The organism is Rhodomicrobium sp. Az07 (genome assembly GCF_018619475.1).
Classification (GTDB): domain Bacteria; phylum Pseudomonadota; class Alphaproteobacteria; order Rhizobiales; family Rhodomicrobiaceae; genus Rhodomicrobium.
In genome coordinates, this window is record NZ_JAHFZG010000013.1 from 1 (window position 1) to 57391 (window position 57391).

A 57391-nucleotide genomic window follows, 5' to 3' on the forward strand; every position below is an offset into this window, starting at 1 on the left:
CGCCGTGTCGGCGCGCAACCTCGGAAACGCCGACCCCGTCCTCAAGCGTTTCCTGCACGATCGCCGCCTTCACATCGGACGGCCACGACCGCCGCCGGGCAACGCCGGTGAACACCTCAATGCGCTGGAACGTGTCGGCCCGCGCGCACGACGCCAGCTCCGTGATAGGACTACGACCAGGATTAGACATAAGACGATCCCTCAAGGAACCATCACACTTGCAGCCGTTCGTGCAAAATGGAAGGTGAGGTCAGGACACCGCTTACGAGGCTTTGCAGCCCGGCGTGAATGTGTCAGCGGTCGCCCGCAGGCATGGGATCAAGCCGAGCCTTCTCTTTCGCTGGAGGAAGCTGGCCAAGAACGACGAGAAGCCAGAGCCCGCGCCGGCATTCCTGCCGGTCTCTCTGACGCCGGGCCCGACCCGCACGCGCCGGCCATTCAAAAGCTCGATCTCGATGCGGTTGTCGGCAGCGGGCGCCTCGCTGTCGTTCCGATCGCAGTCCGTCTCGCCGCTCTTCGTTGGCGCCGCCGACATGGGCGCCTTGAAGCGCATTCTCGATATTGCCGACGTGAGGAGCCCATGATCCCGGTTCCGACCGGCGTGCGGGTGTGGCTGGCGACGGGTCACACCGACATGCGCAGGGGCTTCCCGTCTCTGTCCTTGCAGGTACAGGAGGTCTTGCGGCGCGATCCCTTGAGCGGCCATCTGTTTTGCTTTCGCGGTCGCCGCGGCGACCTGTTGAAGGTGATCTGGCATAGTGAGCGCTTGTCGCTCACGGTAAACGTTCGCTCGCGGCCAGGGGGCATGTTTGTTCACGAAGCGTCTGGAGAAAGGCCGGTTTTTGTGGCCGAGCCCGGCAGACGGCGCGATCTCGATTTCGCCCGCGCAGCCTGGCTGTCTGCGCTCCGGGATCGATTGGCGCAATCCGCAAAAAACCTGGAGACCGACTTCGGTTGGCTGACGGTTTGTCTTTGAAGACGCTGGCGAACCATGATTCTCTTGTCGGGTGACCACGCCGCTTGACGCTCTTCCTTCCGACCTTGCCGCCGCGCACGCGATGATCCTCGCCGAGCGCGCCGCCCGGCTTTCCGCGGAGGCTCGGGCCGATACGGCGAGAGCGAACGCGGACGCCGCGATCGCTCACTTAAGGCTCGAGATCGAGAAGCTGCGCCGCTTAGCTTTTGGCGCGAAGATGAACTTGCGGCCGAACAAGCTGCGGCCCGGACGCAAGGCACGCCATCCTCTACGCGCAAGCGTCCATCGCGCAAGCCTTTCCCGGCGCATCTGCCGCGCGAGCGCGTGGTGCTCCCGGCGCCGACATGCTTGTCCGTCTTGCGGCTCGACGAAGCTGTCGAAGCTCGGCGAAGACGTCACCGAGACGCTCGAGGTTGTTCCGCGCCGCTGGAAAGTCATCCAGACGGTGCGCGAGAAGTTCTCCTGCCGGGCTTGCGAGAGTATAGCGCAGCCGCCCGCGCCGTTTCATGCGACGCCGCGCGGCTTTGCCGGACCGAGCCTTCCCTGTTCGAGAAGTTCGGCCAGCATCAGCCTCTCAACCGGCAGAGCGAGCGCTATGCCCGCGAAGGCGTCGAGCTCAGCGTGTCGACGCTGGCCGATCAGGTCGGATCCTGCATGGCGGCGCTGCAACCGCTCCAGTCGTTGATCGAGGCCCATGTTCTTTCGGCCGAACGGTTGTTTGGCGACGACACGACAGTGCCGATCCTGGCGAAGGGCAAGACAGTCACCGGCCGCATCTGGACCTATGTCAGAGACGATCGCCCTTTTGGCGGGACCGCGCCGCCGGCCGCGCTTTAATACGCCTCGCGGGATCGAAGGCAGGAGCATCCCGAGCAGCATCTCCGAGACTTCGCCGGCATTTTGCAGGCCGACGCCTATAGCGGTTATAACGGGCTTTACGATCCGGGGCGTGAAAAAGGCGCCATCGTCTCAGCGCTGTGCTGGGCGCACGCAAGGCGCCAGTTCTTCGAACTAGCCGACATCGCCGCCAACGCAAGGCGCGGCAAACAAGCGCCGGCCATCTCCCCGATTGCGCTCGAGGCGGTGAAACGCATCGACGCGCTGTTCGACATCGAGCGCGCCATCAACGGCCTTTCCGCCAGCGAGCGCCTGCGCGTGCGCCAAGAACAAAGCGCGCCGCTCCTGGCCGATCTGAAAGCCTGGCTTAGCGAGGAGCGCTCACGATTGTCGCGCTCGGCTTCTGTCGCCAAGCCCATCGATTATCTTCTCAAGCGCTGGGATCGCTTCGCCTACTTCCTCGACGATGGCCGCATCTGTCTGAGCAACAACGCGGCGGAGCGAGCGCTGCGCGGCGTCGCTGTCGGCCGGCACAACTGGACATTCGCCGGCTCGGACCGCGGCGGCGAAAGAGCGGCCGCTATCTACACCCTGATCGAGACGTGCAAGATGAACGGCATCGATCCGCGCGCCTGGCTCGCCGATGTCCTCAGACGGCTTCCAGGACACCCAGCCGGCCGTATCGCAGACCTCCTCCCATGGAACTGGGAAAAGCCGGCGGCCTTTGCACAAGCCGCTTAAGCACGCTTACCCTGGGTCTTTGGAGGATGAATCGCTGCCGTTAAACGTGGGTACCAGACGCTAGATTCAATCCACTGACTGATGCTCACGCACAGGTTTTCAACGAGGGGTTGAAAATGATGTTGCGATTCCAGATATAATTGTTTAGAGATTTTATCGTTGTCTGGCACGCGCGGACGTCGACGTAGCGGTCTAACGTATTAAATTTCGTTTGATATGATGCGGTACGAACTCTTGTGCCGCTCTGGTCGGGGCCGAGGTTTCCTGCCGTCGCTCGCGGAGGAAACTGACCGACAGCTACATTAATGTCGAAGTGGGGTTTAAGTCTACTTCTAGGCGCCGGAAGGTACATCGCACGAATTACCATTTTGTTCCACCCACTCACAAGGCCATTACAAATTCTTCCGCGTATTTTGCTATTGGGCCAGCGAAGCCCAAGAACACAAGGATATCTGCTTAACCGAATGTTCCGCACCATCACGGACCGCCTGCAAACGCAAAGTTAATCAAGTGAAAAACACTCCTTCTTATCCGCCATACTGGCATAATTATACGGCAGCGCGTTTGAAACATTTCGATAATTGGACGATAGGGGGAAATTCATCGAGAAATAAACGCCTCAATAAACAGGATGAATGCTCACGCTTTTTGCTTACCTTAATTTTTATGTCGATATCAGCGCTTTATATATCCGGCATCTATGATAAGGCGTTTAGCAGCATTATGTCAGTTATGAAATGGGTTCCATTATTATTTCTTACGATAACACTAATATTTTATACAAAAAAATTAGATATAGGCCGCAAATTTGGTATATATATTTACGTTTACTGTTGACATTATCCGTAAGTGTAATAGTTAGTATAGATAAAAAACTGAGTACGGCCACTTTGGTCAGTATCGCTTTTTTGCTGGTTGCCAGCAATTTATTGATAGTGCATTTAGCGAGCGTAGAACGGCAGAAGCAGTTTTTTGATGTTGTCGCGAATGTAGGGCGTATCGTCATCGTCTCTTCAGGCTTGCTTTGGGTGATGGGAGTTAATCTTGGGCGCGGTGGATCGCGCTTTTCTGGGTGGACAGATAATCCTAATACTCTTGGTCTTGAGCTAGCGCCTACATTAATTATAATGATCGCAGGTATAATTCAAAGGAAGCGGGGCTCATACGTGTGGAATGTTCCCTTTATCATCGCGGGCATTTTCCTGCTTCTGCAGACGGATTCTCGGGCGTCGATATTGTGGGTAGCTGTGTCGACTATGACTTTGGCGGTCATTAGAGTGGGCATTATTCCTGGCGCTCTGCTAGCAATATTTGCTTTCTGCATTTGGGGCGGTTGGGGGGATGAAATACGAAGCGCGCTTCTCGCACTGGTCAATAGGCATCCTGACCCATTTGCGGCAAAAGATTTGTTAAGCGGCCGGTCGGAGGTATGGCAGCTAGCATATGATCTGATTCCGCAGAGACCGCTTCTCGGCTTTGGCATAGGCACCTCTTACCTTGACCGACAGTTACCAATGGATTTTTATCGATCATGAAGGCTTGCATTTTCATAATTCGTACCTGACGGTACTTGTAGAGACGGGTATGGTTGAGTTCTTTGTTTTCGTCGCGATTTTGATTACGGCTCTCCTGCGAGGTATAATGAGAGCCCACCATCAAAGACTGCGGCCCGACTGGGCTACGGCCTCTCTTCCGTTCGTCCTGCTTTCAGGGGCAGTTTTTCACGCTATTTTTGAAACATGGCTCCTATCTGCGGGGAATATGAATTCCCTCTTACTTTGGGTCTGCATTTCATTATTGTGCGCGCCCCGCCCTGCTCGAGGAATTGGGTGGCTTTATGAAACGTCGCCAGGCTTGGCTCGACAGCCAGCCCGATCTCGACCTGGCGCGCCTTGTGTTCAAATGAAACAAGGCCTTCCGCGATAGCCTCGCTCGGCAAACGTAAGTGGCGCGATCAGGCACGCATCACCCATGCCCCCGCCGGATGATCCTCGCGCGCCTTTCGCCATCTCGTGCGGTTCAGCTCGCCATGTGACCTGAAGCGACGCAGTCCTACGTTCTCAGCTGATGATTCCGGAGTGATTGCGCCCACCCGTTGAGGCGGTTTAACCCTATACCTGAATGGGCGTGGAAAGCCAGCGCTCCCAATTTTTGGCCAGTCGTGGCTCTTCGCCGGCTCGGAACGCGGCGCCGACCGGGCCGCTCTTATGGTGACGTTTATCATGACGGCAAAACTCCATGGCGTCGATCCGCTGGCCTGGCTCGCTGACGTGCTGACCCGAATGCCGCAAAGCCGGCTCCGTGAACTGCTGCGCTAGGAATGGAAGCAGTCGAGCTTCAAGGCGCTGCGTAAGCCATGGCGGCGATCGCCTCTGTCGTCACAATCCGGCGCCACCGATCGTGTCCCCGGAAGTGGTGTAGCTGACGGCTTTCATCGCCGATACTCCGGCGGGGCCGGGAAGGTCAGGCAGCCACGGTGGGCGGCCCGGCGAAAGGATCATCGCTCAAAGGCGCGATGGTTTCCAGCGCCATGTATCCGGCGCGCTGCACGGCCCATTCGTCGTTTTGTTCGAGCAGGATGGCGCCTATGATACCGCCGTATCGAAAGTCTGACTCGTGTTGCTGTGTTGCACGACGGCCGCTCGGCCGAGGACATGCTGGGCGGGGTCAAGGCTGGCGCGATCCCGCTCGCCGACCGCGCCTATGACAGCGATGGCTTGCGCCGTGCCCTCGACCAGCGCGGCGCGTGGCCAACATCAAGCTCATGCCGAACCGCAAGAGGCGCCCGGCCTTCTCGGCCTGGCTTTACCGGCAGCGCAACGCCGTGGAGCGCTTCTTCAACAAACTCAAACATTTCCGCGCCGTCGCAACCCGATACGACAAGCGCTACGACAATTTCCTCGCCTCCGTCAAGCTTGCATCAGTCCGGATCTGGCTGCGGGCTTACGAGTCGGTGACCTGGTCCACCAACGACTTGGGGGAAAGTGAATAGATTTGTGGAAAAAAATCGGCACCGGCTATCGGCGCCACTTCTAGTTGTGCTTATGTCCTCCCGCATCCCGGGGGGAACGAAATGATCGGTTACCGTTCAGAGATTGACGGGCTGAGGGGCATTGCAATCGCCTCGGTCGTCCTGTTCCACTCCGGTAGTTCGCAGTTTCAGGGTGGTTATGTCGGCGTCGATGTCTTCTTCGTCATCTCGGGTTATTTGATAACCTCCATCATAATAAAGGAAAGCGCGGCAGAAGATTTTTCTTATCTCAAGTTCTACGCACGACGCGCGCGCCGCATCCTTCCAGCCCTTTTCTTTATGCTAACGCTCGTGACTGTTGCCTGCACGGCGTTGTTCGCTATGCAGGATCTCAAGAGCTATGGCGAACTTCTCGCTTACACGGTCATGTTCGCGGCGAACCTGCGCCTTGCTGGACAGCTCGATTATTTCCATCCGCTCCTGCAGCAAAACCCGCTCCTTCACATGTGGTCGCTAGCGGTCGAAGAGCAATTCTACATCGTTTGGCCGACGCTTTTGCTGGCGTTACTCGCAACCTTTTCCGCACGGCGGGCCATTCTGATCGTTGCCGCGCTCGCACTCGCATCGCTTGCGATATCCGCTGTCCTAGTAGAGATTTTGCCAAAGGCCGCATTCTTCCATCTGCCCTCGCGAGGGTGGGAACTTCTCGCTGGCGCGCTGCTCGCTCTGGGGGCCTTCCCGCGCATTCGGTCAGATCGTATAGCTGAGGGCATGGCCGTCTGCGGTATTGCGCTGCTCCTTGCGCCGGTGTTCCTCTATTCGCCGAAAACGACGTTTCCCGGCTTCGCGGCGCTTCCGCCTGTGCTCGGCTGCGCTCTTGTGATTTGGGCAGAGACCAGCCGGCACACTCGTGTCGGCGCGCTGCTTAGTCTGCGGCCGATCGTGTTTCTCGGCCTTATCTCCTATTCCCTCTACCTTTGGCACTGGCCCATCTTTTCCATCGCAAAATACATGAGCTTACGGGAGCCGCAGGGGCTCGAAGGCCCGACGCTAATCGCGCTCGCCATGCTTATGGGGTGGTTTTCATGGCGCTTTGTGGAAAAGCCGTTCCGCCGGAAAAGTCCTGCCTCGCAAGCCGTGAGGTCGCTGGTGGAACTGCCCCGGCAAAGTCATATTCCCCGCATTCCGCTCACGCGACTTGGCTATGCGGCGGGGGCTTGTGCAACGCTGCTGCTCGCGAGTGGGGGCATGCTTTACTTCACGCACGGTTTACCATCGCGAATTTCGCCCCAGTTCGAGAGCGAGATGAGGGACGCCTGGGTCGTACCGCTCGAAAATTGCTCCGAATTATATTACCTCGGAGATGGCCTCAAGAAATGTGAAACTGGCGATCCGTCTCTGCCTGCGCGCGAGACGGTTATGCTTTGGGGCGATTCCCATGCTCAACACTTTCAGCGTTTGATCTCGGCGATCTGGCCACGGACGACGACTTATTTTCGAAACGCGTGCTCTCCCGTTCCGGGCGTATTTGTAGTTTTCCGCTCTGTCGACGACGGTGTGCAAAGTTGTTTCGATCAGAAGGCCATGATCCTCAACGAAATGCTTCGCACGAAGCCTGACATCGTCGTGTTAGCCGGTCGGTGGTGGATCACCGGGACCGCCTCGGTTTTGACTGAGCCCCAAAGCTCGCCAACGGAGGGCCCGAGAGAAGCCTTCGCGGCAGCGCTCAGGAAGACTGTTGAGCGCCTCACCGACGCGGGCATCAAGGTTGTCGTCATGGACCAAGTCCCCGAAATTCCCGCAAAGGATAGCCGCTGCCTCGGAACCTATAGGCTGGCCGGCTGGAACGAGTGCTACTCCGCATCGCCAGAGTTCGTTGCCGATCGGCAGGGCTGGGTCAGCGATATCGTTCGTGCCACAGTCCGAGACAATCCGCGAGCCGTTTTCTATGACGCCAAGAGAGTCCTCTGCGCCAGTGGAACGTGCAACGCGTTTCTGGACGGAAACCTGCTCTATCGCGATGGCGATCACCTCTCACCCAAGGGCGCTCTTGCGCTCGTGAGCGATTTCCGCAACGCTCTGCCGCCGAACTTTTTGCCAGCCGCGCCAGATGAAAAGGCGGAAACCGACGGAACACCCATGGGAACGCTTTCGTCGAGCTTTTGGTCGGCCGTCTCGGAAGACGCACCTCGATGAGCAGGCCCGACAACGGCTCGATATGGTCATTTGACCTAGTACTACAGTTGCATTTAGTCTGATGAAGTGATTCCCTTTCCTCACTGATTCGAGGGAGGGATGGCATGCGGGTCGCTTCATGGACAGGTTCGTTTCTCGATTGGGAGCAAGAGTTGGCGGCGTTCAAGGCGAGGCTTGCCCCGGTATTTCCAAGGCTTGAACTTCGCCAGACGTCCGGTCATTTTCTGGACGGCCTGTTGTCGGGGATCGAACGCAAGACGGGCTGGCTGATGGCGGAGCAAGCGGGATTGGAGCGTCCTTACCGGATGCAGTCGCTTCTGGGCCGCAGCCAATGGAGCGAAGACGGTCTGCGCGACGCCGTTCGCGGCTATGTCATTGAAACGCTTGGCGACGCCGACGGTGTCTTGATCGTCGATGAAACGGGCTTTGTGAAAAAAGGAACGTCTTCGGTTGGAGTGGCCCGGCAATATTCGGGCACGGCGGGGCGCATCGAGAATTCTCAAATCGGCGTTTTCCTGGCTTATGCGAGCCGGTTCGGGCAAGCGCTGATCGACCGGCAACTCTATTTGCCCGACGCCTGGGCGAAAGACGCGGACAGGCGGGCCAAGGCGCAAGTCCCCGACGAGGTCGGCTTCGCCACCAAGCCCCGGATCGCCTGCGATCTCATCGAAAGAACGCTCGACGCCGGCGTCCCTTGCGCTTTTGTCCTGGCCGACGCGGTATACGGATCGGATTCGCGCCTGCGGCGCATGCTCGAAGGGCGCGGCCAGCCCTATGTTCTGGCCGTGAGATCCAATCATTGCCTGCAGTTCATCGGCGAGGACGGTTTTGTGCAAACCGACCCTGCGACGCTTTGCGATGCGCTCGATGCCAAAGCCTGGTCGGCTCATGCGGCAGGAGAGGGGAGCAAAGGGCTCAGGCTTTACGATTGGGCCTGCATCGGCCTGCCCTTTCCGTGCGATCCTCGCTTCGAGCGCTTTGTTCTCATTCGCCGCAACAGGCGCGCGCCCGCCGAGCGGGCCTATTACTTTTGCTTCGTTCCAGCCGGCACGGCGCTCGCCGAACTCGCAGCCGTCGCAGGCCTGCGCTGGACCATCGAAGAATGCTTCCAGAGGGCCAAATCCGATCTCGGTCTCGATCATTGCGAAGCGCGCTCATGGCACGGGTGGCATCGCCATATGACCCTCGTCATGGCTGCGGCGGCCTTTCTTGCCAGGCTTGCCGCCGATGTGCGACGCGCCGCTGCTTCAGGCAAACCGAACAAAACGAGTCCGCCCGCAATAATCGCCGCCTGACCGTCATGGCCGCGCTCGCCCCATCCGTTCCGGAGATCCGCTATCTCCTCGCTCGCATCCTCCTGAAGCCGCCTCTTGGCAAAGCCTTCATCATCGCCTGGTCGCTCTGGCGACGAACGCATCAGTGGAACGCCGCTTACGCCCATTACAAAAAGCGCAAGGAAACGCAACTGTCGCAAAGCAAACAACGTACAGCCTGCGGCAGCAAACTACGCGGTCTCGTAAATTCTGCTGAGAGAGACGTAGCGCTTGGCATTGAGCCTGATCTCCTGGCGCTCGCCCTCGGTGAGCGGGCGGGCAATCCGGGCCGGTGCGCCGATAAGAAGGACATTCGCGGGATACTCCACACCGGGGAGAACGAGCGCGGCGGCTCCGACAAGGGTATCTTCTTCTAGCCGCACGCCGTCGAGCAGCCGCGCGCCAAGTCCTATGAGGCAATGATTTGCGATCGAGCATCCGTGAAGGATGGTTCCGTGTCCGATGGAAACCTCATCGCCAATGCTGACGGGATGACCGGCTCTGCAATGGATGATTGCGCCATCTTGAATATTTGTCCGCCGCCCGATCCGGATCGCGTTGGCGTCACCTCTTACGACGGCATAATGCCAAACGCTGGCGCCCTCCGCGATGTGCACGTCTCCCAAAATCTTCGCGGTGTCGGCGATGAAAACATCGCTGTGGATTTGCGGCGCCGGAAGCCCCGCACGAAAGGGCGCGCTTGGCCGGAGGTTAGGCCCTGAAAATGGCCGGATTGATTGGGTCACCATTGACTCGGACCGGTTGGAGGAGTTTGAGCGAGGGCCGTAGCGCCGCGCTCATGATTGTCTATACACTATCAGTTAATTGATCAAGAGCCTTGTCCGCCCGCGTCCTTGCTTTTCCAGAAGAAGCTTTTCGTGCAGCTTCCGACGCTAGGCCACACGCCCATAATGGGATCCCCAAATCGGACGCTTTGTGATTCCAACACCCAAACGAGGGAGTTTCTCATGGCGCGCTTCGATCTGACGGATTTCGAGTGGTCTGTGATCCAGCCTTTGCTGCCGAACAAGCCGCGCGGGGTTCCGCGTGTAGACGACCGGCGCGTGCTGAACGGCATCTTCTGGCGGCTGCGCACCGGCGCGGCGTGGGCCGACATTCCGGCGCGTTACGGCCCGCATACCACCTGCGTGAACCGCTTCAACCGCTGGCGCAAGGCGGGCGTGTGGGACCGGCTTCTCGACGCGATTTCAAAGGCTTAAGACGGCGACATCCAGATGATCGACTCGTCGTCCATCCGCGTCCACCAGCACGCGGCCAACGGAAAAAAAAGCCGTCCGATCCCGTTGCATGGGTCGCTCGCGCGGCGGCCTGACGACGAAGATCCACGCGCTCGTCGACGCCAACGGCCTGCCGATCGCGTTGAAACTCACCGAGGGGCAGGCCCATGACGGCCGCTCGGCCGAGGACATGCAGGACGAGGTCAAGGCCGGCGCGATCCTGCTCGCCGACCGCGCCTATGACAGCGACGGCTTGCGCCACGCCCTCGAACAGCGCGGCGCGTGGGCTAACATCAAGCTCATGCCGAACCGGAAGAAACGTCCGGCCTTCTCCGCCTGGCTCTACCGCCAGAGAAACGCCGTCGAGCGCTTCCTCCACAAGATCAAACATTTCCGAGCCGTCGCAACCCGATACGACAAGCGCGACGGCAATTTCCTCGCATCCGTCAAGCTTGCGCCAGTCCGTATCTGGCTGCGGGCTTACGAGTCGGTGACCTAGAATCAATTGGTTGCCAGTGCTCTTTGGGGCGCATACGTTTGCTGGGGAGCGAGCAGCAACGTGAACCAAACGTATGCGCCAGAGCACTGGGCGAGTTCAGCCTCGCAGCCGCGATCGTGCGCCAGCGCCAGCAGTTCGACCGTCACCTTGCGCGCGATAGGCAAGATTATTGAGCGCCATCGGCTTCTTGCGGAGCGCGTGAATGACATGGCGATAATCGACCACGTGCCCGCCCTTCTTGTCCGAGGCCGGCTGCCCGCGTTTGAGTGTCATCACAGGCGTCGAGCCGAGAAAGCATTCAAGGCGGCCGTCGTAGATCCGAACGCGCAGGCGATGACCGATCAGCCGTGACGGCGCGGTGTAGAACACCCGGCGCAGGACGAAGCCGCCGCTCGACGTGACCGTGACGAGCTTCTCCTCGTAATCGGCGGTGCGCCGCGTCGGCAGCGGGGTGAGCGCCGCCCGCTCCAGTTCGATGCGCTTTCGGTTATGGGCATTGCGTCGGCCGACGATCTCGTCGACGAAGGCGCGGTAGCTGTCGAGGTCTTCGAAGTCGCTGCTGGCGCGGAGCAGAAGCGCGTCCTTGAGCGCCCTCTTCAGATGGCCATGGGCGCTCTCAATGGACCCGTTCTCATGCGCGATGCCGCGATTGTTGCGCGTCGGCGCCATCCCGTAGTGACGCATGAGGCCCTCGTAACGCTGGGTCAGGTCGTCCTTTGCTGTCTTGTCCAGATTGCGGTACGCCGCCGACAGGCTGTCGCTGCGGTGTTCCTTCGGCACGCCGCCGAGCGCCCAGAGCGCGTTCTGCAGACCCTCGGCCAGTGCCACGAAGCTCTCGCCGCCAAGGACGACATGGGCGTGCGCGAAGCCGGAGAACGCCAGCCGGAAGTGATAGAGCCGATGATCGAGCGCGACGCCCGCAATCGTAATGCAAAGCTCGCTCGTGTCCGTGAAGTCCGAAAGGCCAAGACGGCCGGGCTCATGTTGCTGGCGGAAGATGACATCGCGCTCTGGCCCTTCGACGGCGCGCCAGGTCCGCATGCGCCGTTCCAGCGTGCGCCGGATATTGGGATTTAGGCCGGGATGCCGCCGCCGGATTTCGTCGAACACGGCGATCGACCGGATGCCCGGCGCCGCTTTCAGGATGGGAACGACCTCGGCATCCCATATCTCAGCGAGCGGATCGGGCCGCCGGCGCCCGCGCGGCGCCTTCTTTTGGGAGGGCAGACGCGGATCGTTCTCGATCCGGTAGCCGGTCGCGGTGCTGAAGCTGGCCTTGGCGGCGGCAACAGCGGTGTCGTGGGTCTGTCGGAAACTCATATACAGCCTCATCTGATGGTCGGTGATGTGGAGGCCGGGCAAGCGATGATCCCTCGAGATTGAGACGAATCAGTAGCTTGACGCCGTCCCGCTCGACCGCCAGACGGGTTCGAAAAAACGCCGCCGCGGATAACCGCCGTCAGTCGGGCTGCGCCCTCCTTCCGTCAGTTAACCCCGGCAGTCTCATCCTGATTGACGCTGCCCTCTCATCTTGTTTGTTGCGGCGCATCCAGATGCTAACGCGACAATCAAGAAAACCGGAACATCCGAAGGCTGATTGACGCTCCCGTCAATCAAAGGCCTTGCCAGGAACGCGCCAAGCGTCAATCATCATATCGCTCGGCCGCCTCGTCTCATCCTGATTGACGCGCCGTTCTCACCCAGGTTGTCGCGCTACACGGTGGCGCGATTCCGGCAGGAACTCGACGCCGAAGCGCGTGCCTGCGTGCGTTTCGAGACGCGGCCCGGCAGGCAGATGCAGATCGGCCCGTGCGCACAATCCAAAGCACCCCTTCTACGAACATGCGGTTGTCGCGGCCGGACGAACCACGCGTACGCTCATCGCCGATGATATGCCGCGAAAAAAAGTCCACACTTCAACAATCGAAAACGCCTATTCGGCCTCCTCATTGCTGCGCGCGGTCGCCTCTGAACGTAAGCGGCGACCAGTCCGTTATACTAAATGCTGCACGAAATGCTACAACGCATTTCAATAAGTCATTGATATTACGTCGACAACTCCTTCATTAAGTAGCCAATGGCTCCCTCTCTCTCCGCCAGTTTCATGTTTTTTACAGTCCAACAAAGTCCGGCCAGGCGGTCTTGCGGCATGCTCGCCATATGCGGATTGCTCCAACGTTTTGTGGAGCGTAGATAGTGAAAGACTCGGCGAACTCGAACATAAAATGCGGGAAGTGACCGGTTTGCTGTTCGCATAGTGCGAGAACGTATACGGGGCGTCGCGAGCAAAACCTTCGCCATGCTGCTGCATCCCGTTCTTGCAGCAGGGGAAGTTGTTGCCGCTTTCCTGGCAGTTGCACGTATTTCTGCAATACCCCCTTGCAACGCGGGCAAGAGACACACTATCCCTACAATAAAAATGGAGTTTTACATTGGATATCCCACGTATTTTCAATGTCACCGAGAGCGCTCACCGCATCCATAACCCGTTCACGTCTGAAAAATACGCCACGCTCGGGGCCGTCTTGCGCTTGGAGCCAGAGACTCGCGTGCTTGACCTTGGCAGTGGTTCTGGCGAGATGCTGTGCACTTGGGCGCGTGATCATAAAATCACCGGCTTGGGCGTTGATATGAGCACAGTGTTCCACAAGCAGGCAGAGCTTCGCGCTAAAGAGCTTGGAGTTACTGATCGGGTCCGGTTCATTCACGCTGACGCTGCCGGTTACATTGCCGACGAAAAAGTCGGAGTGGCTGCTTGCGTCGGCGCTACATGGATTGGCGGCGGCGTTGCCGGAACCATCGAGCTTCTGGCGAAAAGCCTCAGCCCCGAAGGAATCATTCTCATCGGTGAGCCTTATTGGCTGAAATTGCCGCCAACGGAAGACATCGCAAAGAATTGCGATGCCACCGCTATTGCTGATTTTCTCATGCTTCCGGAGCTTATCGAATCGTTTGAAGCTCTTGGCTATGACGTTGTGGAGATGGTTCTGGCTGATCTGGAGGGCTGGGACAGATATTCGGCGGCCATGTGGCTCACCATGCGTAAATGGCTCAAAGCGAATCCTGACGACGATTTTGCACCAGAGATTCGAGCGCATTTGACCTCGGAACCAAAGCGTTATGTCACGTATACGCGGGAATACGTTGGCTGGGGTGTGTTCGCTTTGATGGCGCGATGACGTCCGCGACACTTCCCGGCTTGACCTTGCCTTTTCCAAGCTCGGTTTTTTCGCCCGCCATGGCCACCTCATAAGCTGCCATGAATTCCGGTGACCAGGGTAGACCCGGAAGAGTCCCGTTTGAAACGCATCCCTATTGACTCAGCCTTTGGTTACAGATCTGATTCAATTCAATTAGCCATTACGTCGTTAATGAATTCAGTTCGGTTGAACCGACTCGATTTGCCTCGGAGACGGCGGCCTGCGAGGAACCGTCCGGAGCACCTCTGTAGGCCCGGTTTCGGACCTCACGCGCGTCACGGCGATTGTGTCGCCGAGCCCGATACCCACGACATGGCAAGGGCGCCCCGGATCTGTCATGCTTCAGTCATCACACGCGGGTAACTTGTTCTGTCACCAAAATGTCAGGGACTCACACGCACAGCTTGCCGATGCACTTGTTTGACTGGCTTCTAGCCCTTTTTTGCGCGATTGCCGTGGCTATCCAGCTTCTGAGCGCGCTTCTTGCGGGATTTCGATGTTCGCCACTTTTCGGTCTCTCACGACCGGCGCGTGGTTTCGCTCAACCGGTAACGATCTTGCGCCCTTTGCGCGGAGTCGACACGCATGATGAACTCACACTGCGATCGGGCTTCACACTCGACTATCCAGATTATGAGCTCATCTTTTGCTGCGAGGACGCAAACGATCCGGCTCTGACTCTCGTAAGAGATCTGATCGCGGCCCATCCCGAGATCCCTGCACGGGTCTTGATTGGTCGGGACAAAACGACAGCGAATCCAAAACTTAACAACGTTATCAAAGGGTGGGAGGCGGCCCGCCACGATTGGATCATCCTCGCGGATTGCAACGTGCTCATGCCTTCGGACTACATCCAGCGTCTCCTGCAAGGGTGGCGGGAAGACACCGGAGTTCTCTGCTCGCCGCCAGTGGGTTGCATGCCGAAGGGCATCTGGGCCGAAATCGAATGCGCATTTCTGAACACCTATCAACTGCGCTGGCAGTACGCCGCTGACAGCGTCGGGCTTGGCTTTGCCCAGGGAAAAACGATGCTTTGGCGCCGGTCGCAGCTTGAGCAAGCCGGCGGTATTCGCGCGCTAGGCGAAGAGATCGCCGAAGATGCAGCCGCGACCAAGATCGTAAGGCGCCAGAGGCTTCGCGTCCGGCTTGTCGATCGCCCCTTTGGGCAGCCATTAGGGCATCGATCCCGCGCCCAAGTCTGGAGCAGACAGCTTCGGTGGGCGCGGCTAAGGCGCGCGACATTTCCAACCGTGTTTATTCCGGAGCTGCTTTCCAGCAGCCTGTTGCCGATGCTTGCAGGCGTCTACGCCGCCGATCAGGCCGGCCTGTCGCCAACGTTCGCCCTGCTCATCCTTATGGTTCTTTGGTTTGGAAGTGAGGCTGCCCTGGCAAGAGTATCGGGATGGCATCTGACGCTGACGTCGCCGGTTGCCTGGGCCGTACGTGACCTGATGCTGCCTTTCCTGTGGATCGCGGCCTGGTCAGGGGACAGCTTTTCATGGCGCGGCAATGAAATTCCCCTCACCCGCACGACCGAGGCCTGATCGACAATGGCAACGCAAAACGTCCCGGTATCCTTCGAAGGAACGAACGGGGCCTAGCCGAAAGCCACCCGTTACGAAATCGCCGGATGCCCATCTGCCCCGCGGTGCACCCCACCGGCAAGAAGACCTGGGCGCTTTGCTACGTGATACTGGCGGCTGCTCACGCTGGCGACTTGCCCGGTGGTGGGATTGGAAACCGCCCGGCAATAACGAGCAAGGAACAGCCCACGCTTGGCGAACAGAGGAAAGTCGCCCAAAGCGCTATCGGCGTCTTGACACCTCCATTAATTCGGTAATACTAGAATTATAAAATTTGAGGTTCCAATGGCCGACGCTCCCCAGGATAAGGACATCGCGCGCTACGCCGACATGATGGCGGCGCTGGGCACCGAGACACGGCTCCGCATCGTGCGCCTTCTGCTTTCGGCGCACCCTGGCGGGCTCGTCGTCGGAGAGATCTGCTCGGAACTCGGCATTCCGGCCTCGACCCTCTCCCATCACCTCGAAAAGCTGAAGAGCGAAGGCCTCGTGAACGTGCGCCGCGAAAGCACGTTCCTTCGCTACACGGCGAACACGCAAGCGCTGCAAGACATCCTCGCCTTCTTCGCCGAATGCTGTACGCGCAACCGCGCCATCAGCCTCGAAGACATCACCTGCTGTCAGGAGCACATACAATGAGCGACACCGATGTGAAGGAAACCGTGCGCGAACGTTATGCGCAAGCGGCGCGGCACGTGAGCGAGGGGCGCCCCAGCTGTTGCGGCAACGCGGCGCTCGAAGGTTCCGAACCGATTACTTCAAACCTCTACGACGTCACCGAAAAGAGCGTATTGCCCGAAGCGGCGGTGCTGGCCTCGCTCGGCTGCGGCAATCCCACGGCGCTGGCGCAACTCGCGCCCGGCGAAACCGTGCTCGACCTGGGTTCCGGCGGCGGCATCGATGTATTGCTGTCCGCGCGCCGCGTCGGCCCGACCGGCAAGGCTTACGGCCTCGACATGACTGACGACATGCTGGCTCTCGCCCGCGAGAACCAGAAACAGGCGGGCGTCGAGAACGTCGAATTTCTGAGAGGCGAAATCGAGGCGATCCCGCTGCCCGACAATTCCGTCGACGTCATCATCTCGAATTGCGTCATCAACCTGTCGGGAGACAAGGATAGAGTGCTTCGCGAGGCTTTTCGCGTGCTGAAGCCGGGCGGGCGCTTCGCTGTGTCCGACATCGTCACGCGCGGCGAAATTCCGGACGACATCCGCAAGAACATGCTCGCCTGGGCGGGATGCATCGCGGGCGCGCTGGAAGAAGGCGAATACGCGGCGAAGCTCGCGGCGGCGGGCTTCGAGGCCATCGGCATCGAGCCGACGCGCCTCTATCGCGGCGAGGACGCGCGCGAGTTTCTGGGCGGCAAGGGCATCGATGTGGACGCCATCGCCGGTCAGCTCGACGGCAAACTGATGAGCGCCTTCGTGCGCGCGGTGAAACCCAAGGCGCGCTGCTGCGCGTAAGGCAGGAGAGAGAAGCTATGAACGACCCCGTTTACAACGTGCTGTTCCTCTGTACGGGCAACACGGCGCGCTCGATCCTTGCGGAAGGCATCCTGCGCAAGGACGGCGCCGGGCGCTTCAACGCCTTTTCGGCGGGCAGCCAGCCGAAGGGCGTTGTCAACCCGTATGCGCTGAAGACGCTCGCCGCGTTCGACTACCCTGCCGACGGCTTCCGCTCGAAAAGCTGGGACGAGTTCGCTACCGCCGACGCGCCGAAGATGGATTTTGTCTTCACCGTCTGCGACAACGCAGCGGGCGAAACCTGTCCCTACTGGCCGGGCCAGCCGATGACCGCGCATTGGGGCATCGAAGACCCGGCGGCCGTCGAAGGCAGCGACATCGAAAAGCAGCGTGCCTTCAACGATGCGTTCCGTTACCTTCGCAACCGCATTCAGGTCTTCACCGCCCTTCCGCTTCGCACCGTCAGCAAGCTCGCGCTTTCCGATAAATTGCGGGAAATCGGCCGCATGGACGGCTCCAGCTTGAAGCCGGAACAAGCGAGCTGACGGGTGCGTCCGACATGCCGCTTTTTAGGGATGCTTCCTTGAAAAGTTTCAACGAGTCGATGGCCGACATAGCGACCGTAAAGGATACCACCAATGCCAACGATCCAAGTTTTCGATCCAGCCCTTTGCTGCAGCACCGGCGTTTGCGGCGTGGAAGCCGATCAGAAGCTCATCGATTTCGCCGCTGACGTCAGTTGGCTTAAGAGCCAGGGCGGCGTGATCGACCGCTTCAATCTGGCAAAAGAACCCTTGGCCTTCGCCGAGAACCCTGCGGTGAAGGGCTTTCTGGAACGCTCCGGTCAGGATGCGCTTCCGCTGGTTCTGGTGGACGGTGAAGTGGCTTTGGCCGGTCGCTATCCTCAACGCGCAGAGCTCGCACGATGGGCTGGTCTTGGCCAAACTGGCTCGGACACCAAGAAAGAGGGCGGATGTTGCGGCGGCAGCACGTGCTGCTGAACCCCATCAAATCAGAAGCGAGCACCATGAATTTCCTGGACCAACCGCCTTCCTTTCTGTTTTTCACCGGCAAGGGCGGCGTGGGAAAGACGTCGCTCGCCTGCGCGACCGCCGTTCACCTTGCCGATCGAGGGAAGAAGGTGCTGCTGGTCAGCACCGATCCGGCATCGAATGTTGCGCAGGTGTTCGAGCTTCCTGTCGGCCACACCGTGACCCCGATTGACGGCGTGCCGGGTTTGGCTGCGCTGGAGATCGACCCGCAAATTGCCGCTGAACGCTACCGCGAGAGGATTGTCGGCCCGGTGCGCGGCGTCCTGCCGGATAGTGTTGTCAAGAGCATCGAGGAACAATTGTCCGGTGCCTGCACGACCGAAATAGCGGCCTTCGATGAATTCACGGCGCTGCTGACCGATCCCGCAGTCGTTGGCGCCTACGATCACATCGTGTTCGACACAGCGCCGACCGGCCACACCATTCGGCTGCTGCAATTGCCGGGTGCCTGGAGCGGGTTTCTCGAAAGCGGCCAGGGCGACGCATCCTGTCTCGGCCCCCTCGCGGGGTTGGAAAAGCAACGCACCTGTTACAAGGCGGCGGTTGACGCACTCGCCGACGCATCGCGCACGCGCCTAATCCTCGTGGCGCGCGCTCAAGGTTCGACCCTGCGCGAGGCAAACCGCACGCATGAAGAACTGGCCGCGATCGGGCTGACGCAGCAATATCTCGTCATAAACGGCGTTCTGTCCACGGCTGATGCGCAAGGCGACGCGCTTGCCATAGCGATCGAGCGGCGCGAACGAGCCGCGTTAACCGGGATTCCGACCGCGCTGCGCGTTGTGCCCACCGATGCTGTCCCGCTCAAGCCCTTCAACCTCGTGGGCCTGGCCGCGCTTCGCCGTTTGTTCGACGACACAGCCGTTACGACGGAGCAGGCTACCGCCCATTTCGACGAGCCACAGGCTCCCGCCCTTGTCTCGCTGGTCGATGATATGGAGCGTGAGGGACGCGGGCTTATCCTCCTGATGGGCAAGGGCGGCGTGGGAAAAACCACGCTGGCGGCGGCGATTGCGGTTGAACTCGCCAGCCGCGGTCATGCCGTTCATCTGACGACATCGGACCCGGCCGCGCATCTGTGTGAAACCCTGGCCGGGACAATACCCGAGTTGACCGTCAGCCGGATCGACCCCCACGCCGAGACTGAGCGTTACCGGCAGACGGTGCTTGCCACCAAGGGGCGCGATATGGATCAAGCAGGTCGGGCGCTGCTTGAAGAGGATCTACGCTCGCCCTGCACAGAAGAGATCGCAGTATTCCAGGCCTTTTCGCGACTCCTTGGCGAGGCCGCGACGAAATTCGTCGTGATGGATACGGCGCCAACGGGCCATACGCTCCTTTTGCTCGACGCCACCGGGGCCTATCACCAGGAAGTGGCGCGCCAGACGAGCGCTACCAGCGATTTCTCCACCCCGCTCATGCAGTTGCAGGACGCGCAGCATACAAAGGTGGTCATCGTTACCCTCGCCGAGCCCACGCCGGTTCTCGAAGCCACCGGCCTGCAACAGGATCTTCGCCGCGCCGGGATCGAGCCTTGGGCGTGGGTCATCAACAACAGCCTCGCTCTGGCGCATCCGGTCGCGCCGCTGCTGCGCCAGCGCGCAGCGGTAGAACTGGCGCAAATCGAAGCCGTTTCAACGGAACATGCGACCCGGTGGGCCGCCGTGCCGTTGCAGGCCGAAGAACCTGTCGGCATCGAGCAGCTCCAAAGTCTGGCGCGCCGCTGATCAAGCTCCTTGAGCGCGTTTGCGACCTTTCGCGGCGTCCGGTGTGCCGTCGTCCGAAGAAAAGCGGCACAACTCGGGGGCGCCCTGACAGCAGTCCATGACGAGAAAGGAAACGAGCCTGCGCATCCCTTCGATATTGGCGCGATAGATGATAAATCGACCTTGTCGCTTACCCGTCACCAGCCCGGCACGGACGAGGATCGCGAGGTGGCTGGACAGCGTGTTGTGCGGCATGTTCACGGTATCCGAAATAGCCTTTGCGTGCAGACCCTCGGGCGCATGGCGCATGATCAAACGGAAGATCTCCAGCCGCGATGGCTGGCCAAGGGCTGCCAGACCAGCAAGTGCTCTTTCGTTATCGCTCACCTCGCCGCAATCGCTCGGCGGCACATGGGCTACGGTGGCCACGCGTCTTTCCTGCATCGAGAGCCTCTAACCCGCAAGACGCGGGGCGCGGTAATGATCCGATCCGGTTGGAGCGCCTTGCCGCATCCTCATAAGCAGAGAATAATTCTCATTTGACATTTGAGCGAGACGTTGGCCGCAACCGGGACTCAATATGTCGAATTCACACGTCCAAGGTTCCATGGATTCGGAAGTCCGGACACAATAAATAATGCCGTGTGACAGCAATATGAATGCTAACGGTCGCAAATACCTGAATTCGGTTCCGGCTCGCGTCGATGGCTCAAAACAGCAAGGGAACGGCACTCAGAGCCTCTCTCAATATTGATCGCCGTCATGCCTGAGAAATTGTTTCTCGCTGAATGAATAGCCAAATCCCCTGACCGTGCGTATCGGGTCGCTCTTCGCTCCGAAATTGATCGCCTTGCGAAGCCGCCCGACATGAACGTCCACCGTTCTCTCGTCGACATAGGCTTCGCGGCCCCAGACGCCATCCAGGATCTGCTCGCGGGAAAACACTCGCCCCGGATTTTGCATGAAGAACTCAAGCAGGCGATATTCCGTCGGCCCGAGCGCGATTTGCTTCTTGCCACGGGTAACGCGGCACTGCTCGCGATCAAGCTGAATGTCTGCCGCTCGGATAATGGAATCGATAAGAGCCGGATTTGCTCTTCGGAGCAGCGAGCGCACCCGCACGAGAAGTTCCGGAACCGAGAAAGGCTTGACGATATAATCGTCGGCGCCGGTCGAGAGGCCGCGCACCCTGTCGTTTTCCTCACCGCGCGCGGTGACGATGATGATCGGCAATGCTTTTGTCTCGGGACGAGCCCGGAGCCTTCGGCAGAATTCAATCCCTGAAAAGCCGGGCAGCATCCAGTCCAGCAGCACAAGATCCGGGCGGCAATCCCGAAGCATCGGGTCGGCGTCTTCTGCTCGCGTGGCTATTTCGACCGCATAGCCCTCGGCTTCGAGGTTATACTGAAGAAGCAAGCCTAGCGATTCGTCGTCCTCGACGACCAGAATTCGGGCCGCCATCGGCAACTCCCGTCAGATCAGCTGCATGCTGATATCATGCTTCCGGGGACGCTCATGGAGGAGCGTCCGGCCCGTCACGATGCAAGCCGCAATCTCGCCAATGCGTTCAATATTCTTCGGGCAGAATATAAGGCGCGCGTCCGATGTAATCATGCTTGCGTCCTTGATATAAATACCACCGATATTAGCCAAACCGGCCGGTGACATAATCCTGCGTCCTGACGTTCAGTGGATTATTGAAGATCGTTTCGGTTTCGCCATATTCGATGAGGCGCCCTAGATACATGAAGGCGGTATTGTCCGAGACGCGCGCCGCCTGCTGCATGTTGTGCGTGACGATCACGACGGTGTACCTTTCGCGAAGCTCGTCTATCAGCTCTTCGATCTTCGCTGTTGCTATCGGATCGAGCGCCGAGCAAGGTTCGTCCATCAAAAGAACTTCCGGATCTCCGGCAATCGCGCGCGCGATACAAAGCCGCTGCTGCTGACCGCCCGAGAGCCCGAGCGCCGAGGCGTGGAGCCTGTCCTTGACCTCGTTCCAGAGGGCGGCCCCTTGCAATGCCTTGTAGCAGGTCTCATCCAGAACTTTCCGGTCGCGAATGCCGTCGATCCTCAGCGGATAGACGACATTCTCGAAGACCGACATGGGGAACGGGTTCGGCTTCTGAAACACCATTCCCATCTGCTTGCGCAACGCGATCGTGTCGACCGTTGAGGCATAGATGTCGCCACCCTCGAATTCGATACGGCCCTCTATCCGCAAATTGTCGATCAGGTCGTTCATGCGGTTGAAGCAGCGCAGCAAGGTGGACTTGCCGCAACCGGATGGCCCGATGAGCGCCGTCACGAGCCCGCGTTCTATCGTGAAATTCACATCGTAGAGCGCTTGCGCCTTGCCGTACCAGAGATTGAAATCCCGGATGCGAATTGCCTCGCCGTCGGTTCCTCTTTTGGGATGGACCGACGGGGGTCCGAACGCAGCCGCGACCGGTGGCGCGGCATCTGTCATCGCAACTTTCATGTTAAAACTGGCTCCCGGCAAATCGGCGCTTGAGCCTCGATCGAATGATGATCGCGGCCAGATTGAGAACGGTGATGATTCCTATCAAAAGGCAGGTCGTGACGAAGACCATCGGCTTCCCTGCTTCGGAGTTTCGCGACTGGAACCCCACGTCGTAGATGTGAAAGCCGAGATGCATGAAGCTGCGCTCAAGGTGGATGTAGGGGAAATAGGCGTCGATCGGCAGAGTGGGCGCCAGTTTCACCACACCGACAAGCATGAGCGGCGCGACCTCACCCGCCCCGCGCGCCATGGCAAGGATGATGCCGGTCATGATCCCCGGCATGGCCCTCGGAAGTACGATGTTCCTGATGGTCTGCCATTTGGAGGCGCCGCAGGCGAGCGAGCCCTCGCGCATCGAGCGAGGCACAGCGGAGAGTGCCTCTTCCGTCGCGACAATCACCACGGGAACCGTGAGAAGCGCGAGCGTCAAAGCTGCCCAGATCAGGCCGCCGGTTCCATAAGTCGGGTTTGGCAGCCGCTCCAGAAAGAACACCTCGTCTATGGAACTGCCAAGCCCGTAGGCGAAGAAGCCGAGTCCGAAAACGCCGTAGACGATGGATGGCACGCCCGCGAGATTGTTGACGGATATCCGAACCACCGAAACCAGCCGCCCTTGTTGGGCGTATTCGCGTAGGTAAAGCGCGGTGATAACGCCGACGGGCGCGACCATCAGAACCATGAGCAACGTCATGGCGACGGTTCCGAAGATGGCCGGAAGAACCCCGCCTTCGGTGTTCGCCTCACGGGGATCGCTGCTCAGGAATTCCCACCAGCGAGAGAGATAGATGCCGATCTTGTCGGCAAGCGTCAGGTCGTTGGCCGCGTAGAACCGGACAAGGCCCGAGAGAGGAAGCGTCTTTTCCTTGCCTGCGATATCCGCGAGCGTGACGGTATTCTTCTGGTCGATTTGCCTGATGCGCTGGGCTTCGGCTGCGAGCAGCTCATATTGGGCACGGAGAGGGCCTGACGCCTCTACCTCGTTTGCGCGTGCCGCGGCAGCCTCCGGCGAGGTCGGTCCGTAGTTCAATTCGGCGCGCCGCACCTTCAGACGTAACCGCTCCAGATCGTAATTCACGCGCCCTATCAGGTTCCGCTCGATGTTGCGAATGGCCTGAAGCCGTTGAAGCGCCGCTTCATGCGCCTGAACGAGAGCGGGATCTTTCGCCGTCGGCGTGCTCACGGTCTTGCCGTCGATGGCCGCAGCCTTGATGCGCCCGACAAAGGCACCCCATTCGAGCCGCTCCACGAAAAGAACGTCGGACGGGAATTCGGCGCGCGCCACGTTGCGGTCGTCCACCCATTTGAAGTCGTAACCGCTGAGGTCGTAATTGCCGGTGCGGTAGAGGGTCCGCTGCTCGTACCCGCCCCGCGCCTCGATCTTGGCGGCATCCGTCGGAGCAAGCGCCTTTACGGCGTCGGGAGCGAGTTTATACAGTTCCGAGCGCGTCGGCTCGCCTGCCACAAGCTCACCCGATTTAAGGGTAACGACCGCAACAGGCTTCGCGATGAAGGTCGTGAACCCGTTATAGAAGACGAGCAGCAAAAACCCGAAGATCATCACGATGCCGACCGAAAGGGCGCCGCCGAGCGCCCAAAGCGCGGGCTCGCCGCGCGCCTTCAGCGGGATCGTGATGTTGCGCCTTGTCACGGCCTGGGAACTGTCCCGATCCGCCTGCTGAACGTCGTCTGCCGTTATCGTGGTCATGGTCGAAACCGCCTAAAGTTGCGCAGCGCGTTTGCGAAAACGGAGCCGGACAAGCTCGGCTATCGTATTGAGGACGAAGGTCATGATGAAAAGCGTCAGCGCGGCGAGGAAGAGCATGCGGTACAGCGTGCCATCTTTAACGGCTTCCGGCAGTTCGACGGCGATGTTTGCGGAAAGCGCGCGCAAGCCGCTGAAAATGTTCCAGTCGATGATCGGCGTGTTGCCCGCCGCCATGACGACGATCATGGTTTCGCCGACCGCGCGTCCGAGCCCGATCATGACGGCCGCGAAGATGCCGCTCAACGCTGTCGGCAGGATCACTCTGATTGCGGTTTGCCAGGGCGTGGCGCCACAGGAGAGGCTCGCGGCACGCAAGTGTTCCGGCACCGCGGTCAACGCATCCTCGGCGATGGTGTACATGATCGGGATCACCGCGAAGCCCATGGCGAAGCCGACGACGAGTGTATTGCGCTGGACGTAGGTGCCCACGAAGGAGCCCCGCACGTCCATCCCGGCCCACACGCTCAACGCCGCGAGCCCCGCCGCCAGAGCAAGCGACAAGGCGAGCATCGCCAGCCAGCGCACGAATTCGCGCGCTCCGTCGTCCCCGGCCCGGCCGCTCCCGGACAAGGCGGGGATGGTGCGGATGAAAATCACCAGCCCGACGAAGGCGATAGGCCAGAAGAGAAGCGTCATGAAAGGTTGGCTCGATCCTGCACCGCTCGTCCAGGCGCGGAAGTCGCCGTCAAAAAATACCTGTTCGAACAACGGAGCGAGATGGATCGCGGCATAGAGGCCGGCAACAAGGGAAGCCCCCACGAACAGAAGCTTTGCGCCGCCTCCCACGCGCTGTGCGACCGGTTGAGGAAGAAGCTGCCAGAGATACGCTCCGGCGAAAAGCGAGAGCGGCACGCAGACGAAGGCCAACACGACAGCGCCGATCCAGTTCTCGACGATGGGCGCCAGGATCAGCGCGGCAATGAAGCCCAGCACGACGGACGGCAGCGACGCCATCATCTCCATCGCGGGCTTCACCACGCCGCGGACGCGTCCGCCCAGAAATTGCGAAGTATAGATCGCGCCACAAAGTGCAATCGGGATCGCGAACATGAGGGAGTAGAAAGCAGCCTTCACCGTCCCGAAAATCAGAGGGGCGAGTGAGAACTTGGGTTCGAAGGCGTCCGTTCCCGACGAAGATTGCCAAGTGTAACTGGCCTCCGGATAATTCTCGTACCAGATCTTCCCGAATATGGTTCGAAGCGTCGTCTCGGGATGCGGCGCGTCCATGCTGAAGGTGAACGCCTTGCCGTGTCCTGCGACTGCAACGACGGCATTTTCTCTCGGCGACAGCGAGACGGCACTGATATCGGTCGCGCCGGTCCGAAGCTTCAACAGCGTCTGCTCGCTGGTCGAATGCCGCACCCAGATGTTTCCGGCTGCGTCCGCCGTGACGAACATCTTGCTGCGATCGCTCGGGTCGAAAGCGACAATAGCGGCCGGCTGCGGCGCCAGTTCATGGGCTTTCGTGAGCGCAAAACCGTCGGCGGTTCCCGCGCCCGGCGTAGGAAGGCGGAAGAAGATATTCACCGAGCCATCCGAGCCGCCGGCGACAATGGACTGCTCCCCTACCAGGAAGCCGAGAGTCGTCAAGCGAACACCTTCCGGCGTAAGCCTGATGCGTTCGGCGACCGCCGCTTTCGAAGGGTCACGCGCATCGTAACGGGATACCCAGCCGGACTTCTCAGCGACGTAGACCTGATCGGCCTGGCTGGTCATAAGCACCGAAGCCACATCGGTGCCGACCGGCAAAGAGGGAAGCTCCACCGAGGAGAGGGAAGTCTGTTCCTTGCCAGTCAAGAGATTGCGCTTCGTCTCAAGACGGCTGAGTCGCACCGCGCCGTTGGCATCGATCGATACGAACGATGTCGTCGGGCGCTCTACGGTGCCTCCGAGGCGGTAATCGACCGCGATCAGCGCCGTGCCCTCAGGCGCTATGCGCTGAGGCTCTTCAAGCGTAACGGATACGGATAATTTTCGAACCTGATCGTTTTCTATCGGGACATAGACGGCTTCGCCGTCCGTGAGAGTGTTCCCTGCAAGTTTCGTGAGACCGGACGGCACATTCGCCAGACTCAGAATTTCTGCGAATATCTTGATGCGCCCGAGACGAAGCGTACCGTCGTCGAAGCCAAAAGCGACGTCATCGCCGCGAAGGGTACTTGAAAATGCCGTAACCTTCCGGTCGCCCGTCAGAAAGCTGTTGGACTTGAGAAGACGCCCGCTCCCGAGGTCGTTGACAACAACCTCCCCGGTCGCTTCGACCGAAACGATGATCGTCGTGTATTCGTCGACCAGTTCGGAAAGAACGCGGCCGGAGGTGCCTTTCAGCGTAACCTCATGCTGGCCGACAAGGTGAGCGCCGGAAAACAGGGGCCGAACGACATCGACCAGAAAAACCATGATGCCGAAGACGGCAAGGATGACGCCAAGGCCGCCGATGCGAATGACCCAGTTGGCGATTGCATCGCTGATCAAAACGGAGCGGCGGGTAACGCGAGATTTTACTCTTTGCCGGCTCGCAGTAGAAGTATCGGTCGCCATCATACACCCGGAAGCCAGCCAACTTGCAGCGGCGATGGCGGCGCGAGGCCGCCATCGCACTTGTAATTACTTGCTCGCGTCGAGGCCGAGCACCTTCAAGTCTTCGTTACGCAGATCGTTGGTGATCGGGTAGTAGCCACCCTTGATCGTCTCGATCTGGCCTTCCTTGGAGGTCGAATACTTCACGAATTCGCCGCGAAGCGGATCGAAAGGCTGGTTGGGGTTCTTGTTGACGTAGATATACAGGAACCGCGCAATCGGATAGTTGCCGGAGTAGGCCGACTCGGGCGAGGTGTCGTAGCAGGTCGAGCCATCCTTCGCCGAGAGCGGGACGGCACGAACGTCGGCTGTCTTGTAGCCGATGCCGGAATAGCCGATCGCGAATTTGTCGCTCGCCACGCCCTGAACGACGGTCGAAGAACCGGGCTGCTCCTTCACGGTGTCCTTGTAGTCGCCATCGAACAGGGCGACTTCCTTAAAGTAGCCGTAGGTGCCCGACGCCGAATTACGGCCGTAAAGCGAAATCGGCTTGGAAGCCCATTCGCCGGTCATGCCGAGGTCGCCCCAGGTGGTGATCTCCTTCGCGGCACCGCCCTTGCGGCCCTTCGAGAACACGGCATCGACCTGCTGCAGGGACATGCACTTGATGGGATTGTCTTTATGGACGTAGACGGCAAGAGCGTCGACGGCGACACGGTAAGGCGTCGGCTTGTAGCCGTACTTCTTCTCGAACGCCTCGATTTCCTTCGACTTCATGGGACGGGACATCGGGCCGAACTGCGCCGTGCCTTCGATGAGGGCCGGAGGAGCGGTCGAGGAACCCTTGCCCTCGATCTCGATCTTGACGTTGGGATAGATGGCCTTGAAGCCCTCGGCCCAAAGCGTCATCTCGTTGTTGAGCGAGTCGGACCCGATCGACTTGACCTGGCCGGAGATGCCGCTCACAGGCTTGTAGCTTGGCAGTGCGGGATCGACTTCCAGCGCGGAAGCCGTTACCGCCAAAGCAGCACTTCCCGCCAGAATAACCGCTAAACTCTTAAATTTCATTACGCTTTCCCTTCGTTGGACGACGCAGCGTACGTGTATTTCTGTGGAGTCCATCATCACCGGCCGCGAAAGTGCGGCAGGTTAAGATGTCGATAATTATCGACATCCAGACTTGTCGTAACGGAGTTTCATGACGGTTTGATAACGCCCGCCGCGACCAGGTTGCATGGCGCGAGGTCATCGGGCAGGCCGCCGTGAAAGCTATTAATTGCGCTTGACCGTACATGCGCAAAGGCGCATATACAAGCGATGAAGACCGCCGTCGAAATCCTCTCCGCCCTCGCCGAGCCGACCCGGTTCGCCGCCATGCGCCTTTTGTGGGACGGGCGCGAACACTGCGTCTGCGAACTCATGCGCGAACTCGGCGCAAGCCAATCGCGCATGTCGCGTCACATGGCAGTGTTGAGAAACGCGGGGCTTGTCATCGACCGCCGCGATGCGCAGTGGGTGCGCTATCGCATCTCCCCCGATCTTTCCGCCGAAATCGTCGCCCTGCTGGAAGCGGCGCTGGCGCTCTCAGGCAAACCACAAAGAGTAGCAGCATGAGCGTACATCTGTCGGACCACACCCCGAGCGAACAGGGACGTAATCTCCGCTGGCTCGCAGGCGTCGTTGCGGCCCTTGCGCTCTGGGTCGCGCTTTACAGCCAACTTGTCCCGTTTTCCGAATGGGCGGTATCGGCCCTTTCAATCGACGCGCACAGCCGCGCGGGCGACGCAGTAGGCTTCTTCCTTTACGAAGCGCCGAAAGTGCTGTTGCTGCTCACGATCATCGTGTTCGCCATGGGTGTCGTGCGCAGTTTCTTTTCGCCCGAACGCACGCGCGCGCTGCTCGCCGGAAATAGGGAGGGCGTCGGCAATGTGGCGGCGGCCGGGCTCGGCATCGTGACGCCGTTCTGCTCGTGCTCGGCCGTGCCCCTGTTCATCGGATTTGTCAGCGCCGGTGTGCCGCTCGGCGTCACCTTTTCGTTCCTGATCGCAGCCCCGATGGTGAACGAGGTGGCGCTGGGGCTGCTCTTCGCCCTTCTCGGCTGGAAAATCGCGCTCACCTATCTGGCATTCGGGCTTGCCGTTGCCATCGTCGCGGGCTGGGTGATCGGGCGGCTGCATCTGGAGCACTGGCTCGAAGATTGGGTCCGCAATGTGCGCGCCGGAGATGTAGTCGTGCCTTCGGCGAAGCTCGACATGGTGGATCGCATCAAGGCGGGCCTCGACGCGGTGCGAGACATCATCGGTCGCGTATGGCCCTGGATGCTGGTCGGCATCGGGGCGGGCGCGGCGATCCACGGATACGTTCCGGCCGATCTCCTGGCTTCGATCATGGGGCGGGACGCCTGGTGGTCGGTGCCTGCGGCCGTCGTCCTCGGCATCCCGATGTATTCGAATGCGGCTGGCGTCATCCCCGTCGTCGAGGCGCTCATCGGCAAGGGCGCGGCGCTCGGCACCGTGCTGGCTTTCATGATGTCGGTGATCGCCCTGTCGCTGCCCGAGATGATTATCCTGCGCAAGGTGCTGAAGGCCAAACTGATCGCCGTGTTCATCGGTGTGGTGGGGACAGGCATCCTTGCGGTCGGTTTCCTGTTCAACGCCCTTTTCACCTGACCCGGAGCACTCCCATGAAAGACGTCAAAGTTCTCGGCCCTGGCTGCGCGCGCTGCAATACCACCGTCGAGATGGTGAAGGCGGAGGCCGAGAAGGCCGGCGTCCCCGTCACCATCGAGAAGATCACCGATTACGCCGCGATTGCGGGCTACGGCATCGCCTCCACCCCCGGCATCGTCATCGACGGCAAGGTCGTGCATGCAGGCGGTCTGCCGAAGGCCGACGATCTTGCCAAATGGCTGAAGGCATGAGGGCTGGCGCCCTCTTCTAGTCTTAAGCCTTCGGCGCAACGACCTTGCCGTCCTCCTTCGTGAACGGTCCGATATCGGGATTCGGCAGGACCTCCAGCACCTCTTCCGAGGGACGGCAGAGCTTGACGCCCTTCGGCGTCACCACGATCGGGCGGTTGATGAGGATCGGATGCGCCAGCATCGCATCGATCAGTTCATCGTCGGACCATTTCGGATCGTCGAGGCCGAGGTCGTGATAGGGCGTGCCCTTTTCCCGCAACAGCGCGCGTGCCGGAACGCCCATCGCCGCGATCAGTTCCTTGAGCTTTTCGCGAGACGGCGGCGTCTTCAGGTATTCGATGATTTCCGGTTCTTCTCCGCTTTGGCGGATCATCGCCAGCGTATTGCGCGAGGTGCCGCAAGCGGGGTTGTGATAGATGACAATGCTCATTTAACGCGCCTCCAAGTTTTTTCTGAGCATGATTCGCAAAACCGGCGCCCACTTTTGCGCGCGCCCATCTTTGCGGACGTGCTCCGAACGACGGCAACAGCATCTGTGTTGCATATTTCAACGGTTATTGTATAGTCCAATTCATGGAAGATACCGCCGCTGTCCGAGCTTTTACCGCGCTTGCCCAGGAAAACCGGCTTGCCATTTTCCGGCATCTCGTCGGCGCTGGACCGAGCGGCATTCCTGCTGGGGAGATTGGGAGAGCCGTTGGCATCAGCGCAACCAGCGTCTCCTTCCATCTGAAAGAGCTGGATCGCGCCGGGCTTGTGCGACAGTCGCGGCAGGGCCGCTTCATTTTCTATGCGCTGCATGTCGAAGGCGTCCGCCAACTCATCGAGTATCTGACCGAAGAGTGTTGCAGCGGGCATCCCGAACTCTGCGGCACGGCCTACATCGGAGCGAAAGGTCTTTGCAAAGAGGATAGCCATGAGTGACCCCCTTCCAGGCGACCGCATCTTCAACGTGCTTTTCTTGTGTACGCACAACTCGGCGCGGTCCGTGCTCGCGGAATCGATCCTGAACCGCTCTGCGAATGACAAGTTCCGCGCCTTCAGCGCCGGGAGTCATCCTCGTGGCCAGATCCATCCCTACGCCATCGATCTCCTGAAAAACCTCAGTTACGATGTGAGCGGCCTTCGCTCGAAATCCTGGGATGAATTCGCGGGGCCGGATGCTCCCCGCATGGATTTCGTGTTCACGGTCTGCGATGACGCCGCCAAGGAGGTCTGCCCGATGTGGCCGGGACAGCCGATGACGGCTCATTGGGGCGTGCCCGACCCCTCAACCGCCGAAGGCAAGGAGGCCGAAAAGCGGCTCGCATTCGCCAACTCCTATCGCATGCTGCAACGGCGCATCGACGTCTTCATCAGCCTGCCGGTAAAGTCGCTGGCCCGCCTTGCGCTTCAGAAAGAGATCGAAGAAATCGGGCGCATGGTCGACGCGCCGGAGAAGGCTTCTTGAGCCAGACGATCAAGTGGAAGGCGTTCTGCTATAAGGCTAAAAGGGAGCGAGCGTGCTTTCTAGAAGCACGCTCGACACAGCAACCGGGTCACTTCTTACCCACGCGCTTTGACGAGATGGGGCGCTTCACCTCCGGCAGCCGCGTCAGCTTCCACGCGCCGCCGAACTGCGGAGCCGGCCTCGTACCAGCCTTTTGAGCCGTTCACGATCTTCACGACCGACAGCATCACCGGCACCTCGATCAGCACGCCCACCACGGTCGCCAGCGCTGCACCCGAATTGAACCCGAACAAGGCGATCGCCGCGGCAACGGCGAGTTCGAAGAAGTTGCTTGCGCCGATAAGCGCGGAAGGCCCCGCAATGTTGTGAGCCTCACCCGCCGCGCGGTTCAGGAGATAGGCTAACCCGGAGTTGAAATAGACCTGAATGAGGATCGGCACGGCCAGTAGGGCGATGATGAGCGGCTGCGCGATGATCTGTTCGCCCTGGAACGCAAAGAGGAGAACAAGCGTCGCCAGCAGCGCAACAAGCGACATGGGCTGCAAGATCCGAAGCACGCGCGCAAGCGAAGCCTCGCCACCGCTCGCCATGATGCGGTTCCGCAAGACCTGTGCGATCACCACGGGAACCACGATATAAAGCGCGACCGACAACACGAGCGTGTCCCAGGGCACCGTGATCGCGGAAAGACCGAGCAGCAAGCCGACGATCGGCGCGAACGCCACGATCATGATCACATCGTTGACAGCCACCTGACTCAGCGTGAAATGCGGCTCGCCTTTGGTGAGGTTGCTCCAGACAAAAACCATCGCCGTGCAGGGAGCGGCCGCAAGCAGGATAAGGCCTGCAATGTAGCTGTCGATCTGTTCGGCGGGCAGGTAGGGACGGAACAGCCAACCGATGAAGAGCCAGCCGAGAAGGGCCATCGAAAAGGGCTTGACCGCCCAGTTGATGAAGAGCGTGACACTGATTCCCCGCCAATGCTCCTTGACCTGACCGAGCGCCGCGAAATCGATCTTCACGAGCATGGGGATGATCATCAGCCAGATAAGACAGGCCACCGGCAGATTGACATTGGCGATTTCCGCCGAGCCGACGGCCTGAAACACCGCCGGGAAGAAATGGCCGAGCGCGATGCCAACGGCAATGCACAGGGCAACCCATAGGGTGAGATATCTCTCGAACGTCGACATGATCTACTCCGGTAAGGCCGGACCGGAGCCGGCTTCAATGGTTTTCAGGAATGCGGCCAGAGGCGAGACCGCAGCCGGGTTGAGCGAGTAGCAGACCCTCGGCCGCGCAATCTCGCCGATGATGATGCCTGCCTCTTTCAAGATCCGCAGGTGTTCCGAGGTCGTAGAGGCGGCAAGGCCGATCTCCTCCACGATGTCGCACCCGATGCAGGTGTGCCGCCGGAGAAGCGTTTCGACGATCAGGACGCGCGCGGGATGCGACAGGGCTTTCGCAAGGCTCGCGATGCGCTCCTGGCGCGAACCCGCACCTTGGCAATCGGGGTCGGCATGCAGCGCGGATATTCGGTTGGCAATCATTGGTGGACCCGTACTTCGTTAATCGACGAAATACGAATAAGCAAAAGTCGGCAGCGATGCAAGGGGATTAGAGAAATCACTCCCACTCGATTGTCCCCGGCGGCTTGCTCGTCACGTCATACACCACCCGGTTGACGCCCTTCACCTCGTTGATGATGCGCGTGGCGGTGCGACCGAGAAAGCCCATGTCGAACGGGAAGAAGTCGGCGGTCATGCCGTCGACGGAGGTGACGGCGCGCAGCGCGAGCACGCGATCATAGGTGCGACCGTCGCCCATCACGCCGACCGTCTGCACCGGCAGCAAAACCGAGAACGCCTGCCAGATATGGTCGTAAAGCCCGGCCTTGCGGATCTCGTCGAGATAGATGGCGTCGGCCTTCCGCAGGATGTCGAGCTTTTCCCGCGTGACCCCGCCCGGCAGGCGGATGGCGAGGCCCGGCCCCGGGAACGGATGGCGGCCGATGAAACTCTCCGGCAGGCCGAGTTCGCGGCCGAGCGCGCGCACCTCGTCCTTGAAAAGCTCGCGCAGCGGTTCAACCAGCTTCATGTGCATGCGCTCGGGCAGACCGCCGACATTATGGTGGCTCTTGATGGTGACTGACGGGCCGCCGGAAAACGAGACGCTCTCGATCACGTCGGGGTAGAGCGTGCCTTGCGCGAGGAAAGTCGGCGCGCCACGACCGTCGGCGGCGAGCTTTTTCGCTTCCGCCTCGAACACTTCGATGAACAGGCGGCCGATGGTCTTGCGCTTCTTCTCGGGGTCGGCTTCGCCTTCGAGCTGGCCGATGAAAAGGTCGGACGCATCGACGTGAACCAGCGGAATATTGTAGTGATCGCGGAACATGCCGACCACCTGCTCGCTCTCGCCGAGGCGCATCAGGCCGTGGTCGACGTAAATACAGGTCAGCTGGTCGCCGATCGCCTCGTGAATGAGGACCGCCGCCACCGACGAATCGACGCCGCCCGAAAGGCCGCAGATCACGCGCTCCTTGCCGACCTGCTCGCGGATCTTGCGGATCATCTCCGCGCGGTAGGCGGACATGGTCCAGTCCGATTTGAGGCCGACGATCTTGTGTACGAAGTTGGAAAGGAGCTTCGCGCCGTCCGGCGTATGGACGACCTCCGGATGGAACATGGTCGTGTAGTAGCGCTTCGCCTCGTTCACGAGAATCGCAAAGGGCGCGTTCTCCGAGACGCCGATCGCCTCGAAGCCCTCGGGCGCGCGGGTAACGCGGTCGCCGTGGCTCATCCACACCGGATAGCGCTGGCCGACTTGCCAGATGCCATCGAAAAGCGGTGAAGGCTTCAGGATCTCCACATCGGCGCGGCCGAACTCTGCGGCGTGGCCGCCCTCGACGTCGCCGCCAAGCTGCAAGGCGAGCGTCTGCTGGCCGTAGCAGATGGCGAGAATCGGAACGCCCGAGTCGAACACGGCCCGCGGAGCGCGCGGGCTGCCCTCGCGCGTCACCGTGTCAGGGCCGCCGGAGAAGATCACGCCTTTCGGCTGCAACGTCTCGAACGCCGCCGCCGCCGACTGATAGGGATGAATTTCGCAGTAAACACCGGCTTCGCGAACGCGCCGCGCGATAAGTTGCGTGACCTGGCTGCCGAAATCGACAATGAGAACGGCATCCGTAGCGGGAAGACCGGCCAAGAGAAACTCCACTTCTGTCCGAAAAATCAAATGGGTCCGCGCGAGCGCGAACCCATTCCTAACATAGCCTTGTTTTTGCGCGCGTAAAGCGTTCCGGCCGCAAACCGGCGGTGAGGCTTAAAGAGCCGGGCAGCTCGGCACGACAGCCGTGGCGTCCGTCTTCTTGATGTTCTCGCAGGCGAAGTTGCGGAGCGGTTCGGGCAGGTTGGCGTTGATCTCGGCCCAGTAAGGCAGGTCGCCCTTCGTGGTGTAAGAGGCGATGAGCCAATAGGCTGCTACGGCGATGACGGCGAAAAGAACCAATGAGACGATGGTCTTGAGGAAACCCATGGTGGAACTCGCTTGTCCTGAGTGTGAACGGTTGACGAGCCGCCCGCGACGCCCGTCAGACGAAGGTCAATCGCGCGACAGCCGTTTTTTTACGCATGTTGCGGCGTCGTACTGCTTGCCGCTGCGGCCATGCGCGAGGCTCTTGTTAGATCCGTATTGTGACTGTTTGTATGCGGACCGGCGGCGAGCTAGGACACCGGCTCGGGGCGAATTTTAGGCAAATCCTTGCCTTTGCGACTCTTTGACCGGAGCTACGGCGCGTTTTTCACCAGCAGAGCGATAAAAAAGCCATCCGTTGTGTGACGCGCGGGCGTGAGAAGAAGCCCGTAGCCCTCGCCGGCATAGGCCGTCTCGATGGTCTCGCCCAAAACGTCCCTCGCGCGGCGGGCGACGTCGACAGCCTCGAAACCCGGCGTGCGGGCGAGAAACGCCTCGATCTGGCGCTGGTTCTCTTCCGGCAACACCGAACAGGTCACGTAGGCGAGTGTGCCCCCCGGCTTCAGAAGGTTCGCGGCGATGTCGAGGAGCGCCGATTGAGTCGCCACGCGCTCATCGAACTGCGCGGGCGAAAGCCGCCACTTCGCATCCGGCTTGCGCCGCCAAACGCCCGTACCTGTGCAGGGCGCGTCGACCAGGACGAGATCCATATGCCCCGCCAGCGCATCGAGCCCCGCCGCATCTCCCGGCTGAAGCGTCTGCACGTTGCGCGCACCCGCTCGCTTCAACCGCTCGAAGATGGGGCGAAAACGCGTCGCGTCCGCATCGTAGGCGTAAATCTGGCCGGTATTCTGCATATGCGCCGCGAGCGCCAGCGTCTTGCCGCCCGAGCCCGCGCAGATGTCGGCCACCTGCATGCGCGGCTGCGCGTCCGCGATGAGCGCCGCGATCTGGCTGCCTTCGTCCTGAACCTCGAACCAGCCCTTGCCGTGCGCCGGGTCGGCCTCAACGTTCGGATTGCGCGCGCCGCCCTCGCGCGGCGGTAGCCGCACCCCGATGGGAGACCACGGCGTTTCAACGGCATGATGGCGGTCGAAGGCCTTCAGCACCTTGTCGCGCGTGGCCTTCAGCGTGTTGACCCGAAGATCGACGGGCGCGCGACGCGCCAGCGCCTGCCCTTCCTCCACCGCACGCGCGCCGAAGGCTGCGGCAAACGACGTGGAGAGCCACTCGGGATAGTCGCCCTGAATGTGGTCCGGTGCGTTGGAGATGTCGGTCCTGCCGAGGCCGCCGACTTCTGCGGCCGTTAGCGGCTCCGGCGCGTGCAGGTCGCCCGAACACAAGGCCGCGATGTCATCGGTCGTCAGATCCCATGAGCGACGCAGCGCCGCCAGCGCCACGGCGCGCGGCTCATCGCTGTCCATGAGAAAGGCCAGCGAGCCCTTCCGCCTCATGCTGTCGTAGACAAGGTTGCCTATCCATGCGCGGTCCCCCGACCCGGCGAAGCGGTGGGCACGCCCCCAGTCGGCAAGCGCAACAGACGCAGGTCTGCCGCGATCCCTGATCTCGGACAGGATTTCGATCGCTGCTTGAAGTCGAGCGCCGGGCTGCATGCGGTCCCCTGGTCGATTTGTGTTCGTCGGCAGGGGGGAGATTTGCCCATAAGCAAATGGGGAACAAGGAAAAATCGGCGCTTCGGGAAAAACTTTGGGCTTATGAGCGCGTCAGCGGGGCGTGCGCGCCGAAGCCCGGCGGGGCAAGCAGCCCGAAGAAAGCAAAAGGCAATCCCTTTCCGATGCTTACACGAACGAGACTTTCCCCGGAAGAGGGCGTCCCGTTACGTCGCGCCATCACATGCAAGCGGCCTAGACGTCGACCCAGCCGGAAAGCTCCCGCTTGATGATGGTCGTCAGCGCGTCGATGCTCTCGTTCGAATCGTTCAGGCATGGCAGGGCAGCGAATTTCTCGCCGCCGTTTTCCATGAAGATCTCGGCCCCCTGAATGCCCATTTCTTCCAGCGTCTCAACACAGTCCGACGAGAAACCGGGCGTCATCACAGCCACGCGTTTCACGCCCTTCCGCGCAAGGTCGGCAATGGTGTCTGCGGTGTAGGGCTGAAGCCACTCGGCCGAGCCGAAACGCGACTGGAACGTGAGCAACAAGCGGCTTTCGGGCCAGCCCAGGGCATCGCGAAGCAGCCGGACCGTTTTCGCGCAATGGCAGTAATAGGGGTCGCCATTGTCGGTGTAGGATCGCGGCAGACCGTGGAACGACGAGATCACCACCTCAGGCTCGAAATCGAGCGCCGCAATGCGAGCCTTCGTCGATGCAGCAAGCGCATCGATATAGTAAGGGTCTTCGAAATAGGGAGGCACGACGCGAATGGTCGGCTGCCAGCGCATTTCCTTCAGCGCGTCGAACGTCTTGTCGCAGGCCGTGGCGGTGGTCGCCGCCGAATACTGGGGATAAAGCGGGAAAATCAGGATGCGGTCGCAGCCCTTTTCCTGAAGCACTTCAAGCCGCGACTTGATGCTCGGATTTCCATAGCGCATCGCCCAGTCGACTTCGATGCGCGGGTCGCGCGCGAGAACGGCGCTGCTCTTGTCGCACTGGCTGCGCGTGATGGTACGAAGCGGCGACTCATCGCGCTCGGAATTCCACACCGAGCGATAAGCTTCCCCGGAGGTAAAGGGTCGCTTGGTAAGAACGACCATGTTGAGGATCAGCCACCAGACCACGGAATTGGCCTCGATCACGCGCCGGTCCGACAGGAACTCCTTGAGATAGCGCCGCATGGGCCAATAACCCGTGCCGTCGGGCGTACCGAGGTTGATGAGCAGAACCCCGATGCGGCCGTAATTCACAAGTGGATGGTCGGCAGGAGCCGCCAGCGGAGCGCGCGCCACTCCCCAGAAGCGCTGCGGCATAAAATTCATGATCCTGCCTCCCACCTGCTTTCGCGATCTGACGCCGCAACTTTCGTGCTCATTTGCGTTCGCAAACGAAATACTCGAATAGCGCGTCGATCGCAGCCTGTCATCCTACCTACGTCTACACGTGCCCCAAAAATAATCGATTTTTCGTGACCAGTGGCGAAAATGCGTACCCGTCGGAAATAGATGGTAATCCTCCCGGCGTTCGCAAACGCAGGCTCAACAATATGTTAGTACCATTTTGCCGCAACTTAGGCTGACGTCGCCTTTCTTAATCCGCCTATGCAACGTCTTGTTAATCGGCGCCATCGCGCAAGGCCGTAATTCGCCGCATCGACCGAATCAGCGCCAGTGTTCCGCGATCCAGGGCGTCGGCCTCACCTGCTTGTAGAAGACATGATACCAACGGTCGCGCGGCCACTTTCCTACCACCGCCTCGTCCGGGTCGGGCTTGCCGGTGAAGGCCACCACCTTTGTTCCGTCCGGCAGCGGCGGCGTCTTGATGAAATTGAACGGCCATGTCGGAATCAGGCTGTGCTTGAAGCTCTGGCACCATTCATCCGGCCAGAATTCGATGTCGGCGATTTCGCGTGAGATGAAGGTCTGGCTGTTCCGGTACTTGCCGAAATAGCGATCGAAGTCACTCATCAGGCGGTCGTAGAGATAGGTGTGGCCGCCAACCGGAAAGCGGTAAACGGACGTGTTGCCGATGCGCTCCCCCGGTTGCGTCCAGTTACGCGCCACGCAAAAATGCCCCGGCTTGTAGTCGAAAAATTCGTCGAGACCACCGGTAATGACGACGTCGAGGTCGAGGAACAGCACCTCGCCCGAAATCCCTTCCAGTTCCTTCTGCCAGAGCGAAACCTTGCGCCAAGGCAGCCAGCGCTTGCTCTCGGGCAGTTCGATATAAGGGAGCGGGTAGGTTTCCACGCCTTCGTCAATGCCGTCGACATCGTCTGTGTAGCACACGAAGCGGGTCGGGCGCGCGGTGTGTCGGCGGATCATCGAATCAAGACGGTTGACGTAGTCCGGGCCGTAACGCTTGCCCCACTTCATGGAGATGATCGTCTGGCTCATCGCTTCGATTATCCGTCGCCGGGCGGAAGCCCCATTGTTCCGGCGCTTATAGACCGGCCCCGCAAGGCTGTCACCTGCCGTTCTTGCTTCTGTGCGCGAGGGGCGCGCGCTTGTGCGAGCGGGTTGCGTCGGCTAGAGATGCGGTCTGCCCACCAGCCTGTCGAAAGGCACCGATGAAAATCCGGGGATCATATAGTCTGACAGGCCTCGTCTTCGCCGGCGCGACCCTTATCGTGGACCAGGTTCAGAAGGCGTGGACGATCGCATTCTTCCAGAGCGGCGAAACCGCGAAAGTGACCGTCGCGCCGTTTTTCGACATCGTGCTCGTGTGGAATCGCGGCGTATCCTACGGGCTTTTCAAGCAGGACAGCGCCGCCGGCCAATGGCTCCTGATCGGGTTCGCGCTCGCGGCAGCGCTCGTGCTGTTCCTGTGGCTCGCGCATATGCAAACGCGGCTTTCGGCGGCGGCGGTCGGCCTCGTCATCGGCGGGGCGCTCGGTAACGCCATCGACCGCATGCAGTATGGCGCCGTCGCCGACTTCTTTTCATTCCATGTCGGCTCATTCTACTGGTATGTCTTCAACCTCGCCGACGTTGCCATCGTGGCGGGCGTGGGCGCCCTCCTTTACGACTCGTTAAAATCAAGCCATAAAGAAGCCGGAAACCGAGCCTAACGCTCGATTCTGACGGGAAATCGGGGGCGGTGAACCATGTTCGCATCGCGAAAAGGCGTGATTGGCGTATCGGCGGCGTTTGCGCTTGCCGTGGTTCTTGCCGGCTGCGGCGATGGCGGGCCGGATCTCGAAATCAACGCGCCCCTGCTCGATGCGGCTGGCGTAAACGTCAAGGAAGCCCTTCTCGGCAAGCCTGCTCCCGAGCCGAACCTTCAGGAACGCGCTCCTCTCGTGGTGCCGCCCGCGCATGCGCCGCTGCCGGTTCCGGGCGAAGCGCCGCAACTCGCCGCCGCGCAGGCCTGGCCGACCGATCCCGAGGAAGCCAGAAAGCAGGCTCAGAAAGACGCCGAAGCCAAGCGCAAGGAATATTGCAGGAACGGCGAGTGGACTAACGACAAGGGCGACATCGACCGGTTCAACAAGAACGTCAATCAGGACAGCCGTTGCCGTCCGGACTGGATCTCGCGCGCCATCGGCACGACGAAGGACGAAGACGAGAACAAGGGCAAGAGGGTTCAGTAGCCGCGCGATCTGCCCGGTCACCTACGGCGGAAACGGCACGTTGCCCGATCTTGGCGAGGCCGGGATTGCCCGGAAACGTCGCCGATGTTCGAGAGAAGCGGGCTCTTTGCGACGTTTGCGGGTTTGCCCTCGCTTTTCTTTGCTTGAGAACGGCTGCTTTTCAGGGCGACGGGATTGCGCGACATGCGCCAATTCGCCTATGAGATGGCATGAACATTTTCCAGAATTTTGAAACGCGAATTCGCGGCATCCTGCGCGGCATGCAGGCCGAAGGTGCGCTCCCCGAGGATGCCCCGCTCGATAGCTTCGTGGTCGAGCCGCCGCGTCAGGCGAGCCATGGCGACCTCGCGACCAATGCCGCCATGGTGCTGGCAAAGCCTGCCCGCCAAAACCCCAAGGCCCTCGCGGAAGCCATTGCCGCGAAGCTCGCGCATGAGCCCGACGTCGAAAAGGTCGACATCGCCGGCCCGGGCTTCATCAACCTCACGCTGAAACCGGCGATATGGGGCGACGTGCTTCGCGCGGTCCTGGCTCAAGGCGCCGACTACGGACGAAGCACGCTCGGCGGCGGCAAGGCGGTCAATGTCGAATACGTCTCGGCGAACCCCACCGGTCCGATGCATGTCGGCCATACGCGCGGCGCGGTGTTCGGCGATGCGCTGGCGAGCCTGCTCGACTTCGCAGGCTTCAAGCCCGCGCGCGAATATTACATCAATGACGCCGGCGCGCAGGTGGATGTGCTCGCGCGTTCGGCGCATCTGCGCTACCGCGAGGCGCTTGGCGAGGACATCGGCGAGATTCCGGCGGGGCTCTATCCGGGCGACTATCTGAAGCCCGTGGGCGAAGCGCTCGCCAAGGAGTTCGGCGACACGCTCAAGGGCGACGAAGCCGAATGGCTACCAAAGGTGCGGGAACGCACCATCGCCGCCATGCTGGATCTGATCCGCGACGACCTCGCCTCGCTCGGCATCTCGCATGAGTTGTTTTTCTCCGAGCGCTCGCTCACCGCGAACGGCGAGGACAAGATTGCCGAGACGATCGAATTCCTGCGCGACAAGGGTCTCATCTATGAAGGTCGCCTCGCGCCCCCCAAGGGCAAGCTGCCCGACGACTGGGAGGACCGCGAGCAGACGCTGTTCCGCGCGACCGATTTCGGCGACGACGTCGACCGCGCGCTCAAGAAGTCGGACGGCTCCTACACCTATTTCGCTGCCGACATGGCCTACCACAAGACGAAGATCGAGCGCGGCTTCAGGGCGCTCATCAACGTGCTCGGCGCGGACCACGGCGGATACATCAAGCGGCTCACGGCGGCTGTGAAGGCGCTGTCGGATGGCAAGGCCGATGTCGACGTGAAGATCTGCCAACTCGTGCGTCTCTTCCGCGGCGGCGAACCCGTGAAGATGTCGAAGCGCGCGGGCTCGTTCGTGACGCTTCGCGAGGTGGTGGACGAGGTCGGCGCGGGGCCGGTGCGTTTCATCATGCTGACGCGCAAGAACGACGCGACGCTCGACTTCGACTTCGAGAAGGTGCTCGAACAGTCGAACGACAATCCGGTGTTCTACGTGCAGTACGCCCACGCCCGCGCCTCTTCGGTTCTCGGCAAGGCGCACGAGGGCTTCCCCGATATGGATCTGTCGACCGATTCGCTCGCGAAAGCGGACTTTTCGCTGCTTGTCGACGACGCGGAGGTTGCGCTGATCAGGAAGCTCGCGGAATATCCACGACTTGTTGAGCAGGCCGCCCAAGCCCATGAGCCGCACCGGGTGGCGTTCTATGCTCATGAAATTGCAGCGTTATTCCATAGTCTATGGGCGCGAGGCAAAGAACTGCCACATTTGCGTTTCATGGTTCCCGCAAGCTCGGACATTACAATGGCGCGAATGGCGCTTATAACGGGGACCGCGCTAGTATTGCGCTCTTCTTTGAAGTTGCTCGGTGTAGAAGCGATTTCAGAAATGCGTTAGTCCTGCTCAGGTCCGTGAACTTGCGAAGATGGAGGGCAATCGTTCGATGTCTACGAATGACGATTCGGCATCGCGGCGCGGACGGAATCCTGTCGAGGGGGAGAGGCGAAACCCCGCTCAGGAACGCGACGAAAGATGGGAGCAATCGTCGCGCGATCCGGCTTCCGGCGGGTATCCCGAGCAGCGCGGCCGTGAGCCGCAGCGCCCGGCGTTCTCGAATTTCAGCCGCCACGCTTACGAGCAGCCTCGCCAGGTTCCGCAGCCGCCCGCACCGCCGCCGTTCCCGCCCCGCAACGAGCCGCCGCGCTTCGCCGACCAAAATCCGGCCAGCTATGTGCCGCCGCCATCGCCCTATGCGCCCGAGCCCGGCCCGCTCGACTATCGCAGGGATCCCGGCGACGATCTTTTCATGAGGGACACGCCGCAGTTCGAACCGGCGCCTATTCCCGCGAAAGGCCCCGTCTATCAGGACGATCTTTACGAGCAGCCCGTCCAGCGCCAGCAGGATCCTTACGCGAATCTGCCGGTCCGTCAGGCGCCGCCCGCGCCGCAGCCGCCTGCCCCGCGTGAGGACGACGCCGCCTATTACCAGCGTGAGACGCGCTCGCCGCTCGACGACTACGATCAGGGGTTCGCCGCACAGGAAAGGCAGGCCTCGCGGTTCTATTTGCCGGAGGATCAGCCGCAAGCGCAGCCACCGCTGCCGCCACGGAGTGTGCAGCCGGAACGCGGTTTTTCACCGCAGCCGGATCGCGGCTATGCCGCGCAACCGCCAAAAGCTCCGGTCGACCGTGGATTTGCGCCGCAGCAAGGCGCGCAGGTTGATCGCGGTTACGCTCCGCAGCAGCCTCAAGGCTTCGCGCAGAACGCTTATGCCCCGCAGGACGAATACGGCGCACGTTTTCCCTCTCAGGGTGGATGGGCCGACGATGCAGGTGGCCATGGGGACGACCTCGGTCGTCATAACCCTCACGCCGACGAACTGGACGAGGATTTCTTCGCGGATGAGGATGAACTCGAACAGGCTCATGCGCCTGCCCGCAAACGCAGCCGGAAGCTTTTCGTGGCCGCCGCGCTTGTCGGCGCAATGACGATTGGCGGCGGCGGAGCGTATCTCTACAAGTCGATGAGCGGTCCGGCAGACGAGGCGGGTGTCATCCGCGCCGATAATAGTCCGCTGAAAGCCGCGCCCGAGAATCCCGGCGGAAAACAGTTCCCCAACGGCGAAAAGACGATTTACGACCGGCTGACGCCGGACGGGCAGGTGCAGGCGGCTTTCGCGGCTCCGGCGGCTCCGCAAAATTATGCGTCCGCCTCCGCAAGCGGCGGTCAGCCGAATTCACTTGAGGACCGCATCGACGAGGCATTGCGGAAAGCCCAGCGCAGCGGCGATGCGCCGCAGATGTCTGCTCCCGTGGGCCGCAGCCCCGACCTGCCGACGGTGGTGCGAAGCGAGGTCTACCGGCCCGACGGAACCCGCGTCGACACGAACCGCTCCTCCGCGCCGAGCATAGCCAGCGCGGCCAGTGGCGAGTTGCCGCCGCCGTTCGGCAACGGACCGCCGTCTTTCCCGGCCACTCAGGCTGTGCCGTCTCCGGCGCCGGCGGTCGCGCCGTTCCGGACCGGCGCCGTGCCAACGGCTCCCGCCCCCGTCACCCGGTCAGCCTCTTTGACGCCCTCGACGGCTTACGCAACGCCACCTCCGGCGGGTAGTTTCTGGGTGTCGTTGAAATCGGCGCCGGACGAGAAGGCGATCCAGCGCGATATCCCGTTCCTGACCGGCAAGTTCAAGCGGGCCCTTGGCGATGTGCCGGTTCAGGCGAAGATTGCCGACCTCGGGGCGAAGGGCGTTACGTTCCGTGCTGTCGCGGGTCCGCTCGGCACGCGCCGGGAAGCCATGGAGTTGTGTCAGAGAATTAAAGGCATCGGCGGCGACAAATCGTGCTTTGTAACTAACTAGTGGTCCGATTCCGACATTTGCATCCGTTTGCAGCGGGACACAAATGTCAAATTCGCTCCACTAGACGCTGAAGCAGTCGCGCCTCCAATAGGCTCTGGTTGCTGGTTCGGTCCGGTCTTCGTTCAGGCGGTTATCTATTGCTCGCTGGCCCATGCATCAGCGCGCGACAGCTTCGGAGCGGGAGCATTTTCAGCGCGCCGCCCACGGCATGACGGGCACAGTGGAAATCGAGTTTTGCGGCGAGCCGTCGATCAGCTTGTCGCTGATCGCCACATACACAAGCGTGTTCCGCTTCCTGTCTACCGTTCGGTAGACGTGCGTCTTCTTGAAGAATATGGACGTGCGATCCGAATAGACTTCCTCGTTCTCGCCGAGCTTTCCGAGGTCTGCCGTAATCGGTCCGATCTGGCGGCAAGCAATGGAAAAGCGGCTTGGATCTTCCGCAAGTCCGATCGTCCCACCGAGGCCGCCTGTCTTCGCCTGCGCGATGTGGCAGGCCACGCCGGGCACCTTCGGGTCGTCGAAGGCACTCACGCAAACCTTGTCGTTCTTGCCGATGAGTCGGAATGTCGTGCTGATACAGCCGATTTCGTCGGCCTGCGCGCCGCCGCCGCCGAGCGCCGTCAGCGCCAGCATCCAACACACCCGAAGTTTCCCGCCCGGACTTCGTTTCATGCCCAACCTCCCGCGCCCATGATCGATGTCATATCGGTGGCCTCTGGCGGAATGAAAAGGAGCGGTGCGATTGTCCGGCTCCGATGCACTCAAGTGCCGCTTATGCCGCCTGCGTTACGCCGCTTTCCCTTTCGGCTCGGTCGCGGCTGGGGCGAGAAAGGGCGAGCGCCCCAACTAGAAAGACCGAGCGTCGGCGACCGGCAGCGCTTCGAGCAGCGCGTCGAGCGTCCTCAGCGTCGAGAGGTCCGCGCGCCCATCCACCAGCGCGGGCCGGAAATGGCGCTGAAACGCCCTCACAACAGTTCGCGTCACGTCATCGTAATCGCCCGTGACATCGATGCCGTAGCCATAGGCCGCGAGCTTCTCCTGCAACTCGCGCACGGCGCCGCCGCACGATCCCGTGTCGAGCGCGCCGCCCTCCACAATCGGCGCGGGCTCCACCCAATGGCCGATGCCGCCGAGCGCCAGCCACGCCCAGTTGAACTTCTCGCCGGGGTCTTCCTTGCGGGCGGGCGCAATGTCCGAATGGGCGAGCACGTGACGCGGCGCGATCCGGTTGCGCGAAACGATGTCGTGGCAGAGATTCTCGACGGCCAGCATCTGCGGACGCGTGAAGTCGGGATAGCCGAGGCCATGGCCGGGATTGTGGATCTCGATGCCGATGGAACGGGAGTTCACGTCGTCGCGGCCTTCCCACATGGAGAGGCCCGCATGCCAGGCGCGCAAGCGTTCCGGCACGAGTTGCGTGATCGCGCCCGCCTCGTCCACGACGTAATGGCAGGAAACGCCCGACTCGCGAAGCGCGAGCCAGCGGATGGCCGCCTCCGCGCTCTCCATGCCTGTATAATGCAGGATGAGGATATTCGGGCTGGAGCAGCCGCGCCGCTCCTCGCGATTTTCGGCGGCAACGATGCGGGACACGAGGCCGGAGTCCGGCTGAAATGCGGTCTGGATTTCGGATGTCATGCTGGTGATACGCTACGCTTCCTTGTTTCGCCGGTCGCGCGTCTCGCTCTATGGAAGGGGATGACGGGATTGCTTGATCTCGTCATAGGCCGCGTTGATGGCGGCGAGTTTCTTCGTGGCGATCTCGACGAACTCGGGGGGTACGCCGCGCGCGATCAGCTTGTCCGGATGATTTTCCGCAACGAGCTTACGATACTTCGCCTTGAGGTCCGAGTCCGAGATATCCGGCGACACCGACAGGACTGTATAAGGATCGTACAGCTCGCAGCGGAAGTGCCGCCCGCGAACGCCCATGTAGTCCATGTGGGTGAAGCCGAATTCCTTCGCCACGTCGGCGAGGAACTGATCCTCGGCGGGAAGAAGCTGGCCGTCGGAGATGGCAATATGGAACAGGCCGTCGAGCACATCTTCGAGCAATTGCCGGTCGTTGCGGAGCAGGCGGCCAAGCTGGCGCGCATACATCTCGAAGCCTGCGACGTCTTGCTTCGCGAGATTGAAGACGCGGGCGACGTTATGCTCCTCGCCCGGCGGGATCTTGAATACTTCCTTGAAGGCGCGGATTTCGCTGATCGTGACGACGCCATCGGCCTTCGCCATCTTCGCCCCGAGCGCGATCACGCCCATGGTGAAAGCCACCTGCCGGTCGTGTCCCGAATCCGAGAGGGTGCGATCGACCGCATGGCCCGCCACGCCGCCGAACAGCGCGCCAAGCGGCCCACCGAACGCGAGGCCCGCCGCCGCTCCGGCAAGTTTTCCCCAAATTGACATCGTTTCGGATCCAGCCGCCAAGGCAAAGTTGCAGCAGCGACTTTATCCGAAATCGGTTTGAAAGAGAAAGGGGATAGCGCCGCAGCCGCTTTTGCAGTCTATCGCGTTTCTCGAAGATCCCAAACCTTCGGTCTCCTGTCGTGCGCATGCCGGTTTCGACGCGCCACCAAATTTACATCGCCTGGCCAAAGCTCTCGTCCGCGCGTTCATCATTAAGCAGCCCGCCGCAAAGTGCCACGGTTACGCCCCCCTCTCCTCGTGTATGTTGCCCAAAATTTCAGCAGTGGAAGGGTCGCATGAGCAACCAACTCAAATACGTTCTCGACGAAACGCAAATCCCGAAATTCTGGTACAACCTCACGGCCGACCTGCCTGTGCCTCTGCCGCTCGTGCTGCATCCCGGCACGAAACAACCCGCCGGTCCCGCCGATCTTGAGCCGCTGTTTCCGATGGCGCTCATCCTTCAGGAAGTTTCGACCGAGCGCGAAATCGAGATTCCCGAGCCGATCCGCGACGTCTATCGCATGTGGCGGCCGTCGCCGCTCTACCGCGCGCGCCGCCTCGAACAGGCGCTCGGCACCCCCGCCAAGATCTACTACAAGAACGAGGGCGTCTCGCCCGCGGGTTCGCACAAGCCGAACACGGCCGTGCCGCAGGCCTGGTATAACAAGGAAGAGGGCATCCAGCGGCTTTCCACCGAGACGGGCGCGGGACAATGGGGCGCGTCGCTCGCCTTCGCGGGCGCCTTGTTCGGCATTGACGTGACCGTGTTTCAGGTCCGCGTGTCCTTCGACCAGAAGCCTTATCGTCGCGCGCTGATGGAAACCTACGGCGCACGCTGCATCGCCTCGCCGTCGGACCGGACTGAGTCGGGGCGCGCCATGCTCGCGCAACACCCGAACAGCCCAGGCTCGCTCGGCATGGCCATCTCCGAAGCGGTGGAGATCGCGGCCAAAGATCCGGCGGTGAAATATGCGCTCGGCTCTGTGCTGAACCATGTGATGCTGCATCAGACGATCATCGGCGAGGAGGCCATCAAGCAATTCGAGATGGCGGGGGACGATCCGGACATCGTGATCGGCTGCACGGGCGGCGGCTCGAACTTCGCGGGCATCGCGTTCCCGTTCCTCGGGCTGCAACTGCGCGGCGGCCGCAAGCGGCGCATCATCGCCGTGGAGCCCACGACCTGTCCCACATTGACGCGCGGCCGATACGCCTACGACTTCGGCGATACCGCACACCTGACACCGCTCATGAAAATGCACACGCTCGGCTCGACGTTCATGCCGCCCGCGACCCATTCCGGCGGTCTGCGTTATCACGGCATGGCGCCGATGGTTTCGCATGTCTACGAGCTGGGGCTGATCGAGGCGCGCGCCTATCACCAGAGGACATGTTTCGATGCGGGCGTGCAGTTCGCGCGCTGCGAAGGCATCGTGCCCGCGCCGGAGTCGACCCACGCCGTGCGCTGCGCGATCGATGAGGCACTGCGGTGCAAGGCGGAAGGCAAGGCCGAGACGATCCTGTTCAACCTGTCGGGTCACGGCCATTTCGACATGGGGGCTTACATCAACTACTTCGAAGGCCGGATGATCGATCAGGATTACGACGAAGGCGCGCTTGCGACGGCCCTTTCCAAGCTGCCCGCCGTGGCCGCTTAAGCGCTTGAGAACAGCCCGCGGCATCAACGTCATGCCGCGGGCGCACTTCCTCAATCGCCGCTGGCGCCGGGGGCTTGCCGCTGGCGCTTGACTTCGCTCCGCTTCGATTTGCCCGCGAGCCGCCGCTGCTTGGAACCGAGCGTCGGCCGCGTCGGTCGGCGGACGGGGCGCTCGATGGCGGCCTGCCGGATCATTCGGACGAGCCTGTCGACCACGTCCTTCCGGTTTGCCTCCTGCGTGCGGTAGCTGCCGCCCGTCAGCACGATCTCGCCATCCTTCGTCAACCGCGATCCGGCGATGCGTTCAAGACGAAAGCGCACCGCGTCGGGCAGGCTCGGCGAGCGGCGTGCATCGAAGCGCAGTTGCGCGGCGGTCGAAACCTTGTTGACGTTCTGACCGCCGGGGCCGCTCGCGCGGATGAACGTCACGGCGATCTCGCCCTCGTCGAGGTCGATCCTGTCCGTTATCGCGATCATCCCAATCCCGCCCGCGTCGTCTGTGATGCTTTGTCGCCCGAAATGGCGCCCTTGCTTGTAGCTTATCCTCAATGCCTTCGATACGGGTTATCGGGCGAGCGCGATGGCGGATTGCTCGCGGCGCGCGGTTCCTCATTCAACGAGGCGCGCAATTGGAAGGACCATTCCCGGCATGACGGTGGAAAAGACATATCGCGGCCCATGTCCCTGCGGGAGCTTGTTAAGCTACGCGCTGTGCTGCCAGAAATTGCACAATGGCGAACCGGCAGCCGACGCCGAAGCGCTGATGCGGTCGCGATACACCGCGTTCGGGCTGAAACTTCAGGATTATCTGCTCGCAACCTGGCATGCGAGCACGCTCCCCACGGATCTGGACGTCGAGGCGTCCGCGCGTCGCTGGCTGGGCCTGAAGGTGATGCGCCACGAGGTCACCGGGCCCGACACGGCCGATGTCGAATTCACCGCACGCTACAAGGCCAAAGGCCGCGCTTGGGAAATCCACGAGACAAGCCACTTCGTTCGCGAGGACGGACGCTGGTTTTACGTCGACGGCGACTTCGAAAAGCAGCCGTGATCCCAGATGGCGCGAGAAAGACCTCGCGCCCGCTGCCAGGCGCCGCGCCGTTTACGCCGCAAGCTTCGACTGGACGGCGGCAACCAACGCGCGCGCGTTGAACGGCTTCGCAAGCACCACCTCGCTTGCCGCCCCGAGCTGCTCCGTGACTGCTTCCGGATGAGCGGTGATATAGATGACGTCGGCGTGGATCTGCTCGCGGATTGCGTTCACCACATCGATGCCAGTCTCATCCCTGAGCCGATAATCCGCGACGATCAGCTTCGGGTGAGACAAGCCCACGATCCGCAAAGCTTCCTCGCGATTCTTGGCGATGCCAGCGACCGAGAGGCCGAGCGTCTTGATGATCTTCTGGAGATCGAGCGCGATCATGGCCTCGTCCTCGATGATCAGGACAGCGGGCTTGGGGCGCAATTCCAGAAGCGAAGAAACGTAATGCCGCCGAACGGCGGTTTCCGTCATCTCCATCACTTCGGCCACGTCGACGAAAGAGAATCCCATGACCGCGCGAAGCGCGACGATCTGGCGGCGCTGGTACGGAAGCTTCAGCAACTCGGCACCGATACCGCAGCCTCCACTGAAGCGCACGTCAGCCTGAGGCGCTCTCGAAGCGGAAGCTTCGTTCACGAATTGGTACAGCCGAAATCTTGACGATCCCCCGTTCCGGGCATGGGCCTCCAGAGCTTCGGCAACGGCAATGTGGCTCAGTTGCCGGTTCCCCAGTATGCAGGAGGCATAGCGATAAATATTTTTTATTAGTTCGTTGGAAAGAGCTTCGCCCATTATTGAACGATCCTCGCTAATCATCCCAAGCATCGGCTCGGCCGGTGCGGAACCGCCCGCACTCGTTGCGACGCTGGTGCGCCGCTACGAATCCGATTCGAAACTGCGCCGATATAGCGATGACATTGAGTCGCGGCGTTTTCAGAGCATGTCGCAATGAAACAAATGTAAGCGGCAGAGCATCGAATTGCCGACCATACTTGAGATGACGGTGCAGGAGAAGCCGAAAAATTTAATCGACTAATGCCCGTTACCCTCTTGTCCGAAAAAAAGCGCCGGCGTCAGGGCAAGGGAGCACCCTGAGCGACCGGCGATAGAGTTTCCCGTTCCAACTTGGGTCACGACACGCCCATCCGACCATCCCGGCTTGCGCGGCGTAACAGATTTGGAAGCAATTTGCGTGCCATGCATCCTCGCATGCCATATCGCCCCTGCCTCTCGCCGCGACGAACCGCCCCATTTTTGCAGCACCCCGAGAAAACGGACTTTGCGACGGCGCATTTGCCGCTATCGGCGAATTGTCGACGGGAGCAGCGCCCTCGAAGCGCCCTGCACTGCCGCGTCTCAACGAACCGACGCGAGTGGGAGTGCGCAAAAAGCGCGCACGCCGCCGAACAACAGAGCAAATTCTGATACGCTCGACGCGTCTTTTTGAGCCGGTGCGAAGATTAACGCCAATTGTAAGCTCCCTTTGTGGCGGTCGCTACAAGTAGCGCGCAGATCGCTCGCGACCCGAGGCGCCGCAAATCGGTGTGAATCGGCCCGGCTTGTTCCGGGCTGCGCCGAATTAATCGAGTTTCACAAGCGATTGCAATGTGTTGCTCCTCTCATCCGTGGGCCGCTGCATACGCTTTTGGCGCGCTCTCCGGGGAGAAATCGCAAGGCCAAAAGGTTACCGAATCGTGCTTTGAACATATTGTCTTGCAAATTCAATACTCGGAAGTTAGGCTTCACGAAATTAACGTAGATGTAATCTTTAAATAAAATTGGATTAAAAGCTTTAATAAATCTATATTGTGGTGGTCATACTTAGATCACATTTCGATTCAGGAAATGAAGCTTGAGCCTGTTCTTCCCATGACTTGGGACAGCTTCGAATCGCCACCTGGCGTGAGCGCTGGTCTGGCGTAGTTTACAAGGAGTGAAGATGCAGTATCGTTTAGTCTGCGTGCTGGTTAGCGCGATAGCCCTTTGCCTGGCGTCCCTTCAAGGCGCCACCGCTAAAAGCCGCGATGCGCGCGGCGCGGTTGAGAAGGAGAACGCGCTCGCAGCGGAGTTCGAAGGCAAAGGCATGAAGCTCGGCTCTCCCGTCTTCATCCGGATTTACAAGCAAAGCTCGACGCTGGAACTCTGGGTCGAGAAAGGCCCGCGCTACGAACTCTTCAAGACCTACGGCATCTGCAAGTTTGCGGGCGGCCTGGGCCCGAAGATGTATGAAGGCGACCGCCAATCCCCTGAAGGTCTGTACCGCGTGGAATGGGATGACCTGATCGGTCCAAACCCCCGTTGGCATCGCGCGATGAACATCAACTATCCGAACGCGTTCGACAAGATGAACGGCCGCAGCGGATCGAGCATCCTCATTCACGGAAAGTGCTCGTCGATCGGCTGCTTCGCCATTCAGGATGCGAATGTCGAGGAAGTTTACGATGCGGTTCGCGCTGCTCTGCGGGGCGGGCAGGCCCATGTGCCGGTTCTAGCGCTGCCCTTCCGCTTTGCGAAATATGCGCCGGAACTCGAAGATACGCGCAAGCTGAACGAATTCTGGTCCGATCTTCGCCGCGCCGACATCCTTTTCGACCGCGACCGTCTTCCGCCCATGGCCTATGTCTGCGACAACCGCTATTATTTCGCCGACCGCCGTGGCGACAAGGCTCGCCGCGCGGTTCAGCTTCCAGGCTGCAAGCCGCTCGAAAAGCCGCGTTCAGCTCCGCGTCAGGACGAAGCCAGCAATGCGTCTGACAACATCAAGCCCGTGGCCATCGATCCGCAGGGTCGGCCCGAAGCTCCGTCGGCCATGCCGACCATGCCGACGCTTCACAAGGTTTCCAATGATGGCGCTCCGAGCGGCAACCATGTCCTGAAAGCCGCGATCAGCAGCAAGATTTGCCCGCTGAAGTTCCCGCATTGCAGGCAGCACGCGAGCGCGCATGTGCGCTTCGCCAAGCTGACGATCAAGGCAAGCGCCGAGAGAACGGAACGCTGATTGGCGGCTACAGCATCGTGCCGCAAATCTGACGCGGCACGACGCTGTAAGTTTCCGGTGTCGTCAGCTTCTCTGCGTCGAAATCGAGTCCGATTTAACGCAGGCCGATCGAAACAGACAGGGCCAGAGCCCCGCGCGATTGCGGATCTCTGGCACGGAAAGAGCGCTCGCCGAATATGGCCGGGCGCTTTTTTCATGTCCGCCAGCGTTTCACTCGTAAGCCGCTCCCGTGACATCGCGTGAACCGAGCGGCGCGGGAAATGCAAGAGCTATGCGGGGGCTCAGGAAACGACCTTCACACGCCACAGATACGAAATCGGCGCGAGGACCGCTCCGCGCGCAGCAAACCGTTCCGGCCGGAACGGTTTGATTTGACGGATGGAGCCGGATTCACCGATCGACTCGATCGGTTCCGGCTCCGGGCCGACATCCCAGCCCGTACGGCCCGCATACCACCTGCGTGAACCGCTTCAACCGCTGGCGCAAGGCGGGTGTGTGGGACCGACTTCTCGACGCGATTTCAAAGGCTTACGACGACAACATCAAGCTCATGCCGAACCGGAAGAAGCGTCCGGCCTTCTCGGCCTGGCCTTACCGCCAGAGAAACGCCGTCGAGCGCTTCTTCAACAAACTCAAACTTTCCGCGCTATAGCAACCCGATACGACAAGCGCGACGACAATTTCCTCGCATCCGTCAAGCTCGCGTCAGTCCGCATCTGGCTGCGGGCTTACGAGTCGGTGACCTAGAGACGAATTCACCGATCAGGTCGGGTCAACCGATCGGATCCGGCTCCAGGGGCGGGAGCGCATGTTCACACGTCCAGCGTGACATGAAATTCGAGTGCAACCCGTGCAAAGACCCCGGTTACGCTGTGCGCTTCCGAAAAATCACCTTTTCCATATGTAACCTGAATACCACAGAGCGCTCAAACATAGCCTCCTATGCCGATTTTCATCCGAACAGGTGATGCAGGGGCCGGATCCCCACGCTATCAATCACCCATACTTGGTTTGTAAGCACCAATCCGTAATAACGATCCGTTTTGCAGAATAGTGCTCGGGTAACTCCGGAATTAAACGGGGTTACCCGAGTATATCAATCGGGCAGCGCCACGGACGCCGCTGGAATCTCCCCAGCGGTTTTTCACAAGCGATGTTGCGACGCGGTCGGAGAAAACCCAACCGGGCAACAGGTCCATCGCTCTTGCGATGACGCTGTCGATATTCGAGACACCGCCGCCGAACACGATGATGTCGGGGTCCAGAATATTGACAACCGAAGCGAGCGCCTTCGCCATTCTTCTCGAATAAGTTTCCAGAGCGGCAACCGCCGCCGCTTCTCCCGCGTCGGCTCGCTCCGCGATCATCCTCGCGTCGACGGTCTCGCCCGAAAGGGCCGCATACTGGCGCTGGAGCGCCGGGCCGCTCAGGAAGGTCTCGATACAGCCGCGCTTGCCGCAATAGCAAGGCTCGCCCGGCCATTCGTCGGTGTCGGGCCAGGGGAGCGCGTTGTGACCCCACTCGCCGCCGAGCGCGTTCAGCCCCAGATGCGAGCGCCCCTCGATCACGATCCCGCCGCCGACGCCCGTGCCGATAATCACGCCGAAAACGGCGCGATAGCCCGCGCCCGCTCCATCCGCCGCCTCGGACAGCGCGAAACAGTTCGCGTCGTTTTCGACGACGCAAGGCAAGGAAAGGCGCGCCTGGAGATCGCGATGCAGCGGCTTCCCGTTGAGCCATGTCGAGTTTGCGTTGCGGACCAGTCCGGTAGCGGGCGAGAGGCTCCCCGGAATGCCGATGCCGACGCCGGCGATGTTCGCCCGCGGCAAGCCATCGATGCAACGCGCGACGAGAGCCGCAATCGCGTCGAGCGTGCCTTCGTAGTCTCCGCGCGGCGTCGCGATCCGCAAGCGCTCGCGCTCATCGCCGTCGGGCGACAAGGCAAGCGCCTCGATCTTCGTGCCCCCGAGATCCACCCCAACCCGCCACATGGCAAGCACCCTCGGCTGAAACCCCGGCGCCCACGCGCGGGACGGCTTGAAGCCTATCTTGCGACGCTCGCCGCCGCGATGACCTTTTTCGTATCGGCGATCGTTTCAAGCACCTGCTGCGATCCGTTGCGGGTGCCGATCACCGTCTTGCTCGCCGGGTTGTGCAGGCCGGGAATGGCGCCCGTGATGTCGGTCACCTTGTTCGCGACGAGGTAGATCGTGTAGCCGTTTGGCGCCGTCAGCTTCATCAAGGGCGATTTCTTGCTCACCTCGCCGACGAGGGCATCGAGCGGCGCGGCGATGAACATGCGGTTGTTGCCGAAATCGACGATGGACGAGCCGTTCGGCTCATCGGACGCAAACGAGCGCCTGATCCGCCAGATGTCGGAGAAGAGCACCGTTTGCGGGCCGCCCTCGCGCAGATTGACGGTCATGCTCTCGGCGCCGATCGTGGTGATCTTGCCGGGATAGTTGCGACCGATGATATTGGTCGGGCCACGCATCGGCTGGCCGAAAAAGCCCTGCGCGATTGCGGCTTGTGGTATCGGCGTCGTCCCGGCGATTGCCGCCACGGAAGCGAGCCAGAACGCAAAGCGAAATTTCATCCGTCCCCTCGATCCGTCCGCGCGAAACGCGGCTGGAATTTGCAAACAGGTCGATACCTTGAACCAGGGCGCCCGGCGCCGCTCCCGCAACTTGCACTCTCACACTTTCGAAACAGACGCCACGCGCAACCGGCACCGTCAACCGCACATAAAAGCGAAAAGACGATCAAAAGGTGACGCGCGACCGCAAGCATCTTCGCTCAACCGCTTTTCAGCAGCGTCAATCTAACGCGCGTGTCTGGCCGAAGGCTGATCGGACTGCCGACGCCGCGCTTGGGGAAACGCAGACGGAGCGAAACAGGACGGCTGCTTCCACATGCTGTTGCCTCCGTGCCCGCGCGCGGGCGTCGGAGGCGTTCGCATCAGATGTGGATCGCGCGCTTGCCGACAGCGAGCGCGGCTTCCTTCACGGCTTCGGGCAGCGTTGGATGCGCGTGGCAGGTGCGCGCGAGGTCTTCCGCCGAGCCGCCGAACTCCATCAGCACCGCCGCTTCGGCGATCATGTTGCCCGCGTCCGGCCCGAGGATATGCACGCCGAGCACGCGGTCCGTCTTCGCATCCGCGAGGATCTTCACGAAGCCTTCGGTCTGCCGGTTCACCTTGGCACGGCCGTTCGCGGTGAACGGGAACTTGCCGACCGTATAATCGACGCCCTCAGCCTTCAGGCTCTCTTCCGTCTTCCCGACACTTGCGACCTCGGGATAGGTGTAGATCACGCCGGGAATGACGCCGTAATTCACGTGGCCAGCCTTGCCCGCGAGGTTCTCGGCGACGGCAACGCCCTCATCTTCCGCCTTGTGCGCAAGCATCGGCCCACGGATCACGTCGCCGATGGCATAGATGCCGGGCACGTTTGTCTGGAAATGGTCGTCGACAACGATGCGGCGCTTGTTGTCGATGGCGACGCCCGCCTCTTCGAGGCCGAGCCCCTCGGTGTAGGGCACGCGGCCGACGGCAACGAGCACATGGCTCGCCTCGAACTCTTCCGCAACGCCATCGCCCGAAGCCGGCGCAACCGCAACCTTGAGCGGGCCTTTGCCGTTCGCCTTGACGCCCGTCACCTTCTGGCTGACGCGGAAGGCCATCCCCTGCTTTTCGAGGATGCGCTGGAAGCTCTTCACCACGTCATTGTCCATGCCGGGCAGGATGCGGTCGAGGAATTCCACAACCGTCACCTTCGCGCCGAGCCTGCGCCAGACGGAGCCGAGTTCGAGGCCGATCACGCCGCCGCCGATGACGACGAGATGCTCGGGAACGGCGTTGAGGTCGAGCGCGCCGGTGGAGGAAACGACGCGCTTCTCGTCGATCTCGATGCCCGGCAGCCGCACGATGTCGGAGCCGGTGGCGATGACGATGGCCTTCGTCTTGAGCGTTTCCACCGCGCCGTCAGCGGCCGTGACCGAAACCTTGCCCGCACCCGCGACGCGCCCCGTGCCGCGCCAGGTGTCGATCTTGTTCTTCTTCAGGAGATATTCGACGCCCTTGACGTTCCCCTCGATGCCCTCGGCCTTGTATTTCATCATCGCCGCGAGATCGAGTTGCGGCTTCACCTTGATGCCCATCCCCGCGAAACCGTGGCCTGCCTCCTCGTAAAGCTCGGATGCGTGGAGCAGCGCCTTCGACGGGATACAGCCGACATTCAGGCAGGTGCCGCCGAAGGTCGGGTTCTTTTCCACGATCGCTGTCTTGAGCCCGAGTTGCGCGGCGCGGATCGCGCAGACATAACCGCCGGGGCCGCTTCCGATTACGATAAGCTCGTACGCATCAGCCATGAGTGTCTCCATGGGTCAGCCGGGCGTGCGTCGCCCGTAAATGTGTGTCGTCGATTACCTGCGCCTCCTCGCCGCGCCGCGCGGAAAAGCGCGCGCCGAAGGCGATCCGCGCTCTCTACAGGTCGAGAATGAGACGCTGCGGATCTTCCAGCGCGTCCTTCACATGCACGAGGAACGTCACGGCATCCTTGCCGTCGACGAGGCGGTGATCGTAGGACAGCGCGAGATACATCATCGGCCGGATCTCGATCTTGCCGTTCACGACGACAGGCCGCTCCTGAATCTTGTGCATGCCGAGAATGCCCGACTGCGGCGCGTTCAGGATCGGCGTCGACATCAGCGAGCCGTAGACGCCGCCGTTCGAGATGGTGAACGTGCCGCCCTGCATTTCTTCAAGGCTGAGTTTGCCGTCGCGCGCCTTCACGCCGAAGCCCGCGATTTCCTTTTCGATGTCGGCGATGGACTTCTGATCCGCGTCGCGCACGACGGGCACGACGAGGCCGCGATCCGTGCCGACCGCAATGCCGATGTGGTAGAAGTTCTTGTAGATGATGTCGTCGCCGTCGATCTCCGCGTTGACGCTCGGAACGTCGTGGAGCGCGTGAAGACACGCCTTTACGAAGAAGCCCATGAAGCCGAGCTTAACGCCGTGCTTCTTCTCGAAGATCGTCTTGTAGCGGTTGCGCAGATCCATGATCGTCGACATGTCCACCTCGTTGAAGGTGGTGAGCATGGCGGCGTTGTTCTGCGCTTCCTTGAGGCGGCGCGCGATGGTCTGGCGAAGCTTCGTCATGCGCACACGTTCCTCGCGCGCCTCAATCGTGCGCGGCGCTGCGGGACGTGGCGCGGGCGCGGGCGCTGCGACCTTCTCGAAGAAGGAACTCGGCGCGGCGGGCGCAGGCGAGGAGGCGGCACCGCCCTCAATGACGGACAGCATATCGCCCTTCGTCACGCGGCCGTCCTTGCCCGTGCCCGGAATAGTGGCCGGATTGACGCCGGTTTCCTCGGCGATGCGGCGGACGGACGGCGCGAGCACATCAACATTCGGCGAGCGGGGCGAAGCGGCCTGAACGGGGCTGGGCGTGGTCGCCTGAGCCGCGACCGGAGCGGCTGCGGGCTTCTCGGCGGGTTTCGGAGCGCCGCTCGCGGCGGCGGCGGCGCCTTCCGCGATCGTGCCGAGCAGCGCGCCGACGCCCACGGTTTCGCCTTCCTTGACGAGGATTTCGGCGATCACGCCCGCAGCCGGGGCATTCACTTCGAGCGTGACCTTGTCTGTTTCAAGCTCCGCGAGAGCCTCGTCCGCCTTCACGGCATCGCCCGGCTTCTTGAACCATCGGCCGACGGTCGCTTCTGTGA

48 protein-coding genes and 9 pseudogenes (1 of these 57 cut by a window edge) are annotated in these 57391 nt (G+C 61.1%); 31 read left to right on the forward strand and 26 right to left on the reverse strand.

Going from position 1 to position 57391, the window contains the following annotated elements; translation table 11 throughout:
• A partial coding sequence (locus KKP04_RS10550) for a transposase (protein ID WP_215030662.1) occupies positions 1–190 on the reverse strand: 190 nt, incomplete at its 3' end.
• Positions 191–266: 76 nt separating this feature from the next.
• On the opposite strand from KKP04_RS10550, the pseudogene KKP04_RS15750 reads away from it, so the two are divergent.
• The 6 genes and pseudogenes from KKP04_RS15750 to KKP04_RS10575 form a co-directional block, all read left to right on the forward strand.
• Positions 267–584: pseudogene (locus KKP04_RS15750) on the forward strand (transposase); the annotation flags it as partial.
• 50 nt (positions 585–634) lie between these two features.
• Positions 635–700: pseudogene (locus tag KKP04_RS15925) on the forward strand (hypothetical protein); the annotation flags it as partial.
• A 142-nt stretch (positions 701–842) separates the two neighbouring features.
• Complete coding sequence (locus tag KKP04_RS15930) at positions 843–962, forward strand: hypothetical protein (protein ID WP_371818770.1); 120 nt, start codon at positions 843–845, stop codon at positions 960–962.
• Positions 963–1058: 96 nt separating this feature from the next.
• Positions 1059–2554: pseudogene (locus KKP04_RS10565) on the forward strand (IS66 family transposase).
• A gap of 737 nt (positions 2555–3291) precedes the next feature.
• On the forward strand, positions 3292–4089 hold the full coding sequence (locus KKP04_RS10570; RefSeq protein WP_215030665.1) for an O-antigen ligase: 798 nt from the start codon (positions 3292–3294) through the stop codon (positions 4087–4089).
• A 621-nt stretch (positions 4090–4710) separates the two neighbouring features.
• Positions 4711–4872: pseudogene (locus KKP04_RS10575) on the forward strand (transposase domain-containing protein); the annotation flags it as partial.
• Positions 4873–5017: 145 nt separating this feature from the next.
• On the opposite strand, the pseudogene KKP04_RS10580 reads toward KKP04_RS10575, so the two are convergent.
• Positions 5018–5146, reverse strand: a pseudogene (locus KKP04_RS10580) (IS256 family transposase); the annotation flags it as partial.
• A 38-nt stretch (positions 5147–5184) separates the two neighbouring features.
• On the opposite strand from KKP04_RS10580, the pseudogene KKP04_RS15935 reads away from it, so the two are divergent.
• The 5 genes and pseudogenes from KKP04_RS15935 to KKP04_RS10605 all read left to right on the forward strand — a co-directional run.
• Positions 5185–5546 (forward strand): annotated as a pseudogene (locus KKP04_RS15935) (transposase); the annotation flags it as partial.
• Positions 5547–5627: 81 nt separating this feature from the next.
• On the forward strand, positions 5628–7721 hold the full coding sequence (locus KKP04_RS10590) for an acyltransferase family protein (RefSeq protein WP_215030668.1): 2094 nt from the start codon (positions 5628–5630) through the stop codon (positions 7719–7721).
• Positions 7722–7825: 104 nt separating this feature from the next.
• Positions 7826–9016, forward strand: a complete 1191-nt coding sequence (locus tag KKP04_RS10595; RefSeq protein WP_215030671.1) for an IS701 family transposase — start codon at positions 7826–7828, stop codon at positions 9014–9016.
• Positions 9017–9021: 5 nt separating this feature from the next.
• On the forward strand, positions 9022–9411 hold the full coding sequence (locus tag KKP04_RS15530; RefSeq protein WP_251134046.1) for a hypothetical protein: 390 nt from the start codon (positions 9022–9024) through the stop codon (positions 9409–9411).
• Positions 9412–10002: 591 nt separating this feature from the next.
• A pseudogene (locus tag KKP04_RS10605) lies at positions 10003–10771 on the forward strand (IS5 family transposase).
• An 89-nt stretch (positions 10772–10860) separates the two neighbouring features.
• On the opposite strand, the pseudogene istA reads toward KKP04_RS10605, so the two are convergent.
• Positions 10861–12103, reverse strand: a pseudogene (gene istA, locus KKP04_RS10610) (IS21 family transposase); the annotation flags it as partial.
• A gap of 1100 nt (positions 12104–13203) precedes the next feature.
• Between istA and KKP04_RS10615 the strand changes: the two are divergent.
• The 7 genes from KKP04_RS10615 to arsA all read left to right on the forward strand — a co-directional run bounded on the left by KKP04_RS10615 (position 13204) and on the right by arsA (position 19796).
• Positions 13204–13950 carry a cyclopropane-fatty-acyl-phospholipid synthase family protein gene (locus tag KKP04_RS10615; protein WP_215030677.1) on the forward strand — a complete coding sequence of 249 codons (747 nt, stop codon included), beginning with the start codon at positions 13204–13206 and terminating at the stop codon, positions 13948–13950.
• Positions 13951–14381: 431 nt separating this feature from the next.
• Positions 14382–15515: a ceramide glucosyltransferase gene (locus KKP04_RS10620; protein ID WP_215030680.1), complete on the forward strand. Its 1134-nt coding sequence runs from the start codon at positions 14382–14384 to the stop codon at positions 15513–15515.
• Positions 15516–15839: 324 nt separating this feature from the next.
• A complete protein-coding gene (locus KKP04_RS10625; RefSeq protein ID WP_215030683.1) occupies positions 15840–16193 on the forward strand; it encodes a helix-turn-helix transcriptional regulator in 354 nt (117 codons plus the stop codon).
• On the forward strand, positions 16190–17017 hold the full coding sequence (locus KKP04_RS10630) for an arsenite methyltransferase (protein WP_215030686.1): 828 nt from the start codon (positions 16190–16192) through the stop codon (positions 17015–17017). Before KKP04_RS10625 ends, KKP04_RS10630 begins: the two co-directional genes overlap by 4 nt.
• Positions 17018–17034: 17 nt before the next feature.
• Positions 17035–17562 (forward strand): arsenate reductase ArsC, encoded by a 528-nt coding sequence (locus KKP04_RS10635; RefSeq protein WP_215030689.1) that lies wholly within the window; start codon positions 17035–17037, stop codon positions 17560–17562.
• A 93-nt stretch (positions 17563–17655) separates the two neighbouring features.
• The gene (arsD, locus tag KKP04_RS10640) at positions 17656–18018 is read left to right on the forward strand and encodes an arsenite efflux transporter metallochaperone ArsD (RefSeq protein WP_215030692.1); all 363 of its coding nucleotides are present in this window, start codon (positions 17656–17658) and stop codon (positions 18016–18018) included.
• Between the two features lie 26 nt (positions 18019–18044).
• Positions 18045–19796 (forward strand): arsenical pump-driving ATPase, encoded by a 1752-nt coding sequence (gene arsA / locus KKP04_RS10645; protein WP_215030696.1) that lies wholly within the window; start codon positions 18045–18047, stop codon positions 19794–19796.
• Here the strand turns inward: arsA and KKP04_RS10650 are convergent, their stop codons facing one another.
• The 6 genes from KKP04_RS10650 to KKP04_RS10675 all read right to left on the reverse strand — a co-directional run bounded on the left by KKP04_RS10650 (position 19797) and on the right by KKP04_RS10675 (position 27652).
• On the reverse strand, positions 19797–20204 hold the full coding sequence (locus tag KKP04_RS10650; RefSeq protein WP_371818767.1) for an ArsR/SmtB family transcription factor: 408 nt from the start codon (positions 20202–20204) through the stop codon (positions 19797–19799).
• 315 nt (positions 20205–20519) lie between these two features.
• Positions 20520–21236 carry a phosphate regulon transcriptional regulator PhoB gene (gene phoB, locus KKP04_RS10655; RefSeq protein WP_215030703.1) on the reverse strand — a complete coding sequence of 239 codons (717 nt, stop codon included), beginning with the start codon at positions 21234–21236 and terminating at the stop codon, positions 20520–20522.
• A gap of 184 nt (positions 21237–21420) precedes the next feature.
• Positions 21421–22245, reverse strand: coding sequence for a phosphate ABC transporter ATP-binding protein PstB (gene pstB, locus KKP04_RS10660; RefSeq protein ID WP_215030706.1), 825 nt, complete (start codon positions 22243–22245; stop codon positions 21421–21423).
• 13 nt (positions 22246–22258) lie between these two features.
• Positions 22259–24004 (reverse strand): phosphate ABC transporter permease PstA, encoded by a 1746-nt coding sequence (pstA, locus tag KKP04_RS10665; RefSeq protein WP_215030709.1) that lies wholly within the window; start codon positions 24002–24004, stop codon positions 22259–22261.
• Positions 24005–24016: 12 nt separating this feature from the next.
• Positions 24017–26539 carry an ABC transporter permease subunit gene (locus tag KKP04_RS10670; RefSeq protein ID WP_215030712.1) on the reverse strand — a complete coding sequence of 841 codons (2523 nt, stop codon included), beginning with the start codon at positions 26537–26539 and terminating at the stop codon, positions 24017–24019.
• Positions 26540–26671: 132 nt separating this feature from the next.
• The gene (locus tag KKP04_RS10675) at positions 26672–27652 is read right to left on the reverse strand and encodes a PstS family phosphate ABC transporter substrate-binding protein (RefSeq protein WP_215030715.1); all 981 of its coding nucleotides are present in this window, start codon (positions 27650–27652) and stop codon (positions 26672–26674) included.
• A 249-nt stretch (positions 27653–27901) separates the two neighbouring features.
• On the opposite strand from KKP04_RS10675, the gene KKP04_RS10680 reads away from it, so the two are divergent.
• Genes KKP04_RS10680 through KKP04_RS10690 form a run of 3 tightly spaced genes read left to right on the forward strand, consistent with a single transcriptional unit; the run spans position 27902 to position 29504 of the window.
• A complete protein-coding gene (locus KKP04_RS10680) occupies positions 27902–28198 on the forward strand; it encodes a metalloregulator ArsR/SmtB family transcription factor (RefSeq protein ID WP_215030718.1) in 297 nt (98 codons plus the stop codon).
• Positions 28195–29253, forward strand: a complete 1059-nt coding sequence (locus KKP04_RS10685) for a permease (RefSeq protein ID WP_215030721.1) — start codon at positions 28195–28197, stop codon at positions 29251–29253. The genes KKP04_RS10680 and KKP04_RS10685 overlap by 4 nt, the downstream gene beginning before the upstream one ends.
• 14 nt (positions 29254–29267) lie before the next feature.
• Positions 29268–29504 carry a thioredoxin family protein gene (locus KKP04_RS10690; protein ID WP_215030723.1) on the forward strand — a complete coding sequence of 79 codons (237 nt, stop codon included), beginning with the start codon at positions 29268–29270 and terminating at the stop codon, positions 29502–29504.
• A 22-nt stretch (positions 29505–29526) separates the two neighbouring features.
• Here the strand turns inward: KKP04_RS10690 and arsC are convergent, their stop codons facing one another.
• Complete coding sequence (gene arsC / locus KKP04_RS10695) at positions 29527–29934, reverse strand: arsenate reductase (glutaredoxin) (protein WP_215030726.1); 408 nt, start codon at positions 29932–29934, stop codon at positions 29527–29529.
• Between the two features lie 143 nt (positions 29935–30077).
• Here arsC and KKP04_RS10700 point away from each other — a divergent pair, with 143 nt between their 5' ends.
• The gene (locus tag KKP04_RS10700; RefSeq protein WP_215030729.1) at positions 30078–30428 is read left to right on the forward strand and encodes a helix-turn-helix transcriptional regulator; all 351 of its coding nucleotides are present in this window, start codon (positions 30078–30080) and stop codon (positions 30426–30428) included.
• The gene (locus KKP04_RS10705; protein ID WP_215030731.1) at positions 30421–30954 is read left to right on the forward strand and encodes an arsenate reductase ArsC; all 534 of its coding nucleotides are present in this window, start codon (positions 30421–30423) and stop codon (positions 30952–30954) included. Before KKP04_RS10700 ends, KKP04_RS10705 begins: the two co-directional genes overlap by 8 nt.
• Positions 30955–31049: 95 nt before the next feature.
• Here KKP04_RS10705 and arsB read toward each other — a convergent pair whose 3' ends face one another.
• The 7 genes from arsB to KKP04_RS10740 all read right to left on the reverse strand — a co-directional run bounded on the left by arsB (position 31050) and on the right by KKP04_RS10740 (position 38435).
• Positions 31050–32147 carry an ACR3 family arsenite efflux transporter gene (gene arsB / locus KKP04_RS10710; RefSeq protein WP_215030734.1) on the reverse strand — a complete coding sequence of 366 codons (1098 nt, stop codon included), beginning with the start codon at positions 32145–32147 and terminating at the stop codon, positions 31050–31052.
• Between the two features lie 3 nt (positions 32148–32150).
• Complete coding sequence (locus KKP04_RS10715) at positions 32151–32504, reverse strand: helix-turn-helix transcriptional regulator (RefSeq protein ID WP_215030737.1); 354 nt, start codon at positions 32502–32504, stop codon at positions 32151–32153.
• Positions 32505–32580: 76 nt separating this feature from the next.
• Positions 32581–34158: a glutamine-hydrolyzing GMP synthase gene (gene guaA, locus KKP04_RS10720; RefSeq protein ID WP_215030740.1), complete on the reverse strand. Its 1578-nt coding sequence runs from the start codon at positions 34156–34158 to the stop codon at positions 32581–32583.
• Positions 34159–34275: 117 nt separating this feature from the next.
• Positions 34276–34488 (reverse strand): hypothetical protein, encoded by a 213-nt coding sequence (locus KKP04_RS10725; protein WP_215030743.1) that lies wholly within the window; start codon positions 34486–34488, stop codon positions 34276–34278.
• Between the two features lie 251 nt (positions 34489–34739).
• The gene (locus KKP04_RS10730; RefSeq protein ID WP_215030746.1) at positions 34740–36038 is read right to left on the reverse strand and encodes an RsmB/NOP family class I SAM-dependent RNA methyltransferase; all 1299 of its coding nucleotides are present in this window, start codon (positions 36036–36038) and stop codon (positions 34740–34742) included.
• 252 nt (positions 36039–36290) lie between these two features.
• Positions 36291–37361 carry a ferrochelatase gene (gene hemH / locus KKP04_RS10735; RefSeq protein WP_215030749.1) on the reverse strand — a complete coding sequence of 357 codons (1071 nt, stop codon included), beginning with the start codon at positions 37359–37361 and terminating at the stop codon, positions 36291–36293.
• A gap of 339 nt (positions 37362–37700) precedes the next feature.
• Positions 37701–38435, reverse strand: coding sequence for a hypothetical protein (locus tag KKP04_RS10740; protein ID WP_215030752.1), 735 nt, complete (start codon positions 38433–38435; stop codon positions 37701–37703).
• A 173-nt stretch (positions 38436–38608) separates the two neighbouring features.
• On the opposite strand from KKP04_RS10740, the gene lspA reads away from it, so the two are divergent.
• From lspA to KKP04_RS10760, 4 genes are all read left to right on the forward strand, one after another.
• Complete coding sequence (lspA, locus tag KKP04_RS10745; protein ID WP_215030754.1) at positions 38609–39109, forward strand: signal peptidase II; 501 nt, start codon at positions 38609–38611, stop codon at positions 39107–39109.
• A gap of 36 nt (positions 39110–39145) precedes the next feature.
• Positions 39146–39631 carry a hypothetical protein gene (locus KKP04_RS10750; protein ID WP_215030757.1) on the forward strand — a complete coding sequence of 162 codons (486 nt, stop codon included), beginning with the start codon at positions 39146–39148 and terminating at the stop codon, positions 39629–39631.
• A gap of 209 nt (positions 39632–39840) precedes the next feature.
• Positions 39841–41598 (forward strand): arginine--tRNA ligase, encoded by a 1758-nt coding sequence (argS, locus tag KKP04_RS10755; protein WP_215030760.1) that lies wholly within the window; start codon positions 39841–39843, stop codon positions 41596–41598.
• Positions 41599–41644: 46 nt separating this feature from the next.
• Complete coding sequence (locus KKP04_RS10760) at positions 41645–43558, forward strand: hypothetical protein (protein WP_215030763.1); 1914 nt, start codon at positions 41645–41647, stop codon at positions 43556–43558.
• A gap of 189 nt (positions 43559–43747) precedes the next feature.
• Here the strand turns inward: KKP04_RS10760 and KKP04_RS10765 are convergent, their stop codons facing one another.
• The 3 genes from KKP04_RS10765 to KKP04_RS10775 all read right to left on the reverse strand — a co-directional run bounded on the left by KKP04_RS10765 (position 43748) and on the right by KKP04_RS10775 (position 45967).
• Positions 43748–44233, reverse strand: a complete 486-nt coding sequence (locus KKP04_RS10765) for a CreA family protein (protein ID WP_215030766.1) — start codon at positions 44231–44233, stop codon at positions 43748–43750.
• Positions 44234–44407: 174 nt separating this feature from the next.
• Positions 44408–45199 (reverse strand): N-acetylmuramoyl-L-alanine amidase, encoded by a 792-nt coding sequence (locus tag KKP04_RS10770; RefSeq protein WP_215030769.1) that lies wholly within the window; start codon positions 45197–45199, stop codon positions 44408–44410.
• A 48-nt stretch (positions 45200–45247) separates the two neighbouring features.
• Complete coding sequence (locus KKP04_RS10775) at positions 45248–45967, reverse strand: TerB family tellurite resistance protein (protein ID WP_215030772.1); 720 nt, start codon at positions 45965–45967, stop codon at positions 45248–45250.
• Between the two features lie 296 nt (positions 45968–46263).
• On the opposite strand from KKP04_RS10775, the gene KKP04_RS10780 reads away from it, so the two are divergent.
• Positions 46264–47628 (forward strand): TrpB-like pyridoxal phosphate-dependent enzyme, encoded by a 1365-nt coding sequence (locus KKP04_RS10780; RefSeq protein ID WP_215030775.1) that lies wholly within the window; start codon positions 46264–46266, stop codon positions 47626–47628.
• 50 nt (positions 47629–47678) lie between these two features.
• On the opposite strand, the gene arfB is transcribed toward KKP04_RS10780, so the two are convergent.
• Positions 47679–48104, reverse strand: coding sequence for an alternative ribosome rescue aminoacyl-tRNA hydrolase ArfB (gene arfB, locus KKP04_RS10785; protein ID WP_215030778.1), 426 nt, complete (start codon positions 48102–48104; stop codon positions 47679–47681).
• A gap of 172 nt (positions 48105–48276) precedes the next feature.
• Between arfB and KKP04_RS10790 the strand changes: the two genes are divergently transcribed.
• Positions 48277–48678: a YchJ family protein gene (locus tag KKP04_RS10790; RefSeq protein ID WP_215030781.1), complete on the forward strand. Its 402-nt coding sequence runs from the start codon at positions 48277–48279 to the stop codon at positions 48676–48678.
• 51 nt (positions 48679–48729) lie between these two features.
• Here KKP04_RS10790 and KKP04_RS15760 read toward each other — a convergent pair whose 3' ends face one another.
• Positions 48730–49305: a response regulator gene (locus KKP04_RS15760; RefSeq protein ID WP_215030784.1), complete on the reverse strand. Its 576-nt coding sequence runs from the start codon at positions 49303–49305 to the stop codon at positions 48730–48732.
• A 1303-nt stretch (positions 49306–50608) separates the two neighbouring features.
• Here KKP04_RS15760 and KKP04_RS10800 point away from each other — a divergent pair.
• Together KKP04_RS10800 and KKP04_RS10805 are read left to right on the forward strand one after the other, a co-directional pair.
• A complete protein-coding gene (locus KKP04_RS10800; protein WP_215030787.1) occupies positions 50609–51667 on the forward strand; it encodes a murein L,D-transpeptidase family protein in 1059 nt (352 codons plus the stop codon).
• Between the two features lie 430 nt (positions 51668–52097).
• Positions 52098–52414, forward strand: a pseudogene (locus KKP04_RS10805) (hypothetical protein); the annotation flags it as partial.
• A gap of 326 nt (positions 52415–52740) precedes the next feature.
• On the opposite strand, the gene KKP04_RS10810 reads toward KKP04_RS10805, so the two are convergent.
• The 4 genes from KKP04_RS10810 to odhB form a co-directional block, all read right to left on the reverse strand.
• Positions 52741–53658, reverse strand: a complete 918-nt coding sequence (locus KKP04_RS10810) for an ROK family protein (RefSeq protein WP_215030790.1) — start codon at positions 53656–53658, stop codon at positions 52741–52743.
• Between the two features lie 53 nt (positions 53659–53711).
• Positions 53712–54263, reverse strand: a complete 552-nt coding sequence (locus KKP04_RS10815; protein ID WP_215030793.1) for a hypothetical protein — start codon at positions 54261–54263, stop codon at positions 53712–53714.
• A gap of 362 nt (positions 54264–54625) precedes the next feature.
• A complete protein-coding gene (lpdA, locus tag KKP04_RS10820) occupies positions 54626–56035 on the reverse strand; it encodes a dihydrolipoyl dehydrogenase (RefSeq protein ID WP_215030796.1) in 1410 nt (469 codons plus the stop codon).
• A 115-nt stretch (positions 56036–56150) separates the two neighbouring features.
• On the reverse strand, positions 56151–57391 hold the 3' portion of the coding sequence (odhB, locus tag KKP04_RS10825; RefSeq protein ID WP_215030799.1) for a 2-oxoglutarate dehydrogenase complex dihydrolipoyllysine-residue succinyltransferase. Its footprint extends 40 nt past the window's final position; 1241 of the gene's 1281 nt are visible here — the last part of the coding sequence; its start codon lies off the right edge, out of view; the stop codon is at positions 56151–56153.

Excerpts from the sequence above, each read along its gene's own strand:
- KKP04_RS10570 (WP_215030665.1), top strand. The coding sequence starts at position 3,292 with ATGGGTTCCATTATTATTTCTTACGATAACACTAATATTTTATACAAA.
- KKP04_RS10590 (WP_215030668.1), top strand. The coding sequence starts at position 5,628 with ATGATCGGTTACCGTTCAGAGATTGACGGGCTGAGGGGCATTGCAATC.
- KKP04_RS10595 (WP_215030671.1), top strand. The coding sequence starts at position 7,826 with ATGCGGGTCGCTTCATGGACAGGTTCGTTTCTCGATTGGGAGCAAGAG.
- KKP04_RS15530 (WP_251134046.1), top strand. The coding sequence starts at position 9,022 with ATGGCCGCGCTCGCCCCATCCGTTCCGGAGATCCGCTATCTCCTCGCT.
- KKP04_RS10620 (WP_215030680.1), top strand. The coding sequence starts at position 14,382 with ATGCACTTGTTTGACTGGCTTCTAGCCCTTTTTTGCGCGATTGCCGTG.
- KKP04_RS10625 (WP_215030683.1), top strand. The coding sequence starts at position 15,840 with ATGGCCGACGCTCCCCAGGATAAGGACATCGCGCGCTACGCCGACATG.
- KKP04_RS10630 (WP_215030686.1), top strand. The coding sequence starts at position 16,190 with ATGAGCGACACCGATGTGAAGGAAACCGTGCGCGAACGTTATGCGCAA.
- KKP04_RS10635 (WP_215030689.1), top strand. The coding sequence starts at position 17,035 with ATGAACGACCCCGTTTACAACGTGCTGTTCCTCTGTACGGGCAACACG.
- arsD (WP_215030692.1), top strand. The coding sequence starts at position 17,656 with ATGCCAACGATCCAAGTTTTCGATCCAGCCCTTTGCTGCAGCACCGGC.
- arsA (WP_215030696.1), top strand. The coding sequence starts at position 18,045 with ATGAATTTCCTGGACCAACCGCCTTCCTTTCTGTTTTTCACCGGCAAG.
- phoB (WP_215030703.1), bottom strand. The coding sequence starts at position 21,236 with ATGGCGGCCCGAATTCTGGTCGTCGAGGACGACGAATCGCTAGGCTTG.
- pstB (WP_215030706.1), bottom strand. The coding sequence starts at position 22,245 with ATGACAGATGCCGCGCCACCGGTCGCGGCTGCGTTCGGACCCCCGTCG.
- pstA (WP_215030709.1), bottom strand. The coding sequence starts at position 24,004 with ATGACCACGATAACGGCAGACGACGTTCAGCAGGCGGATCGGGACAGT.
- KKP04_RS10675 (WP_215030715.1), bottom strand. The coding sequence starts at position 27,652 with ATGAAATTTAAGAGTTTAGCGGTTATTCTGGCGGGAAGTGCTGCTTTG.
- KKP04_RS10680 (WP_215030718.1), top strand. The coding sequence starts at position 27,902 with ATGAAGACCGCCGTCGAAATCCTCTCCGCCCTCGCCGAGCCGACCCGG.
- KKP04_RS10685 (WP_215030721.1), top strand. The coding sequence starts at position 28,195 with ATGAGCGTACATCTGTCGGACCACACCCCGAGCGAACAGGGACGTAAT.
- KKP04_RS10690 (WP_215030723.1), top strand. The coding sequence starts at position 29,268 with ATGAAAGACGTCAAAGTTCTCGGCCCTGGCTGCGCGCGCTGCAATACC.
- arsC (WP_215030726.1), bottom strand. The coding sequence starts at position 29,934 with ATGAGCATTGTCATCTATCACAACCCCGCTTGCGGCACCTCGCGCAAT.
- KKP04_RS10700 (WP_215030729.1), top strand. The coding sequence starts at position 30,078 with ATGGAAGATACCGCCGCTGTCCGAGCTTTTACCGCGCTTGCCCAGGAA.
- KKP04_RS10705 (WP_215030731.1), top strand. The coding sequence starts at position 30,421 with ATGAGTGACCCCCTTCCAGGCGACCGCATCTTCAACGTGCTTTTCTTG.
- arsB (WP_215030734.1), bottom strand. The coding sequence starts at position 32,147 with ATGTCGACGTTCGAGAGATATCTCACCCTATGGGTTGCCCTGTGCATT.
- KKP04_RS10715 (WP_215030737.1), bottom strand. The coding sequence starts at position 32,504 with ATGATTGCCAACCGAATATCCGCGCTGCATGCCGACCCCGATTGCCAA.
- KKP04_RS10725 (WP_215030743.1), bottom strand. The coding sequence starts at position 34,488 with ATGGGTTTCCTCAAGACCATCGTCTCATTGGTTCTTTTCGCCGTCATC.
- KKP04_RS10730 (WP_215030746.1), bottom strand. The coding sequence starts at position 36,038 with ATGCAGCCCGGCGCTCGACTTCAAGCAGCGATCGAAATCCTGTCCGAG.
- hemH (WP_215030749.1), bottom strand. The coding sequence starts at position 37,361 with ATGAATTTTATGCCGCAGCGCTTCTGGGGAGTGGCGCGCGCTCCGCTG.
- KKP04_RS10740 (WP_215030752.1), bottom strand. The coding sequence starts at position 38,435 with ATGAGCCAGACGATCATCTCCATGAAGTGGGGCAAGCGTTACGGCCCG.
- lspA (WP_215030754.1), top strand. The coding sequence starts at position 38,609 with ATGAAAATCCGGGGATCATATAGTCTGACAGGCCTCGTCTTCGCCGGC.
- KKP04_RS10750 (WP_215030757.1), top strand. The coding sequence starts at position 39,146 with ATGTTCGCATCGCGAAAAGGCGTGATTGGCGTATCGGCGGCGTTTGCG.
- argS (WP_215030760.1), top strand. The coding sequence starts at position 39,841 with ATGAACATTTTCCAGAATTTTGAAACGCGAATTCGCGGCATCCTGCGC.
- KKP04_RS10760 (WP_215030763.1), top strand. The coding sequence starts at position 41,645 with ATGTCTACGAATGACGATTCGGCATCGCGGCGCGGACGGAATCCTGTC.
- KKP04_RS10765 (WP_215030766.1), bottom strand. The coding sequence starts at position 44,233 with ATGAAACGAAGTCCGGGCGGGAAACTTCGGGTGTGTTGGATGCTGGCG.
- KKP04_RS10770 (WP_215030769.1), bottom strand. The coding sequence starts at position 45,199 with ATGACATCCGAAATCCAGACCGCATTTCAGCCGGACTCCGGCCTCGTG.
- KKP04_RS10775 (WP_215030772.1), bottom strand. The coding sequence starts at position 45,967 with ATGTCAATTTGGGGAAAACTTGCCGGAGCGGCGGCGGGCCTCGCGTTC.
- KKP04_RS10780 (WP_215030775.1), top strand. The coding sequence starts at position 46,264 with ATGAGCAACCAACTCAAATACGTTCTCGACGAAACGCAAATCCCGAAA.
- arfB (WP_215030778.1), bottom strand. The coding sequence starts at position 48,104 with ATGATCGCGATAACGGACAGGATCGACCTCGACGAGGGCGAGATCGCC.
- KKP04_RS10790 (WP_215030781.1), top strand. The coding sequence starts at position 48,277 with ATGACGGTGGAAAAGACATATCGCGGCCCATGTCCCTGCGGGAGCTTG.
- KKP04_RS10800 (WP_215030787.1), top strand. The coding sequence starts at position 50,609 with ATGCAGTATCGTTTAGTCTGCGTGCTGGTTAGCGCGATAGCCCTTTGC.
- KKP04_RS10810 (WP_215030790.1), bottom strand. The coding sequence starts at position 53,658 with ATGTGGCGGGTTGGGGTGGATCTCGGGGGCACGAAGATCGAGGCGCTT.
- KKP04_RS10815 (WP_215030793.1), bottom strand. The coding sequence starts at position 54,263 with ATGAAATTTCGCTTTGCGTTCTGGCTCGCTTCCGTGGCGGCAATCGCC.
- lpdA (WP_215030796.1), bottom strand. The coding sequence starts at position 56,035 with ATGGCTGATGCGTACGAGCTTATCGTAATCGGAAGCGGCCCCGGCGGT.